Here is a 56554-nt window from a genome sequence, read left to right as displayed (position 1 = left end):
GCGGGCTTCCCGGCACGCCGGGGCGACGCCCCGGCCGTATGAGCCGATCGGGCCAGGCACGCCCCTCCCGGCGGCGTGTCAGGCACGGCCCGCCTTCCTCCGGACCTGTAATGGACGGCCGGGGCCGCACCGGGACCCGTCGGCCTACGTTCCACCGAGAGAGGCCAGGATGCACGAGATGTCCATCGCGCTGGCGGTGGTGCAGCAGGTCGAGGAAGCCCCGCCCGAGGACGTCACGGGGGCCGTGGAGTCGGTGCGCCTCCAGGTCGGCGAGCTCGCCGGCGTCGTTCCCGACGCACTCCGCTTCAGCTTCGAACTCGCCTGCGCCGGCACCGTCCTGGAAGGCGCCGAGCTGCACATCGAGACGGTGCCCGGCCGCGCCCGCTGCACGCCCTGCGGCCACGTCTGGGCCACCGGGATGCCACCGCTCCTCTTCTGCCCGCAGTGCGACTCGGGCGACACCGAACTGCTCGCCGGAAGGGAACTGCGCGTCACCGCCCTCGCCTGTTCCGAACGCCACCGACACACCCCGGACGACCGGGTGCCCGAGGAGAGCTGACCCATGTGCCGTGCCGTCGACCTGCAGCAGGCCGTACTCGCCAAGAACGACCGCAGTGCCCAGGACCTCCGCGCGTACCTAGCGGGACGCGGCACCACCGCCGTCAACCTGCTCTCGAGCCCCGGCAGCGGGAAGACCGCCCTGCTGGAGTCGGAACTGGACCTCGCCCGGCAGCGCCGCGTTCCGGTCGCCGCCCTCACCGCCGACCTGGCCACCGAGAACGACGCCGTGCGCCTGGCACGCTCCGGAGCTCCCGTCAAACAGGTGTGCACCGACGGACTGTGTCACCTGGAGGCGGACATGCTCCGCGGCCACCTCGACGGCTGGATGCCGGACGGCACCCGGCTGCTGTTCGTCGAGAACGTCGGCAACCTCGTCTGCCCCGCCTCCTACGACCTCGGGGAGTCGCTGCGGGTGGCGCTCGCCTCCGTCACCGAGGGCGAGGACAAGCCGCTGAAGTACCCCACCGCCTTCGGCCTCGCCCACCTCGTCGTGGTCACCAAGTACGACATCGCCGCCGCGGTCAGCTTCGACCGCGCCGCCTTCCTCGACCACGTACGCCAGGTCAACCCCGGTGTCGAGGTGCTCTTCACCTCCGCGCGCACCGGGGACGGCGCGGGGGAACTCCTCGACCGCGCGCTGGCCGTGCACGAGGGCGCCGCCGTCCACGAGCCCGTGATGACCCGCAGCGCCCACGACCACGGCCACACACACGGCCACGACCACGGCCACACACACGCCGAGCACGTCCACCCATGACCTCCGGCGCCTCCACCACGACCGTCGCCGACCCGGCCCCCCGCCGCCGGAGCCGGGTCACCGTGCGCGGCGTCGTCCAGGGCGTCGGCTTCCGACCCTTCGTGTACGCGCTGGCCACGCAGCTCCGGCTCAGTGGCCACGTCGCCAACACCGGGCACGGTGTCGTCGCGGAGATCGAGGGCGCCCCCGGCGACGTCGCGGCCTTCCTCGCACGCGTCGCTTCCGACGCGCCCCCGCTCGCCGTGGTGGAGTCCGTCGACCACGAACCCCTCGAACCCACCGCGGCGGACGGCTTCACCATCCGCGAGTCCCGGGCCGACGGCACCGCCCGCACCCTCGTGCCCCCGGACACCGCGACCTGCTCCGCCTGCCTCGACGAGCTGCGCGACCCGGCCGACCGGCGTCACCGCCACCCGTTCATCACCTGCACCCACTGCGGGCCGCGCTTCACCATCGTCACGGCGCTGCCCTACGACCGCGCGCACACCACCATGGCCCGCTTCCCGCTCTGCGACCCCTGCGCCCGCGAATACGCCGACCCCGCCGACCGCCGCTTCCACGCCCAGCCGGTGGCCTGCCACGACTGCGGCCCCCGGCTCCGCCTCGTCCTCGGCCACGGCGAGGCGGACGGCGAGACGGACGGAGAGCCGGTGGCCGCAGCTCGGCGGCTGCTCGCCCGCGGCGCGATCGTCGCTGTGAAGGGACTCGGCGGCTACCACCTCGCCTGCGATGCTTCCGACCCCGCTGCCGTGCGCCGGCTGCGCCGCCGCAAGGAGCGCGGCGACAAACCGCTCGCCCTCATGGCCCGCGACCTCGCGGACATCGCGCCACGGGTGCACCTGGACGCCGCCGAGAAGGACCTGCTCACCGGGCCGCAGCGGCCCGTCGTCCTGCTGCGCCGCCGCCCGCCCGGGCAGGTGCCGGAGAATGCCCCGCCCGTCGCCGAGGACGTCGCCCCCCGCTGCGCCGACCTCGGCATCATGCTGCCCTACACACCCCTCCACCACCTGCTGCTGGGACTCCCCGGCGACCCGCCGGGCCCCCGGCTGCTCGTGATGACCAGCGGCAACCTCGGCGGCGAACCCATCGTCACCGACGACATCGAGGCGTTCTCCCGCCTCGCGGGCATCGCCGACGCCTGGCTCACCCACGACCGGCCGATCCACGTCCCCTGCGACGACTCGGTGTTCCGCGTCGTGGACGGCGAACCGCTGCCGGTACGCCGCTCCCGCGGGCACGCCCCGTTCCCTGTCGCCCTCCCGTTCCCCGTCCAGCCGGTACTCGCCGTGGGCGGCGACCTCAAGAACACCTTCTGCCTCGCAGCAGGACGCCGCGCCTGGCTCTCCGCCCACAACGGCGACATGGACGACCTGGCCACCCTCAACGCCTTCACCACCGCCCAGGCGCAACTGGAGAACCTCACCGGCGTCACCCCCGAACTGCTCGTCGCCGACCGGCATCCCGGCTACCGCAGCACCGCCTGGGCACGACGCCACGCCGCGGGCAGACCCGTGCGCACCGTGCAGCACCACCACGCCCACATCGCCTCCGCGATGGTCGAAGCGGGACTCGACGGCACCCGGCCCGTCGTCGGAGTCGCCTTCGACGGCACCGGCTACGGCGACGACGGCGCCGTGTGGGGCGGCGAGTTCCTGCTCGCCGACTACGACGGCCACCGCCGCCTGGCCCACCTCGCGTACGCTCCCCTCCCCGGTGGCGACGCGGCCGTTCGGCACACCCGACGCATGGCACTGGCGCATCTGCACGCCGCCGGACTGCCCTGGGACGCCGACCTGCCACCCGTGACGGCCTGCACCCCCGACGAACTCCGGCTGCTGGCACGGCAGGTCGAACGAGGACTGCACTGCGTCCCCACCTCCAGCATGGGCCGGCTCTTCGACGCGGTGTCCTCCCTCGTCGGACTGTGCCACCACGCCGGCTACGAGGCCCAGGCCGCCGTCGAACTCGAAGCGGCCGCCTGGAACCACCTGACCGAGCACGGCCCCTGCGGTGACCCCGGAGCCGACTTCGCTCTGGCGGACCGCGGGAACGGCGAACCGCTGCGCGCGGACCCCGCCCCCCTGCTCGCCGCCACCGTCGACGCGGTGCGCTCCGGCGAACCGCCCGGGCTGCTCGCCGCCCGGTTCCACACGGCGGTCGCCCGTCTGGTGCGGCGGGTGTGCGCCGAGGCAGCCGAACGGCACGGCACGGACACCGTCGCCCTCAGCGGCGGGGTGTTCGCCAACGGCATCCTCGCCACCACATGCGCCCGCGGCCTGCGGGAGGACGGCCTCACCGTGCTCACCCATCGGCAAGTGCCCCCCAACGACGGAGGACTGGCGCTCGGACAGCTCGTCGTCGCCGCTCGCGAAGGCGGTCCGTCACCTGCCGCGCCCCGACCTGCCGAAGAACACCACCCGTGAATCCAGCAGCTGCAGTGAGGAGGGCCCATGTGCCTGGCGGTACCCGGCAAGGTGCTCGCGATCGCCGAACGTGACGGCACCCGCATGGCCGACGTCGACTTCGGCGGCGTGGTCAAGGAGGTGTGCCTCGAGTACCTGCCCGACCTGGAGGTCGGCGAATACACCATCGTCCACGTCGGATTCGCGCTGCAACGGCTGGACGAGGAGTCCGCTCGCCGCAGCCTGGAACTCTTCGGCGAACTGGGCTTGCTCGATGAGGAGTTCGGTGACCCGTGGCAGCAGGCCGCGGACGAGAGCGGCGCCCCGCTGCCGCCGGCCGCCGACAGGCCCCCGGAGCCGGCCGCCACCTCCCCGGGGGCCACGACACCGCAGGAGGCGGACCGGTGAAGTACATCGACGAATTCCAGGACCCGGACCTCGCCAGGCGCCTCCTGGACGACATCCACGCCACGGTGACCCGCCCCTGGGCACTGATGGAAGTCTGCGGAGGGCAGACCCACACCATCATCCGCCACGGCATCGACCAACTGCTCCCCGAGCAGGTCCGCCTCATCCACGGCCCCGGCTGTCCGGTGTGCGTGACTCCGCTGGAGGTCATCGACAAGGCCCTCGCCATCGCCTCCCGCCCCGAAGTGATCTTCTGCTCCTTCGGGGACATGCTGCGCGTGCCCGGCACCGACCGGGACCTGTTCCGGGTCCGCAGCGAGGGCGGCGACGTGCGTGTCGTGTACTCCCCGCTGGACGCGCTCCGCATCGCCCAGCAGAACCCGGACCGCGAAGTGGTCTTCTTCGGCATCGGGTTCGAGACCACAGCGCCGCCCAACGCCATGACGGTGCACCAGGCCCGGAAACTCGGCATCGGCAACTTCAGCCTGCTCGTCTCGCACGTCAGGGTGCCGCCCGCGATCGAGGCGATCATGAACGCGCCGGACTGCCAGGTCCAGGGCTTCCTGGCCGCCGGTCACGTGTGCAGCGTGATGGGCGTCGAGGAGTACCCGGAACTGGCGGAACGCCACCGGGTGCCGATCGTGGTCACCGGCTTCGAACCCCTCGACATCCTGGAGGGCGTGCGCCGCACCGTCCGGCAGCTGGAGCGCGGCGAACACACCGTCGACAACGCCTACGCCCGAGCGGTCCGGCCGGAGGGCAACCCTGCGGCACGCGCCATGCTCGCCGACGTCTTCGAGGTCACCGACCGCGCCTGGCGCGGCATCGGTGTCATCCCCGACAGCGGGTGGCGGCTGTCCGAGCGGTATCGGGCCCATGACGCGGAGCACCGCTTCGACGTCGACGGCATCACCACCGAGGAACCCGCCGCCTGCCGCAGCGGCGAGGTGCTGCAAGGACTGATCACCCCCCACGAGTGCGAGGCGTTCGGCACCGCCTGCACCCCGCGCACCCCCCTCGGGGCCACCATGGTCTCCAGCGAGGGCGCCTGCGCCGCGTACTACCTCTACCGCCGGCTCGGCGGCCCCACCGGCAACGACACCGCTCCGCAGGAGGCGACCACCGTTGGCTGAGACCACCGCAGAACGCAGCCGAGCCGCATCCGCCCCGGCACCGCTGCCCGACCCCGCCCGGTGGACCTGCCCGGCGCCACTGCGGGACCACCCCCGCATCGTCATGGGGCACGGCGGCGGAGGCGCCCTCTCCGCCGAACTCGTCGAGCACGTGTTCGCCCCGGCCTTCGGCGGTGAGACGCTGTCCGCCCTGGCCGACTCCGCGACCGTCACGCTGGGCGGCGCCCGGATCGCCTTCTCGACCGACACCTTCGTCGTCAGGCCGCTGTTCTTCCCCGGCGGCAGCATCGGAGACCTGGCCGTCAACGGAACCGTCAACGACCTCGCCATGAGCGGTGCCCGGCCCGCCTACCTCTCCTGCGGCTTCGTGCTGGAGGAAGGCGTGGAGACGTCCGTCGTCGGGCGCGTCGCCGAGGCGCTGGGCACCGCGGCCCGTACCGCCGGCGTGGAGGTCGCGACCGGCGACACCAAGGTCGTCGAGTCCGGCCGCGGCGACGGGATCTACCTCAACACCTCCGGCATCGGCCTGGTCCCGGAGGGCGTGGACATCCGCCCCCAGCGTGCCGAACCCGGCGACGTGGTGATCGTCAGCGGGCCGATCGGCCTGCACGGCATCGCCGTCCTCAGCCTCCGCGAGGGCCTGGAGTTCGGCGCCGAGATCGAGAGCGACTGCGCCGCCCTCCCCGGGCTGGTCGCCGCGATGCTGGAGGTCACCCCCGACCTCCACGTGCTGCGGGACCCGACCCGCGGCGGCGTCGCCGCGGCCCTCGGCGAGATCGCCGCGGCCGCGCAGGTCGGTGTCGTCGTGCGGGAGCGTGCGCTGCCCGTTCCCGAACCGGTCGCCGCGGCCTGCGCCATGCTCGGGCTCGACCCGATGTACGTCGCCAACGAGGGCAAGCTCGTCGCCTTCGTGCCACGGGACCGCGCCGACGAGGTGCTGGCCGCCATGCGGGCGCACCCGCTGGGCGCCGGCGCCACGATCGTGGGGGAGTGCGTCACCGACCACCCGGGCATGGTCGTCGCCCGTACCGGACTCGGCGGCACCCGGGTCGTCGATCTGCCCGTCGGCGAGCAACTGCCGCGCATCTGCTGAATCGACCGTGACACAGCCCGTCGCCCCGCCCGTCCGCCACGCACCGCTGCCGGACGGGCGGGCGGGGAGCGTGCCGTGCGCGCGCCGCACCCCGGGCACGGGCCCGAGACGAGGAAAGGGGAGGACATGACCGCCGAGCGCCCCCACAACGGCAGCCCCGAACGCCTGTGGGCGCTGCTGGGGCTGGTGACGGCGGTCCTCGTGGCCGGGTACTTCCTGCTTCCCATCGACGTCTTCGGCGCCGAACGCCCGCTCGTCAGCTGGGCGGCGTTCGGTGTCGCGCTCGTCGCCGTCACCGTCCTTCTCCTGAAGCAGATGCGGGACGTCCACCAGGAGCGCGAGGGCGTGCACCCCGGCTTCATGATTCCGCTGCTGATCTGCCTCACGGTGCTCGTCTTCGCCGCCGCCTACTTCAACCTCGCCGAGGAACCGGGGGAGTTCCGCGGGATCGCCACGCGACTGGACGCCCTGTACTTCACGGTGGTCACGCTGGCGACCCTGGGATACGGGGACATCGTCCCCAGCGGACAGACGGCACGGCTGCTCGTCCTCGTGCAGCTCGTGTACAACCTGGTCTTCCTCACGGCCGCCGCCGCCGCGTTCTCCTCCCGGTTCCGCACCCTGATCGCCCGGCGCCCCCCGTCCGGGGGGCGGGGCGAACTCAGCGGTCGCGCACGAAGCGCAGAAAGCTCCCGACGCCCTCGGCCACGTCGTCGGCCGACCATTCCGCGGCGGAGGCGGAGACAGTGACCTCGGTCGTCGCCAGCCCCGGCAGCGCCGCGTCCTGCCACGGCCCGAACACCGCGGTCCCCGTCTGCTCCGCCTGCCGCACTCCGGCCTCGTCGAGCGTTCGTGCGGGATACGGCAGCCACACCTGGAACTGGTGCGTGCACGGGATCACCGGGTGCACCCGGAAGAAGGGCACCTCGTCGGTGAGGGCGTCGCGCAGGGCGGCGGCCACGATCTTGGCGTGCGCCACGTGGCCGGGCAGCCGCGGCAACTCGTGCTCGAGGCCGTGCAGCGCCGCCAGCGCCGCGGGCCACTGCTGGAAGACCAGCCCTCCGTACCGGTGCCGCCAGGTCCTCGCCTCCGCCACCACGTCCGCCGAGGCGCACAGAGCGGCACCGGAGATCCCCTCCAGGGACTTGTAGAACGACACGTACACGCTGTCGGCCAGGTCGGCGATCTCCGCGAGCGACCGTCCGAAGTGCTCGGTGCACTCCCACAACCGCGCGCCGTCGAGGTGCACCACCGCCTCCCGGTCGCGCGCGGCGCCCACGACCGCGGTCAGCTCCTCCCACGAGGGCAGCACGAAGCCTGCCTCGCGCAGCGGGAGTTCCAGCATCAAAGTGCCGAACGGCTCGTCGAGGCCGTGGACCTCCCCGGCGAGCGGCAGCCGCTCCTCCCGGGTCGGGTGCACCGTCCGCAACCCGCTCACCGCCTGGAGCGCCCCGCCCTCGTGCACCTCCGGGTGCGCGCGCGGATGCAGCGCGACCGTGGGGTTCCCCGTCCTGCCGGCCCAGCACCGGAGCGCGACCTGCTGGGCCATGGTGCCCGTCGGGAAGAACACCGCGTCCTCCGTGCCCAGCAGGTCGGAGACCCGCCGCTCCAGCACGGACACCGGCCCGTCACCGTACGCGTCCGGCGGTCCGTCGAGGTCGTGGTCGGCCAGCCGCTCCAGATACTGCCGCATGGTCGGACGCCTGCTGTGGGACAGCACCCGCTCGCACTGTGCGAGCGCCGCCCGCCGCCGTTGCCGCATCGTCTGCTTGCCCATCCGCCGATTCTGCCTGCCGCCCGCATCGCGGCCCAGTTCTTCGCCGCAGACTCTTGACGTGCGACATATGCGGAGGAAACTGGAATACAGCCAGAAAACCGGAGAGCCCCACCGCCGGTGGAGACGTTCACCGGCAGGAGACCCTTGGCGGAGCTCTGGTGAGGGCCCCGGCGGGCCTGCGGTGACGGAGCCCGGGCGACGACCCGGGCGGAAGGGACCGGAGGACCACCGGGGACTGCTTCTGCCCGCAGCAGCCGGCTCGGGTCCGGGCTGCTCAGGGCACCAGTCCCGCGCGGCGCGCGGCGACCACCGTCTCCAGACGGGTGTGCGTGTCCAGCTTCCGCATCGCCGAGCGCAGATAGGCCTTGACCGTCTCGGGGCGGAGGCCGGCACGAGCGGCGATCTCCGCGTTGGTGCCCCCGTCGGCAACCCACGCCACGACGTCCGTCTCCCTCGGGGACAGCCGGACCTCCCGCGCTGTCCCGGGCGCCCGCAGCCGGTCCGGCAAGGGGGCGGCCGCCAGCCGGTCGCACACCTCCAGCACCTCCCGGCGCACCTCCTCGTCCGCCAACCGGGCCGCCACGGAACGCAGGTCGGAGTGCGCCGCGCGTACTTCCTCCCAGGCGTCCGGCCCCGGCGCCCCGCCCGCCTCGCACAGCGAGCGCCGGGAGGCAGCGGCGCGCCGGGCCTGCCGCCGGGCGTCGAGGGCCCGCTCCAGTTCCCGCACCGCCTCGGCCGCGGCGTCCGTCGCCCTGTCGCCCAGGGGTGCGGGACACCGCAGGGCCGCGTACAGCACACCCCGGACGTGGGACCCGGCCATGACCGGGAGGGCCAGGACCGAACGGAGTCCCTCGGCCGCGACCGCCGCGTCGTACTCGTGACTGATGCCGCGGGAGGTGCGGTAGTCGGTGACCGAGACAGGGCGCGCCCGCGCGGCCGCCTTGCCGCCGAGACCGCTGCCCGGCGCGATCGTCAGCCCCCGGAGCGCGGAGGTCCTGGTGCCCGTGCCCTCGCCTATACGGAAGCCGATGCTGCCCTCCGCCCCGCACAGGCCCGCGAACGCCACGTGGGCCCCCGATCCGCGCAGGACCCGGATCAGAGCCGCCCGTACGGCCTGCTGCTCGACGGCGTCCACCACACCTCCCGGGACCGGCCACCCCCGTCCGGGGGTGGTGAGAGCTGCGCCACTCCTGCACGATGCTACGCAGAGCGCAGGACGAGGAGGAGGCCCAGGTGACCGCAGGAACCACGGACTCGACCGGCACGACCTCGCCGGAGCCGTCGTACGCGAGCGGTACGTCCGACACGCCCCTGCTCGGGGAGACCATCGGGCACAACCTCGACAGGACGGCGGCCGCGCACCCGGATGCGGAGATGCTGGTCGACGTCCCCAGCGGGCGGCGCTGGAGCTACGCCCGGTTCGTCGAGGACGTCGACCAGCTGGCACGCGGCCTGCTCGCCCGCGGCATCGGCAGGGGCGACCGGGTCGGCATCTGGGCCGTCAACTGCCCGGAGTGGTTGCTGGTCCAGTACGCCACCGCGCGGATCGGCGCCGTGATGGTCAACATCAACCCCGCCTATCGGACGCACGAGTTGGCCTACGTGCTGCGACAGGCCGGTGTCGCGATGCTGATCGCCTCCACGACGTACCGGACCAGCGACTACCGGGCCATGGCCCGTGAGGTCGCGGGGGAGTGCCCCGCGCTGCGGGAGACCGTCCACATCGGTACGGACGACTGGGACGCCCTGGTGGAGGCCGGGGACGGGGTACCCGCCGAGCGGCTGAAGGCCGTGTCGGCAGAGCTGAGCTGCGACGACCCGATCAACATCCAGTACACCTCGGGCACGACGGGCTTCCCCAAGGGCGCCACCCTCTCGCACCACAACATCCTCAACAACGGGTTCTTCGTGGGCGAACTGGTCGGCTACACCGAGCAGGACAGGATCTGCCTCCCCGTGCCCTTCTACCACTGCTTCGGCATGGTCATGGGGAACCTGGCGGCCAGCAGCCACGGGGCCTGCGTGGTGATCCCCGCGCCGTCCTTCGAGCCCGCCGCGACGCTGCGGGCCGTCCAGGACGAGCGCTGCACCTCGCTCTACGGGGTGCCGACCATGTTCATCGCCGAACTCAACCTCCCCGACTTCGCTTCCTACGACCTCTCCCGGCTGCGCACCGGGATCATGGCGGGTTCACCGTGTCCTGTCGAGGTGATGAAGCGCGTCATCGCCGAGATGCACATGGCCGAGGTCGCCATCTGCTACGGGATGACGGAGACTTCGCCGGTCTCCACGCAGACCCGCGTCGACGACGACCTGGAACGCCGCACTGCGACGGTGGGGCGCGTCCTGCCGCACCTGGAGGTGAAGGTCGTCGATCCGGCCACCGGGGTCACGGTGCCCCGGGGCGAGCCGGGCGAACTGTGCACGCGGGGCTACTCGGTCATGCTGGGCTACTGGGAAGATCCGGAACGCACGGCCGAAGTCGTCGACGCCGCACGGTGGATGCACACCGGTGACCTCGCCGTGATGCGCGAGGACGGCTACGTCGCCATCACCGGCCGTATCAAAGACATGATCATCCGCGGTGGGGAGAACGTGTATCCGCGCGAGATCGAGGAGTTCCTGCACGCACACCCCAAGGTCTCCGACGTGCAGGTCGTCGGTGTGCCCGACGAGCGGTACGGCGAAGAGGTCCTCGCCTGCGTCATCCCGGCGGACCCGGCCGACCCGCCGACGGCCGAGGAGGTCGCCGCGTACTGCGAGGGCCGCCTGGCGCACTACAAGGTCCCGCGGCGGGTGCGGATCCTGACGGAGTTCCCCATGACGGTCAGCGGCAAGGTCCGGAAGGTCGAACTCCGCGAGTCCGCCGCGGAGCAGCAGCCGGGAGTGTGACGGGCCGTCTGCCTGGTGCACATCCGTTCCGGAGGCGGCACCGGACGTGGGTCCGGCGGGCGGGGCCTGGCAGGATGGTGCCCCCACGAGGCTGTCCGGCCTTGCACACCACAGTTCACGTCCCCCGGGGGGTTTCCGGCATGTCCGACCCGAACCAGAATCCTTACGCGAAGCAGCCGGGAGCCCAGCAGCCCGGTGGTCAGCCGCCGTACGGTGCTCAGCAGCCCGGTGGTCAGCCGCCGTACGGTGCTCAGCAGCCGGGTGGTCAGCCGCCGTACGGCGCCCAGCCGGGTTACGGCTACGGCTACCCGCAACAGCCCATGACGCCCGGCGCTCCTCCGCCCTACGGCTACGACCCCGCTGCGCCGTACGGCTACGACAGGTACGGGCGACCCTATTCGGAGAAGTCCCGCATCATTGCCGGTGTGCTGTCGCTGTTCCTCGGCAGCCTCGGCATCGGGCGCTTCTACACGGGACATGTCGGTATGGCGATCGGCCAGCTCCTCACCTGCGGCGGCCTGGGCATCTGGTCGCTGGTCGACGGCATCATCCTGCTCACGAGCGACGGTGCCACCGACAGCGACGGCCGGGTGCTGCGTGGCGGCTGAGCCGGCCACCGGGAGCCTGGGCACCTTCCGGCGAGCGGCGCGGCACCCCTCGGCCGTGCCGCTCGGCCTGGCTGCCGCGGGTCTTGCGGGAGCCGCGTACCTCTACCGCACCGATCCGCACCGGCCGGGGCAGTTGCTGCCCCGTTGTCCGTTCGAGTTCGTGACCGGACTGTGGTGCCCCGCCTGCGGCGGCACCCGTATGACGTACGACCTGATGCACGGGGACGTCGCCGCCGCGTTCCACGACAACGCGGTCCTGCTGCTGCTCGGGGTGCCGGCCGCCGCGTACCTGTGGACCCGGCAGGTGCAGGAGGCCGCACGCGGGCGCCGCTACCGGCCCGCGCCGGGGCGCCGGGGTGTCGCTGTCGTCCTGGGGACTGCCGTGGCCTGGACAGTCGCCCGGAACGTGATGGGCTGGGGACCCGCGTGAGCGGCGCACCTGTGCCGCCGGTGACAGCCCCATGCCTCCGTGACGGCGAGGGCGGGATAGGGTCACGCCTGTCGGCTTGACTCTTACTTGACCTTTTCGGGGGCCTGTCGTGGTTCTTGTCGCGGTGTTCGGCGCGGCACTGCTCATCGCCGTTCTGCTGTCCGGGCTGGCCGCCCGGTCGGTCCTCTCCACCTCGTTGCTGTTCCTCGTGGGCGGCGCTCTGGTGAGCGACGGGTTCCTCGGGCTGATCCACATCTCGCCGGAGAGCGAGATCGTGGCGACGACCGCCGATCTCGCACTGTTCGCGGTGCTGTTCACCGACGGCATGCACGTGTCCTTCACCGAACTGCGTGCCCGCTGGAAGAACCCGGCGCGGGCGCTCGTCCTCGGCATGCCGTTGTGCTTCTTCGGTATCGCGGTGCTCACGCACTTCCTCACCGGACTGGACTGGACGACCTCCTTTCTCGTCGGAGCGGTCCTCTCGCCCACCGACCCGGTGTTCGCCTCGGCGATCGTCGGGCGCAAGGAGGTGCCGGGAAGGCTGCGGCAGTTGCTGAACGTGGAGAGCGGCGTCAACGACGGACTGGCTCTGCCGTTCGTGCTGATCTTCATTGCTGCCGCCGGGCCGACCGGCCACGCGGCGGAGGCCTCGTTCGGCACCATCGCTCTGGAGCTCGCGCTGGGCCTGGTCTTCGGCGTCTTGGCGCCTCTGGTGGTGAACGGCCTGGTGCGGTTCCGGCTGCTGGGTGCCGAACCCAAGCTCCAGCCGCTGCTGCCGCTGGCCATCGGAGTGGGGCTCTACGCGCTGTGCCACCTCACCCACGCCAACCCCTACCTCGCCGCGTTCAGTGCCGGCGCGGTACTCGCCGCGGTGTCGCCGGAGGCGAAGCGGTCCTTCGAACCGCTCGGTGAATCGTTCGCCGAGCTGGCGAAGTTCGCGGCCCTGCTGGTGTTCGGTGCGCTGCTCACCCCGCAGCTGTTCGGCGACCTGTCGTTCGGCGGGTACGCGGTGGCCGTCCTCACGATCGTCCTTATCCGTCCGCTGACGCTGATCCTCTCTCTGGTGGGAACCGAGTTCGACCGCCGCGAGAAGCTGACCGCGGCCTGGTTCGGGCCCAAGGGCTTCGCGTCGGTCGTCTACGGCCTGCTGGTGCTGCAGTCGGGCATCCCGGACGGTGAGCAGGTGTTCACGCTCATCGCCGTGACCATCGCGTTCTCGATCATCGCGCACAGCAGCACCGACGTGCCGATCGCCCGCGTGTTCGACGTCGAGGAGCTCGTGGGCATTCCGGACGACGGCATCGGACCGCGATGGCCGTTCGGCAGGGGCCGCCGCAAGCGCGGTGCCGGGAGCGGTGGCGTCCCGGAGGCGCAGCAGGGTGCCGACGGCGAGCCCGGGAGCGCGGCACGCGGCGAGGTGCCCGAGGGCGCGGGCGACGGCCGGTCCGCCGATCGCTGACCGGCGGCCCCGGACGGTCGGTCGGCCCCGCCTTCCTGAACGGGCCGCCCGGGCCGTTCGTAGCCTTGGGTCGCCCGGGGGTGCTGGGTACGGCTGTCAGCCGGCCGCGGTGGCTCCGGGAGGATCCGGCAGGGGCTGCTCGGTCCAGATCACCTTGCCGGTCGGGGTGTAGCGGGTGCCCCACCGGTCGGCGAGCTGCGCCACCAGGAACAGGCCTCGGCCTCCCTCGTCCGTGGTGGCGGCGTGGCGCAGATGCGGTGAAGTACTGCTGGTGTCCGAGACCTCGCAGATCAGGGCGTGGTCCAGGATGAGCCGGGCATGGACCGGCTCCGCGCCGTAGCGGATCGCGTTGGTGATCAGTTCGCTGAGGATCAGCTCCGTCGCGAACGCCTCCTCGCCCAGACCCCAGGACTCGAGGCGGCGGACGACGTCGGCCCGCACCCCGGCGACCGCGGAGGGGTCGGAGGGCACCTGCCATTCGGCGATGCGGTCCTCCGGCACCGAGCGCGTCCTCGCCACCAGCACGGCGACGTCGTCCTCCTGCGGTTCCGGGAGCAGCGACTCCAGCACCGTGTGGCAGGTGCCCTCGGCCGTGCGTCCCGAGCCGGTCAGCACCTCCCGGAGCGCGTCCAGCCCGACGTCGATGTCCTGGCCGCGGCGCTCGACGAGCCCGTCGGTGTAGAGCACCAGACGGCTGTCCGTCTCCAGCGCCATCTCGACCGATTCGAAGGGCAGCCCCGGCACGCCGAGAGGCGGCCCCGCCGGGACGTCGGCGAACTCGACGCGTCCGTCGGTGTGCACCACGGCGGGCGGCAGATGGCCGGCCCGGGCGATCGTGCAGCGCCGGGCCACCGGGTCGTAGATCGCGTACAGGCAGGTGGCGCCGGTGAGTCCGGCGTTGCTGAAGTCCGTACCGTCCGGATCGGTCTGCAGCGCCAGTTCGTTGAGACGGCTCAGCAGTTCGTCCGGAGCCATGTCGAGGGCCGAGAAGTTGTGCACAGCGGTGCGCAGTCGTCCCATCGTGGCGGCGGCGTGCAGGCCGTGGCCCACGACGTCGCCGACGACCAGCGCTGCGCGGGCGCCGGGCAGCGGAATGACGTCGAACCAGTCGCCGCCCACGCCCGCCTGCGCCGGAAGGTAGCGGTAGGCGACGTCGAGGGCCCGCTGCTCGGGCAGTTGGCTGGGCAGCAGGCTCTGCTGCAGCGACACCGCCATCGAGTGCTCGCGCGTGTAGCGGCGCGCGTTGTCCAGGCACGAGGCCGCATGCACCGCCATCTCCTCCGCGAGCGAGAGGTCGTCCTCCTCGAAGGCCGAGGAGTCGCCGGCGCGCCAGAAGTTCGCGAGCCCGAGGACGGTGTTCCTGGAACGCAGCGGGACGGTGATCATCGAATGGACGCCGAAGTCGAGGATGGCCTTCGCACGATCCGGGTCCTGCTCCTGCCAGCCCGGGCTTGCGGGAAGATGCGGCACAAGCACGCCGAGGCCCCGGTCCACGCCCTGGATCTGCGGTGTCGCCGGCACGAACCGGAGCAGGTCGCCCACACGGTAGAAGGGCGGGTTCTCCGCGACACCGCTCAGTGCGGCACGGCGCATCTCGCCGGACTGCCAGGTGGGGAGCTCGTCGCCGGTCTCCACGCCATCGAGCAGGTCCACGCTGGTGAAGTCGGCGAACCCCGGGGCGGAAGCCTCCGCCAGCTCCTGCGCGGTGCGGGTGATGTCCAGCGTGGTGCCGACCGTGACGCTCACGTCGTACAGCAGCCGGAGACGGTCCTGGGCCGTCGCGGCCATGCCGGAGAGGTGGTGCAGCTCGGTGGTGTCGCGCAGCGTCGCCACATTGCCGGCGGGGCTTCCGTGCCGGACGGCGGGGCGATTGCTCACGGCCAGCAGCCGGTCGCCGGTGGCGACGACCTCGTCGGTCGCCACGCGCCCGGATGCCAGGAGTTCGGTCATGCGGGCGTCGAGTCCCAGGTCCTCCACGAGCCGGCCCTCGGCGTCCTCGGGCAGCGAGAGGAGGCGGCGGGCCTCGTTGTTGGCGAGCAGGAGTCTGCCGTCACCCCCGACGATCACCACCCCTTCGCGCACGGCGTGCAGCACCGCGTCGTAGTGCTCGTACATCCGCGCCATCTCGGCGGGGCCCAGGCCGTGGGTCTGCCGGCTGAGCCTTCTGGCCAGCAGCACGATGCCGCCCGTCGCCAGCATGAGGGCTCCCGCGGCACCGCCCAGGAGCACCGGCAGCTGGCGGTCGACGACGTCTCCCACAGCACTGGTCAGGACGCCCGCGGACACGAGGCCGACGACCTCGCCGCGGGAGTTCTTGACCGGCACGACGGCCTGCACCAGCCGGCCGATGGTCCCGTCGATGGTCTCCGTCACCGGCTTTCCCGCGAGCGGCGCGCGGATGTTGCCGACGAACTTCTTCCCGATCCGGTCCCGCTTCGGGTGCGTGAACCGGATGCCGTTGTCGTCGGTCACCACCACGAAGTCGACCTTGGTCCGCTTGCGGACGGATTCGGCGCGCGGTTGCAGAACACGTGTGGGGTCGGGGGAGTTCAGCGCGGCGACGATGCCCGGCGAGCGGGCCAGCGACTCGGCCACGGCCAGCGACCGGTCCTCGGCGGCACGCTCGCTGTAACGTTCCGCCTGCAGCAGCAGGGCGAAAACGCCCGCACTGACGATCAGCAGCGCTCCCACGACCTGGAGCACCAGCGCCTGCCCCGCGACGCTCCGGACGCCGAGCATCGACTCCCTGCCGCCACGTCGTCGTGGGCGGCTCACGGATGATGTGCCCGTGGTCGTGTGAGGCCGGAGTCGCACCATGCCACGAATGCTTCCACACCCGGTGGTGGGAGGCGACCACCGGAGGGTGGCACCGGATCGGCGCAGCAGGCGCGGCGGCGCCCGGACCGGGCGTGGTCTAGGCTGCCCCTGCGCACACAGTGAGGACGTGGGACGGATGGGACAGAGCGTGCCGGCACGGCACTCCGTCCTGCCTGGTCTCCTCGTGCTCCTGCTCGCCCTGGTCGGCCTCGGCTGCGGAGGCGCAGTCACCGGACCGCCGCCCCACGATCCCGCAGGCGCCGCCGCGCCTGCCGCGGTCGGTCCCGGCGCCGCACCGTCCGGCGCCGTCGGCGCGGCCCACCGCGCCCGGGCATCCGCCCCGGCCCCAGATGTCGAGGACGCCTCACTCGGCCGCACCGGCTGCACCGGCAAGCAGGACCCCCGCACCGAACCCCCGGCGGGACGCGGAACGCACCGTGACGGGCCGCTCACCGCCTCCACCGCGGCCGACTCCCCCGGACACGCGGAGCCGGCCCGCTGCCGTCCGCCCCGTCGCCCCGGCGGCCCCGCACCGCCCCCGACGGCGCCCCTCCACCTGTCCCTCTCCGTTCTGCGGGTGTAGGCCGCGGGCCACCCGCGGTCAACCGCGGGTCCCGTCGCCCCACGACCCACCGAACGGAGAGCCTTCCCATGCCACTTTCCACCAGGTCGCCCCGCCGGGCGGCCCGGGCGCTCGCCGCCTGGCCCGCCCGACGCTGGGCGGCTGCCGCCGCCTCGGCCGCCGCCTGCGCGGTTCTGATCGGCGTCCCGACCGCTGTGCTACCCACGCCGCTGTTCTCACGATCCGTACCGGTCCAGTGGTGGAACCTTCTGACGCTCGCACTGACCAGCGTCCTCGCGGGCATCGTGCTGGCAACCTACGTCCGCCGTCCGGGTGAAACGACCGCCGCGGGCGGCAGCCGGAGCGGGTCGGTCGGCGGCGTGCTCTCGTTCTTCGCCGTCGGATGTCCCGTGTGCAACAAGCTCGTGCTGCTCCTGCTCGGCACGTCCGGCGCACTGACCTACTGGGCCCCGCTGCAACCGGCCGTCGCCCTCGCGTCGGTCGTGCTGCTCGCCGAGGCCGCCCTGCGCCGGCTCCCGGCAACGGACACCTGCCCGGCCCCGGCCGGTCGCTGACCCGCGGCCGCCTCTGCCGTCCCCGACCGCTTCCCTGCGGTCCTCCCCTCCCTCTTTCCGCTCCGTCCTCGACTCCGTCGACCCTGGAGAACCCATGCCCACGCCCAACGCCCCCTCCCGCCGTCGGCGCACCGTGCTCGCCGCGGCCGCACTGACCGCCTCACTGGCCACCGTCGCCGCACTTCTCGCGACGGCCGGGAACGACACCCACGACCACGACGACGCCGCACCCGCCGCCACCGCCGACTCCTCGTCCTCCACCGCACCCCCGACAGCGGAGGAGAACCGGCGCGGCCCCGACCTCAGCCATCTCGCCCGGCGCGATCCCGACGACCCCCTGGCCCGCGGCCGGGCCGACGCTCCGGTCGTCCTCATCGAGTACGCGGACTTCCAGTGCCCCTTCTGCGGACGCTTCGCCCGCCGCACCGAACCCCGGCTCGTGGAGAAGTACGTCCGGAAGGGCGTGCTGCGCATCGAGTGGCGCAACTTCCCCGTGTTCGGCAAGGAGTCCGAACAGGCCGCGCTCGCCGCCTGGGCGGCGGGCCGGCAGAACCGCTTCCGGCAGTTCCACGACCTGCTGTACGCCGCGGAGCGCGAACGCAACTCCGGCGAGTTCGCCGACGACCGCCTGGTGGAGTTCGCCCGCCGCGCCGGCGTGCCCGACCTGGAGCAGTTCCGCAGCGACATGGCGAGCCGGGAAGCACGCCGCAGCCTGGGAAGGGACCGGGAGGAGGGCTACCGCCTGGGCGTCAGCAGCACCCCCGCCTTCCTCGTGGGCGACACGCCCATCCTCGGCGCCCAGCCGACGCGGACCTTCGAAAAGGCGGTGGAGCAGGCGGCCGAGCGCGCCCGGCAGGAGGACCGGGAGGCGGGAAGGTGAGCGACACCGGTCTCCTGGTGGCGCTCCTCGGAGGCGTCCTCACCCTCCTCAGCCCCTGCAGCGCCCTGCTGCTCCCGGCCTTCTTCGCCTATTCCTTCACCACCACGACCCGCCTCGCCGGACGCACCGTCCTCTTCTGGGCGGGGCTGTGCACGACCCTGGTGCCGCTCGGAGCCGCGGGTGCCTACGCCGGCCGGTTGTTCTACGGCCACCGCGAACTACTCGTCACGATCGGAGGGTGGACGCTCGTCGCCCTCGGACTCGCCCAGATCCTCGGCCTGGGCTTCGGGTCGCGGCGTCTGGGGCAGGTCGCGAGCAGGCTGACGGCCGGTTCGGCCGCCTCGGTGCTGGCCCTGGGCGCGGTCTACGGGCTCGCGGGGTTCTGCGCAGGGCCCGTTCTCGGTGGTGTGCTCACCGTCGCCGCGCTCGGACACGACCCCTGGTACGGGAGCGTACTGCTCGCCGTCTACGCCCTCGGCATGGCGCTGCCGCTGTTCCTGCTGGCCCTGCTCTGGGACCGGTTCGAGGTGGGGCGGCGGCGCCGGCTGCGCGGCAAGGAGATCCGCGTCGGCCGACTGATCCTGCACACCACGTCGTTGGCCGGCGGACTGATGTTCGTCGCGCTCGGGGCCCTGTTCCTGGTCTTCGACGGCGCCTCCGCGCTGCCTTCCCCGCTGGGCGTGGAGGGGGAGTTCGCGCTCGAACAGCGGATCTCGCGCTGGGGAGCCGCGGTGTCCGACCGTGCGGTGGCGCTGGTGGCCGCCGTCCTGGTCGCGGCCGTGTCGCTGGCCGTACTGCTGCGGCGACCGTCCCGCTCGCCCGGGGAGGAGGACTGAGGAACGACCGCGCCGCGCGCGGTGCCTGCTTGCCGGTGAAAGCGCCGGCAAGCAGGCATTCGGCACGCGGCAGAAGGTCAGGCTGCCGCCGACTCCCGGCGCACCCTCCGCGCGGCTGCCACCAGGTTCTCCAAGGACGTCCGCACCTCCGGCCAACCACGGGTCTTCAGACCGCAGTCCGGGTTCACCCAGAGCCGCTCCGCGGGGAGGGCCTCGAGCCCGGTGCGCAGCAACTCCGCCACTTCCGCCACGTCGGGTACGCGGGGCGCGTGGATGTCGTACACACCGGGACCCGCCTCCCGCGGGTAGCCGTGCGCCGCGAGTTCGCGCGCCACCTTCATGCGGGAACGTGCCGCTTCCAGGCTGATGACATCGGCGTCGAGGTCGTCGATGGCCCGGATGACGTCGCCGAACTCCGCGTAGCACATGTGGGTGTGGACCTGTGTCGCCGGGCCGACACCGGAGGTGGTCAACCGGAAGGCCTTGGTGGCCCACGACAGGTAGGACGGGCGATCCTCGGGCCGCAGCGGCAGGGTCTCCCGCAGCGCCGGCTCGTCGACCTGGATCACGGAGGTGCCGGCGGCCTCCAGATCGCGCACCTCGTCCCGCAGGGCGAGCGCGACCTGCCGGGCGGTGTCGGCGAGAGGCTGGTCGTCCCGCACGAACGACCAGGCGAGCATGGTCACCGGCCCGGTGAGCATGCCCTTGACGGGACGGTCGGTGAGGGACTGGGCGTACGCGGTCCAGTCCACGGTCATCGGCTCGGCACGGGAGACGTCCCCGGCGAGGATCGGCGGGCGGACGCAGCGGGTGCCGTAGGACTGCACCCAGCCGTGCCGCGTGGCCAGGAACCCGTCGAGCTGCTCGGCGAAGTACTGCACCATGTCGTTGCGTTCGGGCTCACCGTGCACGAGCACATCGATCCCCGCCTCCTCCTGGAAGGCGATCACGTCGCGGATCTCCGTCCCGACCCGCTCCTCGTAGGCCGCGGCATCGATCCGCCCGGCCCGCAGGTCGGCGCGGGCCGCGCGCAGCTCGTCCGTCTGCGGGAAGGAGCCCACGGTGGTCACGGGCAGCAGCGGAAGGCCGAGCCGGGCGCGTTGGGCCGCGTTCCGGTCCGTGTAGGGCTGTGGGCGGTGGCAGTCCCCGTCCGTCACCGCGGCCGCCCTGGCGCGGACGGCAGCGTCACGGGTCAGTGCGGAGCGGGCCCGGGCGGCGAGGTCGGAGCGGCGGCCGGCGAGGTCGGCGGCGATCGCGTCGGCGCCCTGCGTGAGCCCCTTCGCGAGGGTGACGACCTCGGCGGTCTTCTGCCGGGCGAAGGCCAGCCAGCGCAGAATCTCCGGGTCGATGTCCCGCTCGGCGGCGGTGTCGAGCGGGACGTGCAGCAGAGAGCAGGACGGGGCGACATCGACGCGGTCGGCGAGTCCCAGCAGCGTGCCCAGTGTCGCCAGTGACCTCTCCAGGTCGTCGGCCCACACGTTGCGGCCGTCGACCACACCGGCGACCAGGCGCTTGCCCGGGAGACCCCCGACGGCGGCGAGGGCGTTGAGATTGGCGCCCGCGCTTCGGGTGAAGTCCAGCCCCAGGCCCTCGACCGGGGCTTTCGCCAGCACGGGAAGCGCCTCACCGAGCCGGTCGAAGTAACTGGCGACGAGCAGCTTCGGCCGGTCTGCCAGGGTGCCGAGGTCGCGGTAGGCGCGAGCGGCGGCGTTCAGCTCGGCGGAGGAGCGTTCCTCGACCAGCGCGGGTTCGTCGAGCTGCACCCACTCCGCTCCGGCGGCGCGCAGGTCGGCGAGGACGTCGGCGTAGACCGGCAGCAGCCGGTCGAGCAGCGTCAACGGCTCGAAGCCGGGGGCGACGCCGGACGCGGGCTTGGCCAGCAGCAGGTACGTGACAGGCCCGAGGAGCACGGGGCGTGCGCGGTGACCGAGGGCCCGGGCTTCGCGCAGTGCGGCGACCTGCTGCGTGGAGTCGGCGGCGAACTCGGTGTCCGGGCCGAGCTCCGGGACCAGGTAGTGGTAGTTGGTGTCGAACCACTTGGTCATCTCCAGCGGGGCGACGTCCTGCGTGCCCCGGGCCATCGCGAAGTAGCCGTCCAGCGCGTCGGCCTCCACCGCTTTCCGGTGCCGTTCCGGGACGGCACCGACCATGACGCTGGTGTCCAGCACGTGATCATAGAGGGAGAAGTCGCCGGTCGGCACCTCGTGGATGCCGGCTTCCGCCAGACTGCCCCAGACCTGTGCGCGCAGCCCGGCCGCCGTCCGGGCCAGGGATTCTGCGGTGGTCCGGCCCTTCCAGTACCCTTCGATCGCTTTCTTCAGTTCCCGGTTCGGGCCCTGGCGCGGGTACCCGTACACGACGGCCTGTGGTGCCGCGGCTGCGGACTTCGGTGTCACGGAACTCTCCTTCGCGAGCGTGTCGTCGAGGTCCCGGGACCGGGAGCGTGCGCGAAGGAGCAGCCGACCGGTGGTGCGGCCGTGGTGCCTCAGCCGCTCCGCCCGGTGCGTACGCCGACCCGCCCTCGAGGTCACCGGAACCACCGCGCGCGGTCGCCGCGCGCGGACAGCGGGCAGGTTTTCGGACTCGCGGGCGCTTCGCCCTGTGGAAGGGCGGACTCCTACTGGCCGTCGCTTCCCGGTCCCGTTCGGGGCCAGTGCGTGTGACGGCGGTCGTTCCCGCTCACCGCTGCGGGGCAGTCCCGGATTTCCACCGGGTTCCCTCTTGCGACGCGCCTGCCTGGCAGACAGGGCGAACCAGCTGCACTCTTCAGACTAGTCGCCCCGAGCGGGAGCGGGAGGACGGATTCCACATTCCGGGCCGGCCCGGGAGGCGGCTCCGGCGGAGACGTGGGCAGGAAGCGGGACGCCGGCCGTGCTCGACGGGCGCATGTGCCGGACGTGCTCCGTGCACGATCACGTCTCCGACGGAGGATCCTGGCGGTCCGAACCCTCCGTCGTCCGGGAGGTCCCTTCCCGGGGCCGCGGCTCGTCGAGGTACTGATCGGCCCAGGCGCTGATGATGTGGGCGGCCCGCTGCGCCTGCCCCCGCGCGGTCAACAGATGGTCCGCTCCTTCGAGCGAGATGAAGCTTCGCGGGTGCCGCGCCTCCTGGAAGATCTCCCCGGCATTGGCGATGTCGACCGTGGAGTCGGTGGGCGAATGCGCGATGAGGAGCGGAAGGTTCACCTCGCCGATCCGGTCGCGGAGGTGAGCCCGGCGGACGTCCTCGACGAAGGCGCGCTTGAGAACCAGGGTCCTCCCGCCGACGAACCACTCGTGCGCGCCCTCGCTGAGGACACGGTCCAGGACCGAGTCGTACTGCCGCTCGACATGGCTGGGGTCGACGGGCGCCGCGATCGTGGCCAGCGCGCGGAGACCGGCCGTCTCGCGCGCTGCGGCGATCGCGGCGGCGCCGCCCCACGAATGCCCCACCAGCAGATCCACCGGAGTCCCCCGCTCCGCCATGAAGGCCGCGGCACGGACGGTGTCCTGCACCTTGACGGTGAACGACCCGTCGCCCCAGTCGCCCTCGGAGTCTCCGATCCCGAGATTGTCGAAGCGCAGCATGCCGATCCCCTCGCGGGCCAGCTGCTTGCTGACGCGCGAGGCGGCCGGCGAGTTCTTGCCGAGAGTGAATCCGTGCACGAAGAGGCCCCAGCCCCGGACCTTGCCCTTCGGCAGATCGATCACTCCGGCCAGTTCCGGGCCGACGACGCTCGGGAATCTTACTTTTTCTTTCATGCGCGGTGCTCACCTGGGCAGGAATCGACGTGGACGGGAGACGCCGACGACACTAGCCGGTCCGGCCTCGGGACGACGAGCGGCGGAGCGGGGCCGTTCCGCTCGGGATGTCAGCGCCACCTCCTACGCTCCAGCAGCTATGAGCATGATCGGAGAGTACGTCCGCCTGACACCCACGGAACTCGACCACGCGCTCCGTGATCCACACTGGGCCGAGGAGTTCGTGACCACGCTGCTCGAAGCGGAGTGCGACACCAGGCCCGAGACGGCCCGGGCACGCTGCCACGACATCAACAAAACCTGGCACGCACTCGATTTCCTGCTGCGCCGGCGGGACTTCCCCGTTGAAGGAAGCGCGGGTTGGCGACGTGTTCGCCGTCCGAGGTGGTGAAGAAGTGGGCGACGCCCATGTCGATACCGACGATCGCCCCGGTGGGCGGCAGTTGCTCGGCGGGCACGTTGTCGCAGGCGAGGATGACGTAGCAGCGCCTTCCCTCGCGCTTCACGCTGACCGTCTTGACGCGTCCCTGTACGGGCCGGTGCTGGTGCACGCGGACGTGCCCGACGCCTTGAAGGCGGACGCGGATCTGCCGGTCGTGGGCGGTGGAGTCCCACCGGCAGCCGTCGCCGTCCTTGGGGAAGGTGACGGTGTCGAAGTGCCCGACGCCCTTGAACCTGGGGTAGCCCGGGGTCTGCCCGGCCTCGACCCGGCGGAAGAACGCCTGGAATGCCTTGTCCAGGCGGCGCAGGGTGGCCTGCTGGGAGGAGAACGACCAGCGGCCCTGCCGCTCGGGGTCGAACCTGCGAATGCCCTTGAGCTGCGCGGACTGGTCGCCGTAGCGGACGGTGGTCTTCGAGGTGTGCCGGTAGGCGTCCCGGCGCTCTTGGAGGGCGCCGTTGTAGAGGGAGCAGTGGTCCCGCAGCATCTCGCCCAGCGCGGTCGCCTGGCGGGCCGTGGGCCGGAGGAGGAACTTGTACGCGCGGATCACGAGCCGTCCCCCTTCTGCTTCTTCCACGGGCGTTCCCACTGCGTGTCGATGTACTTCTCGACCGTCGCCGCCGATACCGCGCCGACCGATGCCGCGAAGTACGACGACGACCACAGAGTGGGCATCCGCGACTTCAGGTGTGGGAACTCCTCGCGCAGCACGCGGGAGGTGAAGCCCTTGAACTGGTTCGCGACGTATGAGGCTGAGGACTTCGGGTCGTGCTTCACGAACAGGTGGACGTGGTCGGGCATGACTTCGAGCGCCACGATCTCCCACCCCCGCTCGTCGGCCTTCTGCCGGATCAGTTCGTCCAGGCGTTCCGCGACCCGTCCGTCAAGGACTGGACGGCGGTACTTCGGGCACCACACCACGTGGAGCCCGAGGTCATACACGCCGCCGGAGAATCGGCGAACCTTCCTGGTCACGGCCATGCAGCAACTATACACAAGACGCTGGTCTAATTCGGCAGAGAGGTGGGATCAGGTGAACAGTGCAGATCCGTGCACCCAGTTGAGGTCAGAGCAGGACTCAGAAGCCATTCCCCACCCCGCTAAAGCGGGGCGTCCCCTGGCCAGGTCCTGATGGATCTAGGGCCAACCGGGGAGGGAGGAAACATGACCGTCTCGGCGGAGCGAGGCCGCGTCCATCGTGCGCTTCGCCGTATCGGTTCATTCTTGCGTGAGCTTGTTGGGGAGGCCGCCGCAGAGCTGGTACTGACCGTGCTTGCCTGCATCATCTTGTCGGGGCTGGTCCTGGCCTTCGCCTTGGGGTGGCGGCTCAATCCGCTCGCAACGGGGGGTGCTGCCGGTGCGGTACTGGTCTTCCTCGGCTACGGCGGCTGGGAGCTGCTTCGCCCGACCAAGCCAGTGCGTCGTGGGCGGCTGGCGGTGGTAGCGGGAGCCATGTTCAGCGTGGCAGTCGTAGTTGTCCTCTACGCCTCGAACTGCGGTTGTTCCACATAGCCAAGCCTTGGCCACGCGGTCGGTGGAGCGGCTTTGGGCCGAAGCTGCCATGGGGCGAGAGGTCAGGGGCCCGCAAGCTTGCTGTGACTCGGGCGGCGCCTTGCCGCCATCGACGCCGCGTTCGTTCCCGGCGAGGAGGCGCCGCCCTCCGCTGCCTGACAGCCGCACACACAACGACCGTGGGCCGTGCCTTCCGAGAGAGGAAGGCACGGCCCACGGCCCATATACGGCCCAGGTCAGTGAAACAGCGCTGTGACCTGAACAGTTTCTAAATGTCGAAGTACAGCTCGAACTCGTGCGGGTGCGGGCGGAGCTGCATCGGCGCGATCTCGTTGGTGCGCTTGTAGTCGATCCAGGTCTCGATCAGGTCGCTGGTGAAGACGCCTCCGGCCTGGAGGTACTCGTTGTCCGCCTCGAGGGCGTCGAGCACCGCGGGGAGCGAGGTCGGGACCTGCGGGACGCCCGCGTGCTCCTCCGGGGCGAGCTCGTAGAGGTCCTTGTCGATCGGCTCGGCCGGTTCGATCTTGTTCTTGATGCCGTCGAGACCGGCCATCATCAGGGCGGAGAACGCCAGGTACGGATTGGACGACGGGTCCGGTGCGCGGAACTCGACCCGCTTGGCCTTCGGGTTCGTTCCGGTGATCGGGATGCGCATCGCAGCGGAGCGGTTGCGCTGCGAGTACACCAGGTTCACCGGCGCCTCGAAGCCCGGAACCAGACGGTGGTACGAGTTCACCGTCGGGTTGGTGAAGGCCAGCAGGGACGGCGCGTGCTTGAGGATGCCGCCGATGTAGTAGCGGGCGGTGTCGGAGAGGCCCGCGTAACCCTGCTCGTCGTAGAACAGCGGCTCCCCGCCGGACCACAGCGACTGGTGGACGTGCATGCCCGAGCCGTTGTCGCCGAAGATCGGCTTCGGCATGAAGGTGGCGGTCTTGCCGTTGCGCCAGGCGACGTTCTTCACGATGTACTTGAAGAGCATCAGGTCGTCGGCGGCGGCGAGCAGCGTGTTGAACTTGTAGTTGATCTCCGCCTGGCCCGCCGTGCCGACCTCGTGGTGCTGGCGCTCGACCTTCAGGCCGGCGCGATCCAGTTCGAGGGAGATCTCGGCGCGCAGGTCGGCGAAGTGGTCCACCGGCGGCGCAGGGAAGTAGCCGCCCTTGTAGCGGACCTTGTAGCCGCGGTTCCCACCGTCCTCGATGGCGCCGGTGTTCCAGGCGCCGGCCTCGGAGTCGATGTGGTAGTAACCGGCGTTCGCCTTGGTCTCGAAACGCACGTCGTCGAAGACGTAGAACTCCGCCTCCGGGCCGAAGAAGGCGGTGTCCGCGATACCGGACGACGCGAGGTAGGCCTCGGCCTTCTTCGCCACGTTCCGCGGGTCACGGCTGTACTGCTCGCCGGTGATCGGGTCGTGGATGAAGAAGTTGATGTTGAGGGTCTTGTCGCGGCGGAAGGCGTCGACCCGCGCGGTGGAGAGGTCCGGCACGAGCGCCATGTCCGACTCGTGGATGGCCTGGAACCCGCGGATCGACGAGCCGTCGAACATCAGGTTCTCGTTCGCGTCGAAGGACTCCGCCGGCACCGTGAAGTGCTGCATGATGCCCGGCAGGTCGCAGAACCTCACGTCGACGAACTTGACGTCCTCGTCGGCAATGAACTTGCGTGCCTCGTCGGCGTTCTGGAACATCCCACTCCTCCTAGTCCCCGCCGCGAGGGGACGGGTTGTGCTGCCGTGGGGCACGGCCTTCACCGGGCCACGCCGGTCTCCGACCATAGGGAGCCGCCATTTCTCGGGCATGACCCTATTGTTTCGCCGATGTTAACCAGCGTACGGGCGGAAACCTCGCCAACCGGGCGGGTCGGGTTGTTTTTCCCCCGCGATACCGTGGAGCGGTGGACAACAGGGAAGCAATCGGATCGTGGCTCTCCGGCCCCCGCAGCGCGGCGGAAGGTATGGGGGCCGACTTCGGCTACCGCGGCGAACGGCTGGGACTGCCGGAACAGGGGCCGGGATCGGCGGCATCGTTCGGGCGCCGTTTCGGCGCCCTCTTCATCGACTGGGGCCTGGCGGTCCTGATCGCCTACGGGCTGCTGTCCGGGGGCGACGTGCCGACGGCGAGCAACTGGGCGCTGCTCGTCTTCCTCGTGATGACGCTGCTGACTGTCGGCACGGTCGGCTCCACCCCGGGCAAGCGGCTCGTCGGTCTGCGGGTCGTCGCGGTGAACGGGCTCGGCAGGCTTCCGGTGTGGCGTGTGCTGGTGCGTACCGCGCTGCTCGGGCTGGCCGTTCCTGCGCTGATCTGGGACCGGGACGGGCGCGGTCTCCACGACCAGCTCTCCGGGGCCGTGCAGGTGCGCCTCTGAGGGCATCGGACTTCCCGGGCACGGCGCCCGCCGGAGACTCCACCTCCTACGGACACGGATGCGGTGGAGGGCCGGTGCCTCGCGCACCGGCCCTCCACCGCGTTCCGGAGCCCCTCGCCGGAGGGGCGCTGCTCAGCGTCGGCCGCCGCCCTGTCCCTTCGGCATGCGCATGCCCTTGGGCATGGGGCCCTTGGGCAGCGGCATGTTGCTCATCAGGTCGCCCATGGCGCGCAGCCGGTCGTTGGTGGCGGTGATCTGCGAGCCCTGCAGCACCCGCGGCAGCTTCAGGATGGTGTTCCGCAGCTTCTTCAGCGGCACCTGCCCCTCGTCGTCGCCGACGATCAGGTCGTGCACCGGGACGTCCGAGACCACGCGGTTCATCTTCTTCTTCTCGGAGGCGAGCAGCGAGCGCAGCCGGTTCGGGTTCCCCTCTCCGACCAGTACGATGCCCGGCTTGCCGACCGCACGGTGCACCACGTCCTGGCTGCGGTTCATCGCCACGGCCGGGGTGACGTTCCAGCCGCGGCCGATGTTGTCCAGCACGGCGGCCGCGGCACCCGGCTGGCCTTCCATCTGCCCGAACGCGGCACGCTCGGCCCGGCGGCCGAAGACGATCGCCGTGGCGAGGAAGGCCAGCAGGAAGCCGAGGATGCCCAGATAGACGGGGTGGCCGATCGCGAAACCGACGGCGAGCACGACGGCGAGGGTGCCGAAGCCGACCCCCGCGAGGATCCAGCCGATCCTGCGGTCGACGCGCCGGGTCATCTGGTACGTCAGGCCGATCTGCTTGAACCGGCCCGGGTTCTCGGTAGTGTCCTGCCTCGCCATAGGACGCAGTTTACGTGGCCCGTCGTGCGAGGGACGCCCCGGCCGGGGGTACGGCCGCGGGCATGGCGGTGAGCAGCCGTTCGGCCTCCGCCCTCGCCCGTGCGCGGCGGCGGTCCTCCACGACTGCCTGCCAGGCGTTGCGGCGCGCGATGCCCGGGCCGCCGTTCAGCAGCAGGCCCTCCAGCGTGCGCAGGGCGGTTCGCATGGGATGTCCTCCGTGGGTGCGGGTCGTGCCTGCGGCGAGCGCGGCGTGTGAGTACATCGTCACTCACGGGTGTTACCAGCGCATCTCGATCACGTCAAAGCGCATCGACGGTGGTGCCCGGGAGTGCGGCGCATGTCACACGGGCGCAGCTTCCTCCCGGGGCCCTGTGCCTACGGACGTGCGCCGGCGAGGTCCCTCGCCGGCGCGGGCCGTCGGTGTCAGGCCGCCTTCGCCTCGCGGGCGTCCATCGCCTGGCGGTACAGCCGTCCCGCGCGGTAGGACGAGCGGACCAGCGGGCCGGACATGACGCCGGCGAAGCCGATCTCCTCGGCCTCCTGCTGCAGCTCCACGAACTCCTGCGGCTTCACCCAGCGCTCCACGGGGTGGTGGCGCGGCGAGGGGCGCAGGTACTGGGTGATGGTGATCAGCTCGCACCCGGCTCCGTGCAGGTCCCGCAGCGCCTCGCTGACCTCCTCCCGGGTCTCGCCCATGCCGAGGATCAGGTTCGACTTGGTGACCAGCCCGTCCTCGCGGGCACGGGTGAGCACGTCCAGGGAGCGCTCGTAGCGGAACGCCGGGCGGATGCGCTTGAAGATCCGCGGCACGGTTTCCACGTTGTGCGCGAGCACCTCCGGGCGGGAGGAGAAGACCTCGGCCAGCTGTTCGGGCACCGCGTTGAAGTCGGGGATGAGCAGCTCGACGCCGGTGTCCGGCATGGCGGCGTGGATCTGGCGGACGGTCTCCGCGTACAGCCACGCACCGCCGTCGTCGAGGTCGTCGCGGGCGACGCCGGTCACGGTGGCGTAGCGCAGCTCCATCCGTTCCACCGACTCGGCGACCCGGCGGGGCTCGTCACGGTCGAGTTCGGCGGGACGGCCGGTGTCGATCTGGCAGAAGTCGCAGCGGCGGGTGCACTGCTCGCCGCCGATGAGGAAGGTCGCCTCGCGGTCCTCCCAGCACTCGAAGATGTTGGGGCAGCCCGCCTCCTGGCAGACCGTGTGCAGCCCCTCGTCCTTCACGAGCTTCTGGAGGGCGTTGTACTCGGGGCCCATCTTCGCCCGGGTCTTGATCCAGTCGGGCTTGCGCTCGATGGGGGTCTGGCTGTTGCGGACCTCCAGTCGGAGCATCTTGCGACCGTCGGGTGCGACAGCGGACACGTCCGGCTCCCTACGTACTTTCGATTCGTCGGTGCGTACCAGGGTACGCCTGCCGTTGTGCGGGTCAGACGGCGCGGGGGAGGGGAACTGCCTCCTCCAGGACCGCCCGCAGGTGCTTCTCCACCACGGGAAGCACCTCGGAGACCGGAACATTCCTGCCCAGCTCCCCCGAGAGCGAGGTCACGCCCGCGTCGCGGATGCCGCACGGCACGATCCGGTCGAACTCCGTGTTGTCCGATTCACAGTTGATCGCGAACCCGTGCATGGTCACGCCCTTGGCCACGCGGACGCCGATGGCCGCCAGTTTCCGGTCCTCGCGGCGCTGGCCGGCATTGGACGGCGCGTATTCCGGCCCGCTGAGCCGGGCGTCGAACTCGCCCTCCCCGTCCTCGCCGTCCTGCGGGCGCGGGTCGAAGTCCAGCGACAGGCCGCCCAGCGCCTCCCGCCGGTCGACCTCGTCGCCGAGCACCCAGACGCCGCTGCGGCCCTCGATCCGGGTGGTCTCCAGCCCGAACTCGGCGCAGACGCGGATCAGGGCGTCCTCCAGGCGCCGCACGTGGGCGACCACGTCGACAGGGCGGGGAAGCTTCAGGACGGGGTAACCCACGAGCTGTCCCGGGCCGTGCCAGGTGATCTTGCCGCCGCGGTCGACGTCCACCACCGGGGTTCCGTCGAGGGGGCGTTCGCTCTCCTCGGTACGGCGGCCCGCGGTGTACACGGGCTGGTGCTCCAGCAGCAGGCAGGTGTCCGGAACCTCGTCGGCGAGGCGGGCGGCGTGGACCTGCCGCTGCTCCTGCCACGCTGCCGTGTACTCCACGGCTTCGTCGCCGAAGCCCAGGTGGACAAAGCGCAGCTCGCTCACGGCCTCTCCCTCGCGTCCCTCTCGGCCCGCTCCCGCGCGCCGGTGCACCTCCTGCACACGGCCTCCACTGTACGGCGGTGGGGCCACCGTCCCGCAGGCAACCGCCTACTCACACGTACGGATGAATACGCGGCGGTCAGGCCGGGTCTGCGTTCCCGGGCCGTTACATTCGCGCCGTTCCGACCCGGGCGCTCCGGCGTCTGCAGCCAAGCCGCGAGGCAGGAGACCGTACAGCCGATGACGACGGAAAACGCCGGGACCTCCACCCAGCAGCGCACCCCCACGCAGCAGCGCACCCCCAACCGCCGCCTCGCCGCCCTCATCGCGGAGGCGGGCTTCTCCCACGCGGGACTGGCCCGACGCGTCGACCAACTCGGTCTCGAACACGGTCTCGACCTGCGGTACGACAAGACGTCCGTCACGCGCTGGCTGCGGGGCCAGCAGCCCCGGGGCACGACTCCCGCGCTGATCGCGGAGGTGTTCACCCGGAGACTGGGCCGGCGCCTCACGGCGCAGGAGCTCGGCCTGGACGCCTGCGCACCGGTCTACGCCGGACTGGAGTTCGCGGCGACCCCGGGCGAGGCGGTCGACATCGTGAGCGGCCTGTGGCGCAAGGACTCCGGCGCCCAGTCCGAGTTGCGGAAGATCGCCTTCACCCCGGCAGGTCTGGTGGTTCCCAGCCGCGACTGGCTGATCGGGCGGCCCGACGAGCACGTTGCGCGCGGCGGCAGCGGGGACGACGGCCCCGCCGGGCACGCCGATGCCGGCAGGGGCGGCTCCCGTACCCCCGCTCCCTCCGCGGCGCCCCGGGTGCCTGCCCAGGCCCGCGGGGCGACGCCCGCTGCGGGTCCCCGCGCTGCGGGGCCCGCAGCGGGGGCGGGCACGGCGTCGGCCGTCGGCCGTGTCCGCGTCCCGCGCTCCGCCCCGGCCGCGCCGGGCGCCGTGCCGCGTCCCGGCGGAGCGCCGGGCGCCCGCCCCGGCCCGCCCCCCGCCCGGAGCGGGGCGGGGCGGGCGGGGAAGACCCCTGCTGCTCCGACGGAGCGCGGCCCCGGCCACCGGGTGACCCGCGGCGACGTGGCGGCGCTGCGGTCGGTCTGCGACCTCTTCCGGGCGCTCGACCACGCGCACGGCGGCGGTCACGCCCGCCACGCTCTGGTGCGCTACCTGGAGCACGAGGCGGAGCCCCTGCTGCGGGGCTCCTACGGCGAGCAGATCGGACGCCGGCTCTTCGGCGCCGTCGCCGACCTCACGCGGCTCGCCGGGTGGACCTCCTACGACATCGCCGCCCACGGTCTCGCGCAGCGCTACTTCGTGCAGGCCCTCCGACTGGCCCAGGCCGCCGGGGACCGTTCGTACGGCGGCTACGTGCTGGTGTCGATGAGCCGCCAGGCCGTCCACCTGGGCCACGGCCGCGAGGCCGTGCAGCTGGCCCGCGTGGCCCAGCAGGGAATCGGCGCGGCAGCACCCGCTCCCGTGCAGGCCCTGCTCCACGCGGCCGAGGCCCGAGGACACGGCGTCCTCGGAGAGGTGCGTGCCTGCGAGGCCGCCCTGGCCCGGGCCGAGCGTGCCCTGGAGGCGGGATGGCCGGACGAGGACGTGCCGTCCTGGGCCCGTTTCTTCGACGAGGCACAGCTCGCTGACGAGTTCGGGCACTGCCACCGGGACCTGCGGCAGTACCGGGCCGCAGCGCAGTACGCGGAACGGGCCCTGCGACTGCGCGGGCCCGGGTATGTCCGGAGCCGGCTGTTCTGCCGGGTGGTCCTGGCGACCGCGCGCCTCGGGCTGGGCGAGATCGAGCAGGCCTGCGCCCTCGGGGCGGAAGCGGCGCAGCAGGCTGCGGAGATGCGGTCCGTGCGGGCCCACGAGTACGTGCGCGACTTCGAACGGCGCCTGGAGCCGTACCGGGAGGCGGCGGCCGTGCGCGGCTACCGCGAGCGGTTCGCGGTGCTCGGCTGAACCCCCGGGGGCGTGGGGGACCCGGCCACGGACATGGTGGTGGCGAGGCGTCAGAAACGCTGTGGCCAGGGCGTTCTGTCAGTAGCGGGGGCTAGAGTCGGAGGCAGATCGGTGATGGCTCACCCACGCCAGGAGGCCGTTGATGACCGCTGCCCGCCCCGTTTCCGCCGCGTCCGCTTCTCCTCCCGCCCCGGCCCGCCGGCCCGCGTCCGTCCCCGCACGGCAACCGCTGCCCAAGGCCCCGCTGCCCGCGGGACAGCCGCGGGACTGGTACACCGCCCACAACCGGCAACTGAAGGCCATGCGCCTCGCGATCGCGCTGCTCGATGCCGGGGTGCTGTCCCCGCGGCGTGCAACGGACCGGCGCATATGCCTGCTCGCCGAACGCATCGGCGTGCACCGTCCCTCCCGCACCACCTGCCGCCTCGTGCGGACGCTGCTCCCCGCACCGCCGCGACGGCGGCGCTGACGGCTGCCCCACCCCGCGGCGGCCGGGTTCAGGCCGCCGCGGAGACGGTGCTCCCGCCGGAGGGCGCCGGGCGCAGACCGAGGTCGCGCAGCACCTCGAGAGCCGCCCGGCGCCCCGAGGCGAGGGCTCCCTGCGGTCCGGAGACCCCGCGGTGATCGCCGCACACGTAGAGACCGCACAGCACGCGCACGCTCCGCCGCGGGTCGTGCGGTGCGGGCATCGCCGGGACGGCATGCGGGTCGTGGTGCCCGCCGGCCAGTCGCCACCCGCCGGTCGCCGTGCCGTACAGCGCCGCGAGTTGCGTCCGCACGGCGTGCTCCAGCGGAGCGGAGAGCTCTCCCGCGGCCGCTCCGAGCACCACCGAGGTCACCAGCGGGCGCCCGTCCGGGGCTCGTGTCGGGTCCACGGCCGAGGACACCCAGGTGTGCGAGACGGGGCCGCGCCGGTCGGCGTCCACGAGCAGCGAGTCACCGGTCGGCGGTGGCTCGTCGGCGACGTGGTGCAGCACCGTGACCGGGTGGTGCCCCGGCACCCGCAGGCCCGGCAGCAGCGCCGCGGCACGCTGGGCGCCCGCCGCGATGACGACGGCACGGCAGCGGATCCTGCCGTGGTCCGCGGTTTCCACCGCGTCCGCCCGCACCGAGACGGCCCGGATCCCCGTGCGCACCGCGCCGTCCGGCAGCGCCCCGGCCAGCACCCCGGGCAGCGCGGCCGCTCCGCCGCGCGGTAGGCACAGACCGTTCCGGGCGAAGCCGCGCAGCACCAGGTCCGCGACCCTGCTCGACGTCGTCAGGGCGGGGTCGCAGAGCAGCGCCGACAGCAGCGGGCCGAGCAGGGTCGAAACGGTCCGTCCGGGCAGTCCGCGCGAGGCCAGCGCGGCTTCCGCGGTGACCTCCGGCCGGGACCCGAGCCGTTCGGGCGGCGTGTCGGCGAGCCGGAAGAGGGCCGCACGCAGTCGGGACAGGTCGACCGCGTCACCCACCGCCGTCCGGGTGCGGGCCGGTGTCAGCCCCCGGGCGGTACGCAGGGCCTGACGTGCCGTCCGCGGCTGCGGCACCCTGCCGAGCGACGTGCGGGCGGGGGCGTGGTGCGTGCCGCGCCCCGGCCGGCCCGCGTGCGGGCGCAGGTCGCCGACGCGCAGGGAGCGGTCGCCGGTGCGGAGCAGGGCCCCGGGGGCGAACGGGCGCAGGCCCAGCGCCGATTCCAGCCCCAGGGCGGGCAGTTCCGCGGGGCCGGGCCAGCCGGGGCACAGCAGTGCCGGACTGCGGTCCAGCAGCAGTCCGTCGACGATGTCCGTTCTGGAACGGCCGCCGATGCGTTCCTCGGCCTCGAGCACGGTCACCCGCAGGCCCGTGCGGAAGAGGTGGACCGCCGCGGCCAGCCCGGCGGGGCCGGCGCCGACGACCACCACGTCGGTGTCCTCGGTGTGTACGAGCTGCGTGCCTGCGCTGCCGGTCGACATGCGCCCTCCCCAAGGTCGACGTGCGACGTAAGGGTCCTTCCCCGGCGGGGCGTGGATGGCTCCGACCTGTTTCATGCCCGTGGCGGCGCCGGGGACACCCGCGGGAGTCGACTCTATGCGGCGGTGGCGTCGCCGACAGTCGCTGCCGGGGTGGCACGGGCGCACGACGACGCACACCCGGCACACGGCCGGGCGCACGGTGCGGACGGAGGCGGGGAGCCGCTGCGTGCAGCGCGGACCGCTCCGACGCTCAGTCCAGTGCTGCGCGCACCGCGTCCTCGACTCCGGGATGGGCGAAGCGGAAGCCTGTCTCCAGGAGGCGGGTCGGCAGCACGCGCTGACTGCCGATCACGTCGCCGGCGAACTCGCCGATCGCGAGGCGCAGTAGGGCTGCCGGCACGGGCAGTACCGCGGGCCGCCGCAGCACTCGTGCCATCGCCGCAGTCACCTCGCGGTTGGTGACCGGCTCGGGAGCCGTGAGATTCACCGGTCCGGCGAGTTCCGGGGTGTCGAGGAGATGGCGGAGTGCCGCGATGTGGTCGGCGAGGGAGATGTGGCTCCAGTACTGGTTGCCGCTGCCGAGTCGACCGCCCAGCCCGGCGCGGAAGACGGGGAACAGCCGCCCCCAGGCTCCGCCGTGACGGGACACCACCAGTCCGGTGCGGGCGAAGACCGTACGCACGCCCGCTTCCCGGGCGGGAGCGGCCGCGGCCTCCCATGCGGTGCACAGGTCGGCGAGGAACCCCTCGCCCGCCGAAGCGGACTCGTCGACGGCGCGGTCACCGGTGTCGCCGTACCAGCCGATCGCGGTACCGACGACCAGTGTCTTCGGCGGATGGTCCATAGAGGCCAGCGCCTGCGCGATCGCCGAGGTGCCCAGCACCCTGCTGTCCCACAGCTTCCGCTTGTAGGCGGCGGTCCAGCGACGGTCGCCGATCCCGGCGCCCGCCAGGTGGACCACGGCCTCGCACCCGACCAGGCCCTCGGTGTCCACCTGCTGCCGTTGCGGGTCCCAGAACACCTCGTCCCGGGCGCGAGGGGTCCGGCGCACCAGGCGCACCACCTCGTGGCCGTCCTCGCGGAGGGAGGAGACGAGTGCCGAACCGATGAGTCCGGTCGAACCGGTCACCGCGATGCGCTGCAGAGCCATGGCGAATTCCTGTGGACGGTGGCGAGGTACGGGGGCCAGAGTGGCCATTATGACCGTCCCCTTCACCGTCAGGCCCGCGCAGCCCGCCGACGAGGCGCAGCTCGCCGCCCTGAGTCACCGCACCTGGTCCCCGGAGCACGCGGTGACCCCCAGGCCCGAATCTCCCGAGGCGCCGTTCTTCCGGTCGGCCGGGCCGGAGGCCTGCCTGGTCGCGGAGGTACCGGGGAGGGGCGTCGTCGGGTACGTCCGGCTGGTGCGGGCCGACCTGCCCTCGAACGCCCACGTGCGGATGATCCAGGGGCTGGAGGTCGACGAGGGCGTCCGCGGCAGCGGCATCGGGCGGGCGCTGGTCGAGGCGGCCTGCGAACGGGCCCGCGGGCAGGGAGCGCGGCGCGTGACCCTGCGGGTGCTGGGGCACAATCGCGCGGCGCGGGCGCTGTACGCCTCGCTCGGGTTCCGTACGGAGGGCACGCTCCCCGAGGAGTTCCTGCTCGACGGCCGGTACGCGGACGACGTGCTGATGGGGCGCTCGCTGGTCTGACGGGGCCGACGCCGTCCGGTGCACGGCCGCTACGCGCGGAACCGTTCCCACAGCCGGGGAAGGCGGGCCGCCAGCGCGTCCTCGTCCTCCAGGTCGAGCGGCGCGCCCTCCGGGTCGCCGGTCTGCTCGAGCAGGCCGGATCCCGGCAGGTCGCCGCCGGTCAGCTGCTCGTAGGCCTCGTCGGCCGCGAAACCCAGGTCCTCCGCCTCGCCGTCCACGTCCGCGTCGAACTCGTCGAGGAGCTCGGCCAGCGCGTCCGCGTCGTGGGCGGCCTTCTCGAAGACGTGCCTGCCCTGTCCGATCAGCCAGCAGCGGAACGCGTCGAAGACGTCGTCGCTGGCCCCGTCCAGCAGGATCCACGCGGCCGCCCACAGGTCCCACTGGTAGGCCCGCCGGTACCGGGCCTCGAAATGCCGGGCGAAGTACTCCACGGCGTCCGGGTCGAGCTGCGTGAGGCGCTCGACGAGCACGTCGGCCTGTTCCTCGGGGTCGCCTCCGGCGGCCTCGCGGGCGTTGTCGATGTGCTCCCAGAACTCCGTCTCGTCCATCACGGGACCAGCATCCAGGGTGCATCCCGTCCGCGCACGCGGAGCACGCCGACACCGCGCCGTCGCACCTCCGAACTCCTCCGGACGTGCGACGGCGCGGACCCCGGACGGCCCAGGCGATCCGGCTCAGGCCAGGCCGTACTTCTCCGCGGCCTGCCGCACGGTGTCCTGCTTGACCTCGCCGCGGCGCGCGAGCCGGGACAGGGCCGCGACGACCACCGACTCGGCGTCCACTCCGAAGTGGCGGCGCGCCGCCTCCCGGGTGTCCGACAGCCCGAAGCCGTCGGTGCCCAGGGAGTACCAGTCCTGTTCCACCCACTGGCTGATCTGGTCGGGCACGGCCCGCATCCAGTCGCTGACCGCGAGTACGGGGCCGGGGGCGTCCTGCAGGGCGCGCGTCACGTACGGCACGCGGTCCTCGCCGCGCAGCGCGGCGGCGTCGCACGCCAGCGCGTCCCGCCGCAGCTCGCTCCAGGACGGCGCGGACCACACGTCCGCGGTGACACCCCACTCGTCGGCGAGCATCTGCTGCGCACGCAGGATCCAGTGGATGGCCGTTCCCGAGGCGAGCAGCTGGAGGCGGGGTGCGTCCTCGGCGGGTGCCGTGCCCTCGCGGAACCGGTACAGGCCCTTGACGATGCCCTCCTCGGCGCCTTCCGGCATCGCGGGCTGCACCATCGGCTCGTTGTACACCGTGAGGTAGTAGAAGACGTCCTCGGCGTCCGGGCCGAACATCCGGCGCAGGCCGTCCTTCACGATGACACCGACTTCGAACGCGAAGGCCGGGTCGTAGGTGAGCGCCGCCGGGTTCGTGGAGGCGATCAGCGGCGACTGGCCGTCCGCGTGCTGCAGTCCCTCACCGGTCATCGTGGTGCGGCCGGCGGTGGCGCCGATCAGGAAGCCGCGGCCCAGCTGGTCGGCGAGCGCCCACATCTGGTCCGCCGTCCGCTGCCAGCCGAACATCGAGTAGAAGATGTAGAACGGGATCATGGGCTCGCCGTGCGTGGCGTACGAGGTGGCCGCGGCGGTGAAGTCCGCCATCGATCCGGCCTCGGTGATCCCCTCGTTGAGGATCTGACCGTCCGCCGCCTCCTTGTAGTACAGGAGCTGGTCGCGGTCGACGGGGTCGTAGGTCTGGCCCAGCGGCGAGTAGATGCCCGCGGATGGGAAGAGCGACTCCATGCCGAAGGTGCGGGCCTCGTCCGGCACGATCGGAACCCACCGCTTGCCGGTCTCCTTGTCCCGCATCAGGTCCTTGACCAGGCGGACGAAGGCCATGGTGGTGGCGATCTCCTGGGAGCCGGAACCCTTGGCCAGCGCGTCGAACGGCTTCGCGGCCGGTTCGGGCAGCGCCACCGGGTGCACCTTGCGGGCCGGTGCCGGGCCACCCAGCTCCGCGCGGCGCTCCTGGAGGTACTTCACCTCCGGGGAGTCCGCGCCCGGGTGCACGTACGGGACCAGGTCGTCGTCGAGGCGGCTGTCGGGGATGGGCAGCTCCAGCAGGTCCCGCATGGCGCGGAACTCCTTGCCGGAGAGCTTCTTCATCTGGTGGTTCGCGTTCCGCGACTCGAACCCGGGGCCGAGCGTCCAGCCCTTGACGGTCTGGGCCAGGACGACCGTCGGGGCGCCCCGGTGCGCCAGGGCTGCGCGGTAGGCCGCGTACACCTTGCGCGGTTCGTGACCGGCACGGGAGGTGCGGAAGCATTCGACGATCCGGTCGTCGGTGAGGAGCTTCGCCATCTCGACGAGCGCCGGATCGGCGCCGAAGAAGTGCTCGCGGATGTAGGAGGCGTCACGGGTGGCGTAGGTCTGGAACTGCGCATCCGGGACCTCGCGCAGGCGCCGGGCCAGGGCGCCGGTGGTGTCGAGCTGGAACAGCTCGTCCCAGGCGGTGCCCCACAGCGACTTCACGACGTTCCACCCGGCGGCGCGGAACTGCGCCTCCAGTTCCTGCACGACCTTGAAGTTGGCGCGCACCGGGCCGTCGAGGCGCTGCAGGTTGCAGTTGATGACGAAGGTGAGGTTGTCGAGCTGCTCGCGGCCGGCCAGGGCCAGTGCCGCGGTCGACTCCGGCTCGTCCATTTCCCCGTCGCCGAGGAATGCCCACACGTGCGAGCCGGCGGTGTCCTTGATGCCGCGGTTCGCGAGGTAGCGGTTGAAGCGTGCCTGGTAGATCGCGGCCAGCGGGCCGAGGCCCATGGAGACGGTGGGGAATTCCCACAGGTCGGGGCTGCGGCGCGGGTGGGGGTAGGAGGGGAGCCCGTTGCCTCCGGTCTCCTGCCGGAAGTTGTCCAGCTGCTCCTCGGTGAGACGGCCGTCGAGGAAGGCGCGGGCGTAGATGCCGGGAGAGGCGTGGCCCTGGATGAAGAGCTGGTCGCCGGACCCTCCGGTGCCGGTGTCCTCCTTGCCGCGGAAGAAGTGCTGGAAGCCGGTTTCGTAGAGCCATGCCGCGGAGGCGAAGGTGGCGATGTGGCCGCCCAGCCCCTGACGGCTGCCGCGGGTGACCATGGCGGCTGCGTTCCAGCGATTCCAGGCGGTGATGCGTGCTTCCATCGCCCGGTCACCGGGGAGCTCCGGCTCCGCCGCCGTCGGGATGGAGTTGACGTAGTCCGTCTCCAGCAGCTTCGGCAGGGCGACACCGCTGCGCTCGGCGTGCTCGAGGGTGCGGCGCATCAGGTACGACGCCCGGGACGCGCCCGCGTGCTCGGTGACGGCGTCCAGCGATTCCCGCCACTCGGCGGTCTCCTGCGGGTCGCGGTCGACGAGCTGGTCGAGCTCGCTCGGCTGGTCTGATACGGCGTCGGGCATGGTGGCCCCCTCACCTCTCGCGGACGGACAGATGCGTGTGCTGCGGGATGGGTTTCGTCCCTGAAGGCAGGCAGGACAGGGGATCGCCCCAGCGAAGTGACTCTACGGCTCGATCGATGATCGATCAAAGTCCTGCTTGGGAATTGGCACGCTGTGCCTTGAAAGTCGGCACAGGGTGTCGCCTTGTTTTGCGAGGTTACTGTCGGGTTCCGTCCATCGGTTCGCAGGAGGCGTGGTGTGCTGTCGCGCATCGGCCACCGGCTGCGGCGGTCACGCGCGGGGTGCGCAGCCGAGAACGTGCGCCTTCACGAGTTCGCCGATCCGCGGGTCGCGCCGGCGGAAGGCCTCCAGGACCGCCTGGTGCTCCTCCGCGTAGCTCTGCTGCACCGTCCCGAGCCAGCGGATCGACAGTGCCGTCCAGACCTCGATCCCCAGGCCCTCCCAGGTGTGCAGCAGCACGCTGTTGCCCGAGGCCCGCACCAGCTCCCGGTGGAAACCGACGGTGTGCCGCACCTGGGCCTCGCCGTCGTCCGCACGGTCCGCCTCGTAGAGCGCCGCCACGTGCGGCTCCAGCCGGGAAACGTCCTCCGCGAGCGAGGGGGCGGCCAGCTCCGCCGCCATCTGCTCCAGGCCGGCCCGCACCGGATAGATCTCCTCCAGATCGGCTGCCGAGAGCTCCCGGACCCGCACACCCTTGTTCTGTGCCGATTCGATGAGCCGCAACGCCTCCAGCTCCCGCAGCGCCTCGCGGACCGGCGTCTGGCTCACCTCCAGCTCCATCGCGATCCGCCGCTCGACGATCCGCTCGCCCGGCTTCCACCGCCCGCTGACGATCCCCTCCACGATGTGCTCGCGGATCTGCTCGCGCAGCGAATGGACGACGGGCGGTGTCATGAGGCTGCTCCAGGAGTCGGATCGTTGGTCACGACCATACGGCGGCGCCCCTGCCCGGATCACTCTCCGGGCAGGGGCGCCGTCACGGGGTGACGAGCGTTACAGTCCCAGCTCGCCCTCGAACTCGCCGGCCTCCAGTCGGGCCTTGACGTCCGAGAGGTAGCGGGCCGCGTCCGCGCCGTCGACAAGCTGGTGGTCGTAGGACAGGGTCAGATGGACCATGTCCCGTACGGCGATCGTCTCGCCCAGCTCCGGGTGGTCGACGACCACCGGGCGGCGCACGGTGGCACCGATGCCGAGCTCGGCCACCTGCGGGTAGTTCACGATGATCGTGTCGAACAGCGCGCCGCGGGAACCGGTGTTGCTGATCGTGAACGTGCCGCCGGACATGTCGTCCGGGCCGAGGCCGCCCTCGCGGACCTTGCCCGCCAGCTCGGCCGTCTTGCGGGCGACGCCCGCCAGGTTGAGGTTGCCGGCCTCCTTGATCACCGGAACCATCAGACCCTTCTCCGAGTCCACCGCGATCCCGATGTTCTCGACGTCGTGGTAGGTGATGGTCCCGTCGTCGTTGATCTTGGCGTTGATCGAAGGGTGGGCCTTCAGCGCCTCGGCGGCGGCCTTCACGAAGAACGGCATCGGGGAGAGCTTGACGCCCTCGCGGGCCAGGAAGGATTCCTTGGCACGCGCCCGCAGCTTCATGATGCGGGTGACGTCGACCTCGACCACGGTGGAGAGCTGCGCCTGGTTGTGCAGCGCCTTCATCATGTTCTCCGCGATCACCTTGCGGATCCGCGGCATCTTGACCGTCTGGCCGCGCAGCGGCGAGGCCTCCAGCTTCGGGGAAGCCGGTGCGGCGGAGGCGGTGGCAGGAGCCGGTGCCGGCTGCTTGGCGGCCTCGGCCGCGGCCACCACGTCCTGCTTGCGGATGCGCCCACCGACGCCGGTGCCCTTGACCTGCGAGAGGTCCACACCCTGCTCCGACGCCAGCTTGCGCACGAGCGGCGTGACGTAGGCGCCGTCGGAGTCGCCCGCGGCGGCGGGCGCCGGAGCGGGCTGCGCGGCGGCGGGCTGCGGAGCAGCGGCGGGCGCCGGAGCCGGCTCCGGAGCGGGCTGTGCGGGCGCGGGCGCCGGAGCGGGCTCGGGCTCCGGTGCGGGTGCGGGCTCGGGCTCCGGTGCGGGGGCCGGAGCCTCCTGCCGCGGCTCGGGCTGTGCCGGTGCCGGGGTGGCGGCCGGGGCCGCGTCGCCCGCACCGATGACGGCCAGCTTCGCCCCGACCTCGGCGGTCTCGTCCTCGCCGACCACGATCTCCAGCAGGGTGCCGGCCGCGGGGGCGGGGATTTCGGTGTCGACCTTGTCGGTGGAGACTTCGAGCAGCGGCTCGTCGGCCTCGACCTGCTCACCGACCTCCTTGAGCCACCGGGTGACGGTGCCCTCGGTCACGGATTCGCCGAGCGCCGGAAGGACCACATCGGTGCCCTCCGCGGAGCCGCCCGCCGCGGGTGCGGGCTCGGGCTCCGGTGCGGGGGCCGGAGCCTCCTGCTGCGGAGCCGACTGCGGCTCGGGCTGGGCCGGTGCCTCCTGCTGGGCGGGCTCGGCCGCCGGAGCAGCCGCGCCGCTGCCGTCGTCGATCAGTGCCAGCTCGGCCCCGACCTCGACGGTCTCGTCCTCTGCCACCTTGATGGACGACAGGGTGCCGGCCGCGGGGGCGGGGATTTCGGTGTCGACCTTGTCGGTGGAGACCTCGAGCAGCGGCTCGTCGGCCTCGACCTGCTCACCCTCGGCTTTCAGCCACCGGGTGACGGTGCCCTCGGTGACGCTCTCACCGAGCGCCGGAAGGGTTACGGAAACCGCCATGGTTCCTGTTGCTCCTAACGAATGTGCGAATAGTCGTGCGCGCCCGGTGGGTCAGTCGTGCGAGTGCAGCGGCTTGCCGGCGAGCGCCAGGTGGGCCTCGCCGAGCGCCTCGTTCTGTGTCGGGTGGGCATGGATGAGCTGCGCGACCTCGGCCGGCAGCGCCTCCCAGTTGTAGATGAGCTGCGCCTCGCCGACCTGTTCGCCGAGCCGGTCGCCGACCATGTGCACGCCGACCACGGCTCCGTCACGGACCTGGACGAGCTTGATCTCGCCCGCGGTCTTGAGGATCTTGCTCTTGCCGTTGCCGCCGAGGTTGTACTTCAGCGTCACGACCTTGTCCGCGCCGTAGACCTCCTTGGCCTTCTCCTCGGTGATGCCGACCGAGGCGACCTCGGGGTGGCAGTACGTCACGCGCGGCACACCGTCGTAGTCGACGGGGACCGGGTTGAGGCCGGCCAGGCGCTCCGCGACCAGGATGCCCTCGGCGAAGCCCACATGCGCGAGCTGGAGGGTCGGGATGAGGTCGCCCACGGCGGAGATCGTCGGTACATTCGTCCGGCAGTACTCGTCGGCCACGACGAAACCGCGGTCCATCTCGACACCGGCTTCCTCGTAGCCCAGGCCCTGCGAGACCGGGCCGCGGCCGATGGCCACCAGGAGCACCTCGGCCTCGTACTCCTTGCCGTTGGCGAGGGTGACCTTGACACCGTTGTCGGTGTACTCGGCCTTCTCGAAGAAGGAGCCGAGCTGGAACTTGATGCCGCGCTTGCGGAAGGCACGCTCCAGGAGCTTGGAGCTGCTCTCGTCCTCGGCGGGCACCAGGTGGGGGAGGCCCTCGACGATCGTGACGTCGGTGCCGAAGGACTTCCACGCCGAGGCGAACTCGACGCCGATGACGCCGCCGCCCAGCACGATCGCGGACTGCGGCACCCGGTCCATGACCAGCGCGTGGTCGGAGGAGATGATGCGGTTCCCGTCGATCTCCAGGCCCGGCAGCGTCTTGGGGACGGAACCGGTGGCCAGCAGGATGTGGCGGCCCTCGTAGCGCTGACCGTTCACGTCGACGGACGTGGGGGAGGACAGCCGGCCCTCGCCCTCCACGTAGGTCACCTTCCGGCTGGCGACGAGACCCTGGAGTCCCTTGTACAGGCCGGAGACGACGCCGTCCTTGTACTTGTGCACGCCGGCCATGTCGATGCCGTCGAAGCTGGTCTTCACGCCGAACTCTGCACCCTCCCGGGCGCCGTCGGCGATCTCGCCGGCGTGCAGCAGCGCCTTGGTGGGGATACAGCCCCGGTGCAGGCAGGTGCCGCCCAGCTTGTCCTTCTCGATCAGGGCGACGTCCAGACCCAGCTGCGCGGCGCGCAGGGCAGCGGCGTAACCACCGCTACCGCCTCCGAGGATCACTAGGTCGAAAACGGTGCTGGCGTCCTTCGCCACGTCACGTCCTCCATGCATGGGTGCGCCGGAGCCGGATTCACCGGCCGGGCGGCTTCTCTTTCGGCCGCAAGTTGTCTTCGGCCCTGGACTCGGCTTCTCGTCAAGCCGTGGGGGGCCCTGTCCTGCCGGAGACCCATCTTCGCACTTGTCGCCGGAAGACGGGACTCCGGGCCGCTGTACCGACGCGTACGGCCCCGTTCGCCAGCAGCGATCGGGGCCGTACGAACGGATGACCGGGTGAGTGCCGTGTCAGCCCAGGTCGCCGTCGGCGGTGCGCTCGGCCAGCCGTACCAGGGTACGGACCGCGACGCCGGTGCCGCCCTTCGGCGTGTAGCCGTGCGGGGCGGAGTCGTTGAACGCAGGCCCGGCGATGTCCAGGTGGGCCCAGGCCGTGCCGTCCGTCACGAACTCCTCGAGGAAGAGGCCCGCGAAGAGGCCGCCGCCCATGCGGTTGCCCACGTTGGCCAGGTCCGCGACCGGCGACTCCATGTCCTTGCGGAGGTGCTTCGGCGCCGGCATCGGCCAGGCCTCCTCGCCCGCCTGCCCGGCGGTCTCGTGCACGCCGGCCCGGTAGGTCTCGTCGTTCGACATGATGCCGAAGGTGCGGCTGCCCAGTGCGACCATCATCGCGCCGGTGAGGGTAGCCACGTCCACCACGGCGTCCGGCGACTCCTCGCAGGCGCGCGCGAGTGCGTCGGCCAGCACCAGGCGGCCCTCGGCGTCGGTGTTCAGCACCTCCACCGTCTTGCCGCTGTACATGGTCAGCACGTCGCCGGGGCGGGTGGCCGACCCGGACGGCATGTTCTCGGCCAGCGCCAGCCAACCGGTGACGTTCACCGGGAGCTCCAGCCGTGCGGCGGCCACGACCGTGGCGAACACCGCGGCAGCGCCGCTCATGTCGCACTTCATCGTTTCGTTGGAGCCGGCCGGCTTCAGCGAGATGCCGCCCGAGTCGTAGGTGATGCCCTTGCCGACCAGCGCCAGCGTCTTCTTCGCCCTGGAGGGGGTGTAGGAGACGCGCACCAGACGCGGCGGCACCTCCGAACCCTGGCCGACGCCGAGGATGCCGCCGTAGCCACCCTTCGCGAGGGCCTTCTCGTCCATCACCTCGACCTTGAGCCCGTGCTTCTTGCCCGCGGCCTGCACCTGCGCGGCGAAGGTCTGCGGGTTGAGGTCGTTGGACGGGGTGTTGATCAGGTCGCGGGCGCGGTGCACCTCGGCCGCGAGCACCTCGGCACGCGCCGCGGCGGCCTTGTGCGCCTTGTCCTTCGGGTCGGCGCCGAGCACGACGACCTCGGCGAGCGGGGCGCTGCGGTCCTCGCCCTTCTTCCCCTTCCTGCTCTCCTCGGAGGAGTCCTTGCTCCGGTAGGAGGTGAAGGCGTACGCGCCGAGGAGCGCTCCCTCGGCGACCGCGGCGAGCGATTCCCCGCCCTCGACGGGCAGCGCGAATCCGGCGGTCTTCTTCCCGGCCAGCGCGCGGGCAGCGGCACCGGCGGCCCGGCGGAGCGTCTCCGGGGCGTACGAGGCGCCCTTCTCCGGGACCTCGCCCAGCCCCACGGCGAGCACGAGCGGAGCCTTCAGGTCGTCCGGGGCCGGAACCTTGGTGGTCTCGCCCTCGGCACCGCCGGCGCCCAGGGTCTCCAGGGTGGCGGCCAGCCGGCCGCCGAAGGCCTTCTCGACGGAATCGTCGCCGGAGGCGACGACCGGGCCCTCGGCGCCCTTGGCGACACCGACGACGACAGCGTCCGCGCGCAACGTTGCGGCGGACGAAGTGCTGAGAGTCAGAGCAGACACGGTGGTAGGGACCTGCTTTCGTAGAGGGAGCCGTCGGGATCGCGCACGGCTTCGGGCACTCCGGGCATCGTATGCCCGAGTGAACGCACGTTTGCGGGCGACCCTACGCTCCTCCCGCGCGCACCGTCCCGCAAGTCCCTGCCGGAGACCGGGGCGGAGGACGGCGGTCCGGCGCGGGCCTCAGCCCGCGGCCAGCACGACCAGCGACACCGTGGCGGCGCACTCCGCGGCGGCTCCGAACACGTCACCGGTGACGCCGCCGAAACGGCTCCGGCAACGCCGCAGCAGCGACTCGGCGGCGGCGAGCGCGAGAGCCAGGGCCACCGCGCACCGCAGCCCACCGGCGATCCCGTCCGCCGCACCGCACACCGCGGCCGCCACCACCACCCCCGCACCGGCGGCCGCCCCCACCGCGCGGGACGGCACGGTTCCCGCGACGACGGAGCCCAGCCCGTCCCGCCGCGCGGCGGGCATCCCCCTCCGGGAGGCCAGGGTGAGTGCGGTGCGCGCGGAGACCCCGGACGCGACGGTCGCCGCCGCTCCCGCCGACCAGGCGGTGCCGTACAGCTCCGCGAGGGCCGCGACCTGCGCCAGCAGCACCAGCGTCAGGGTCGCCACCCCGAACGGGCCGACATCCGACTGCTTCATGATCCGCAACGCCTCGGGTGCGGGTCGGCCGCTCCCCAGCCCGTCCGCCACGTCCGCCAGTCCGTCGAGGTGGAGCCCGCGGGTGAGGAGCGCGGGCACGGCCACCGAGGCGACCGCGGCGAGCAGCGGTCCGGTACCCAGCACCGTCAGGACGGTGCCCGCCACCGCGGCCGCGGCACCCACGGCCAGCCCCACCAGCGGGGCCCAGGCCATGCCCCGCCCGGCCGCCGCGCGGTCCCAGCGGGTCACCCGCACCGGAAAGACCGTCAACGTGCCGAACGCGAACCGCAGGCCGTCGTCCGTCGTGGCGTCCGCCGCTGCCTCGTCCATGACGACGGAGGCTATCCCTCCGTCCTCTCCGTCCGTTCACCGGTGCCGGCGGCACCGGGCCGGACCAGACCGCTCTCGTAGGCGGCGACCACCAGCTGCGCCCGGTCCCGGGCTCCGAGCTTGCCCATCGTGCGGTTGACGTGCGTCTTGACCGTCAGCGGGCTCACGCGCAGCCGGCCGCCGATCTCGTCGTTGCTCAGCCCGCCGGCCACCAGGGCGAGCACTTCCCGTTCCCGGCCCGTGAGGACGTCGAGGTCGGGGGCCGCCGCCTCGTCCGGTGCCGGCCCCGCCAGAAAGCGGGTGATGAGCTGCTGGGTGGCGGCGGGCGAGAGCAGCGCCTCCCCACGGGCGGCGATCCGGACGGCGGACAGCAGCTCGTCCGGCTCGGCGCCCTTGCCGAGGAACCCGCAGGCCCCCGCCCGCAGGGCCCGCAGCACGTACGCGTCCTGCTCGAAGGTCGTGAGGATCACCACCCGTACCCCGTCGAGGCGGGGGTCGGCGCAGATCGCCCGGGTGGCGTCGATGCCGTCCGTGCCCGGCATCCGGACGTCCATCAGCACCACGTCCGCGGCCTCCCGGCGGGTCACCTCGACCGCCTCGGCGCCGTCCGACGCCTCGCCGACGACCGTCAGATCCGCCTCCGAGTCCACCAGGACCCGGAAGGCGCTGCGCAGCAGCGCCTGGTCGTCCGCCAGCACCACGCGCACCGTCACGGCGCCCCCTCGCGCTCCTGCGGTGCGCCCACCCCCGGCGGCGCGCCCGGGGCGACGCCGCCCGTGTGGGGCTCCGTGGCCCGCAGCGGCAGCAGCACCTGAACGCGGAAGCCACCGCCGTCCACGGGCCCGGCCTCGCACCGTCCGTTCAGGGCGGCCGCCCGCTCGCCCATGCCCGTGAGGCCGTGCCCGCCGCCGTCCGCGGCACCGGGGCCCGCAGCGCCCGCGCCGTCGTCCTGGACGACGATGCGCAGCGCCGCGGGGTCGCGCGTGATCCGGACGCTCGCGTGCGCACCGGCCCCGACGTGCTTCTGCACGTTGGTGAGTGCCTCCTGCACGACGCGGTACGCCGTCAGGTCGATCGCCGACGGCAGGCCGTCCCGGTCGTGCGGGGTCTCGACGTCGACGGTGAGTCCGGCCTGCTCGAACCCGGCGACCAGGTCGTCGAGGACCTCCAGTCCGGGGGCGGGCTCCGTCGGCGCCGCGGGATCGCCGGACTGCCGGAGCAGGCCCACGGTCGCCTGCAGCTCGTCCAGCGCGTGGCGGCTGGCCTGCCGGACATGGGTGAGGGCCTGTTTGGCCTGGTCGGGGCGCTGGTCCATCACGTGGGAGGCGACGCCGGCCTGCACGTTGACGAGCGCGATGTGGTGGGCGACCACGTCGTGCAGTTCACGGGCGATGCGCATCCGCTCTTCGGCGACCCGGCGGCGTGCCTCCTCCTCCCGGGTGCGCTCGGCGCGCTCGGCGCGTTCCCGCATGGCGTCGACGAAGGCCCGGCGGCTCCGCACGGCCTCACCGACCGCGGCGGCGAGTGCCGTCCAGGCGAGGATGCCGAGGTTCTCCTGCGCGTACCAGGGGCCCACGCCGAACAGCACCGCCGACGCGGTCAGCACCCCGACCGTGACCGCCCCCACCCGCCAGGACGTCGCGCGATCGGTGCGGTTGGAAACCGTGTAGAGGGCGACGACGGCGGCCGCCGCGAGCGGTGCCCGGTTCTGTGCCGAGGCCGCGTCCGCCGACTCCAGTGCCAGCCCGACGATGGCGACCGTGCCCGTCAGACAGAGGACCGTGAGGGGCGTGCGGCGCCGGGCCACGAGCGCTGCGCAGGAGACGACGGCCAGCAGCACGGTCGTCGGGTCGACGTCGTGCAGCCCGGGACGGCCGCCGGGGCCGCGCGGTTCGGTCGCCGAGCCGGCGAGGATGCTCAGCAGCGTTCCGGCCGCGAGCAGGGCGTCCACGAGGTACGGGTGGGCACGCATCCGGAGACGGAATGCGGCCAGTGCCCCGGAACCGGGGTCGGGGCGCATCGGGTCAGTGGTCACGGCAGGCACGTCGCGGGCTTCGGGCGCCGAGCGCACGCCACGCCGCGGGGCAGGCGAGGACGGACCGCGTCCTCCCTGCTCCGCAGCGTGTGCGCTACTCGGCGGGCTCCGCGCCCGTCGTGTCGGGGATGAGCCCGTCCTCGCGGAGCATGGCCCGCACGTCCTCGAGCGAGGCGTCGGGAGCCGGAAGGATCAGCTCCGAGGGTTCGAGCGCGTCGTCCGGGAGCGGGCGGCCCAGCGAGCGCACCGAGGACAGCAGCGCCGTCAGTGTGCGGCGGAACCCGGCCTCGTCCCCGGCGTCCATCTCGTCGCCGAGTTCGTCGTCGAGCTTGTTCAGTTCGGCGAGGTGGCTGTCCTCCAGCTCCACCTGACCCTCGCCCATGATCCTGACGATCATGACGCTCCTCTCCCGATGAGGACTGCCGTCACTGCTTGTCGAACCTGGGGGCGTCCTGGGCCTGCTGCGTACCGCCCTGTTCGGCGCCGTTCCCGGTACCGCCCTCGAGGGCCTGCCGGTCCGTACCGGAGCCGCCCGCGAGCTCGGCCTTCATCCGCTGCAGCTCCAGCTCCACGTCCGAGCCGCCGGACAGCCGGTCCAGCTCGGCGGTGAGGTCGTCCCTGGCGGTGCCCGACGGGTCCTCCAGCGCGCCCGAGGCGAGCAGCTCGTCGATCGCGCCGGAACGCGCCTGCAGCTGCTGGGTGCGGTCCTCGGCCCGCTGGATGGCCATGCCGACGTCGCCCATCTCCTCGGAGATGCCGGAGAACGCCTCACCGATCCGCGTCTGCGCCTGGGCCGCGGTGTAGGTGGCCTTGATCGTCTCCTTCTTGGTGCGGAAGGCGTCGACCTTGGCCTGCAGGCGCTGCGCGGCCAGGGTGAGCTTCTCCTCCTCGCCCGAGAGGGTCTGGTGCTGCGACTCCAGGTCGGTGACCTGCTGCTGCAGCGCGGCGCGGCGGGACAGCGCCTCACGGGCGAGGTCCTCGCGCCCCAGGGCGAGCGCCTTCTTGCCCTGGTCCTCGAGCTTGGAGGACTGCGACTGCAGCTGGCTGAGCTGCAGCTCCAGACGTTTGCGGGAGGTCGCGACGTCGGCGACCCCGCGGCGCACCTTCTGCAGCAGCTCCAGCTGCTTCTGGTACGAGTAGTCCAGCGTCTCGCGCGGGTCCTCGGCCCGGTCCAGGGCCTTGTTGGCCTTCGCGCGGAAGATCATCCCCATACGCTTCATGACACCGCTCATGGGCCTCGCGCGCCCCCTTCGTCAACGGACTCGAGCCTCAGCACGTCTTTACGGACCCCAGGGTACGGGGCCCCCTTCCATTACCGCACTGCCTGGAGCCGTATGCGCTCATCCGCGAGGATGATCGACAGTGGCCGGCTCTCCGGCGCAGGGAGGAGGAGGCGGCGGTGCCCTACCAGCCGGTGTCGCCGGATCGCGCGGGCACGATCCGGCAACGGGGTGCGGAACACGCGGAGGCGACCCGTACCCTGGAGGCGTGTTCCGAAGCCGTGCGAAGGACGGGCAGGCCGCATCCCACCAGGTGAGCGAGGCCGAGCCCCGGAAGAACCATGACCCTGAGGCCCCCAAGGGGCGCCCCACACCCAAGCGCAGCGATGCCCAGGCACAGCGCCGCATGCTCGCCAAGCCGCCGGCGAACCGCCGCGAGGCGGCGAAGCGTTCCCGCGAGGCCCGGCGTGCCGACATGGCCCGCCAGCGGCAGGCTCTCGCGGGCGGCGACGAGCGCTACCTGCCGGCGCGCGACCAGGGACCGGTGCGGCGCTTCGCCCGCGACTTCGTGGACGCCCGGTGGGCGGTGGCCGAGTTCTTCCTGCCCATCGCGGTGGTCATCCTGATCCTCAGCATCGTCGACTCGGCGCGGTTCCAGAGCATCGCGTTCGTGCTGTGGGTGGGCGTCATCGGCATGATCGCGGTCGACTCGATCGGCATGGCCGTCCGCCTCCGGAAGGCGCTGACGACGCGCTTCCCGGACGAGAACCGGCGGGGCGCGCTGTTCTACGCCTTCACCCGCTCCCTGCAGATGCGGCGGATGCGCCTGCCCAAGCCGCAGGTGGCCCGCGGCCGGCACCCCTGATCCGGTGATCCGGCAGCATCTGGTCGCCCGGCAGCTCGACGAGCAGGTCGCGGACCGGTTTCCCGGCCGGTCCGGGCTCCGGGTGCTCGAAGTGGGTGTTCCGCCCGCCGCCGGCGCGTGGTCCGAGGCGGTGGGCACGCTGCGGCTGGCCCGCGCGGGGCACCACGTCACCCTTCTCGAACCCGATCCGGAGGTCCGTGCGGACGTCCTGTCGGCACTGGAGGAGGAACCGTCGGCGGTGCGACGCCTCGTCCGGCTCGCGGAGGGCGACGCCGGGGAGACGGGAGCGCACTTCCTGCCCCGTACCTTCGACGTGGTGCTCTGCCACGGTGTGCTGGCGGCCGCGTCGGAGCCGGTCGGCACGCTCGCCGGCCTGGCCAGGGTGCTCGCTCCCGGTGGACTGCTGTCCGTCCTCGTCCGCAACGAGGCCGCCACGGCACTGCACTCCGGGCGGACCGGCGACTGGGACGCGACGCTCGCGGCCTTCGACGCCGTCGAGCCGACGTTCGGGCTGGAGACCATGACGGCTCTCCTGTCGCGAGTGGGTGCACCGCTGCACGCGTGGTACGGCGTCGAGGTGTTCACCCCGGGTACGGAGACCACAGCCGCGGTGCCCCGGCAGCTCGCCGCCGAGGAACGCGCGGGGCGCACCGATCCGTACCGCTCGGTCGCGGCGCACCTCCACCTGTGCGGTGTCCGCGGCGCCTCCTCCGTCTGACGCCTCAGCCCCGGAGTGGCAGCATCGCGCCCGCCACGGCGAGGACGACGCTCTCGCACTCCGCGGCCACCGCGGCGTTGAGCCGTCCCAGCTCGTCCCGGAACCGGCGCCCCGAGGCGGAGGCGGGATGCACGCCCGATCCCACTTCGTTGCTGACCAGCACCACGGTCCGCCGCGTGCCGCGAACCGCCGCGGCGAGCCGTGCCACCCGTTCGGCCAGCTCGCGGGCGCCGCCGCGCTGCCAGCGGTCGTCGTCCCAGGCGTCCACCGCGTCCATGGCATCGGTCAGCCACAGCGCGAGGCAGTCGATCAGCAGTGCCGGGCCGTCCGCTTCCTCCAGCAGCGGCACAAGGTCGCAGGTCTCGGCCGTCCGCCAGGACGCCGGACGCCGTGCTCGGTGCGTCGCCACCCGCTCCGCCCAGTCCGTGTCGCCGTCGCGGACCCCTCCGGTGGCCACGTAGAGCACGTCGGGGAAGGTCTCGAGCCGCCGCTCGGCCTCCGCCGACTTTCCCGAGCGGGCACCACCCAGCACCAGCGTGCGCCGCGGCGGATCCGGAACCTCGTGGTACGCGCCGACGGCCACGGTGGTGCCGTCGGGCACGCTGCGGGCCCCTGCCGCAGCCAGCCGCCGCCGCAGCTCCCCGCCCGGTGGCACGTCGTGGTCGAGGTGCACCGCCAGCACATCCGTGGCCGGCCCTGCCGCCCCGGCGGCCCGCAGCCGGGCCAGCGCGTCCGGGCGGCCGGACACGTCCAGCAGCACCATGTCGTACGGCGCGGTGGTGGGCCCCTGGGTGCCGAGCCCGGCCGGGGCGGTACCGGGCGGGAGGTACAGGAAGGCGTCGCCGTCCGGTCCCGTCACGGCGTACCCGGTGCCCGGCGTGTCCAGGGCGAGCGCGCGCACCCGGTGGCCGCTGAGGAGCGACAGTTCCTGGCCGTCCGGAACCCGCACCGGCGGAGGCAGCGCCGCGGGGGTCTCGACGGCGGGTCCGTCGTGCGGGTGCGACAGCAGCACCTGCCGCACACCGTGCAGCGACTTCCCGGCCCGGGCGGCCGCCAGCGCCGAGCCGGGTGTCAGGTCCAGCAGCAGTGCGCCGTCCACGAGCAGCGCGGTGGCGGCGCGGGCCTCGGGGCCGGTCGCACGGGCGCACGCGGCGCAGGGGCAGCCGGGGCGGGGCAGACCGGCGGGAGCGCCGGTACCGAGCAGAGTGAGTTCCACGTCCCGATCGTCTCGCGCGCCGCCGGTCGCCGCGCAACGGGCATTACGCTGCGCTCAGCAGTCAGAGTCGATCAGTTGCTCCGGGAGGCGACATGGCGTGGACGTGGCGGTTCGAGAAGTCCGACGGCAGTGAGACGGAACCGGCCGTCCAGCCGGAGGAGTTCACCACGCAGGGCGACGCGGAGACCTGGATCGGGGAAGTGTGGCGCGAGCTGCTCGAGGGGGGAGCCGACCAGGTCACCCTGCTGGAGGACGGCACGAAGGTCTACGGCCCCATGAGTCTGCACGGCAACGACGCGTAGGGCTCGGTGCCGGCCTGTCCGGTGGCCCGGCACGCCCCCCGGTACCGGGCCACCGGCGCCGGGGGAGCGGGGCCGCCGGGCCGTCGCGGTGTCGCGTACTCTGCGCGCATGCCTGACGGGACCCTGAACCTCGACGAGTTCTCCGACCTCATCCAACGGCCCCACGGCGGGCTCCGCCGCGACGCGGAGGACCGCCGCACCCGGACCGGACTGCCGCCCCGGGCGCTGGGCAGGCTGGACGTGCTGGGGGAGTGGCTCGCCGCGGCCCAGGCCGAGGTGCCGGTGAGGCCGATCGCCCGGCCGAAGTTCCTGCTGTTCGCGGGCGATCACGGAGTTGCCCGGCTCGGCGTCTCGGGCCGCGCGTCCGGCAGTGCCCACACCCTGGTGCGGGCGGCCCTCGACGGCGAGAGCACTGCCGCGATCCTCGCCCGGCGGCTGGACGTGCCGCTGCGCGTCGTCGACATGGCGCTCGACTGCGATCCGGAGACCCTGCCGGACGAGGTGACCCGGCACCGGGTACGGCGCTCCTCCGGACGGCTGGACGTCGAGGACAGCCTGACCGGCGCGGAGGCCGAGCAGGCCTTCCGTGCAGGTGTGGCCCTCGCGGACGAGGAGGCGGACGCCGGGACCGACCTCGTCGTGCTCGGCGATCTCTCCGTGGGCGGGACGACCGCGGCGGGCACCCTGGTCGCCGCACTCTGCGGCACCGACGCCTCCGTCGTCACCGGACGCGGTGGCGCCGGCATCGACGACCTCGCCTGGATGCGCAAGTGTGCGGCGATCCGGGACGGGCTGCGCCGGGCACGTCCGGTGCTCGGGGATCAACTGCGGCTGCTCGGCGCCGTGGCGGGAGCCGACCTGACGGCCATGACCGGGTTCCTGCTCCAGTGCGCGGTGCGTCGTACTCCCGTCATCCTCGACGGCGTGGTGTCCGCGGCCTGTGCCCTGGTGGGGCAGCGGGTGGCGTTCCGGGCGCCGGACTGGTGGCTGGCCGGGCAGGCGACCCGGGAGCCGGCGCAGGAGAAGGCGCTGGACCGGATGTCCCTGGAACCGCTGGCGGATCACGGTGTCGCGGTCGGCGAGGGAGCCGGGGCACTGTTGGCCCTGCCGCTGGTACGGGCGGCCGCCGACCTGGCCGCGGAGCTGCCCGTGCGGGACGAGGGCGGGGCGGAGCCGTCCGGTTCCGGCCCTCTCGGGGGCACCTGAGCCGACGCCCCCCGCCGCGTCCCGGATCGTTGCTGCGGCCCGGGACGCTCGGCGGCTGCTCCGGCCTGCGGGGGACGGCCCGGAGGCGTCGCCCGGGCCCGGGGCCGCGTCCCCGGGCCCGCATGTCCTGCGGACGCGCGTCCGGGCGCTGCCCCGGCGGCCGGTGCGTGCTGGTGCACGGAGTGCCGTGGGTGGTTGCTGTGTGCCGTCGCTCCCCGCCCCGGGGCCGGTTTCCGGGGGGCGTCGGATTCTCCGGTTGTTGCCTCGCCGTCTGTTCCCGGCCGTCCCCGTGTGTCCGGCGCACCGGGCACCGGCCCGGGGCCGGGAACGCGGAGGGCCGCGGGCGCTCCGCCCGGCACCGGGAGGCGCCCGGCGCCGTCGTCGGTCGGCGTGCGGTCCCGGGCCGCGCCGGGGTCGCGGGGCCCGCGTGCACCCGGGCCGTGGATTCCGGCGGCCGGGTCGCCTGCCGGCGCTCGACTGCCGGAGCCGGAGGCCACGGCGATACCGCTGCCCAGCATGAGTGCCGTGGCCAGTCCCAGTGCCGTCGAACGGCTGCCGCCACGCCGCCGGCGGCTCCGTGTCACGGCCGCCTCGGGGGCACGGTCTGCGCGGGCGGCGCGGAACGCCGCGACGGCCGACTCCTCGCCCGCGACCCGGCCGTCCGCCTCGGGGGAGGAGCCGAGGGCCGAGAGGTGTTCCGCCAGCTCACGGATGGCCCCGGTGTGCGGGGTGCCCTGTTCGCCGAGCAGCTGCCGGAGCCGTGACTCCTCGACGGACTGCTCTGTCATGGGCACCGCGCCTCTCTGCCGCCGGGGCGACGGACTGGGGATTTTCCGGACACTTCTGTGTGACGCACGCAGCAGGCCGGCGGGTTCCGAGGCGTCCGGAGGGACTGCGGCGTCCGGTCAGGGCAGGGCCAGCATGCGCTCCAGCGCCTGCTTCGCGAACCGCTCGGTGTCCGGGTCGACCTCGATCCGGTTGACCACCGCTCCCTGCGTGAGCGACTCCAGGGCCCACACCAGGTGGGGCAGGTCGATGCGGTTCATGGTCGAGCAGAAGCACACCGTGCGGTCGAGGAACACGATCTCCTTGTCGCCGGCGAAGCGGTCGGCCAGTCGGCGCACCAGGTTGAGTTCGGTGCCGATGGCCCACTTGGAGCCGGACGGGGCTGCCTCGAGGGTCCTGATGATGTACTCGGTCGAGCCGACGAAGTCGGCCGCCTCCACGACCTCGTGCTTGCACTCGGGGTGCACCAGCACGTTGACGTCCGGGATGCGCTCCCGCACGTCGCGCACCGAGTCCAGGGAGAAGCGCCCGTGCACGGAGCAGTGGCCCCGCCACAGGATCATCCGTGCGTCCCGAAGTTCCTGCGCGGTCAGCCCGCCGCCCGGCTTGTGCGGGTTGTAGACGACGCAGTCGTCAAGGGACATGCCGAGGTCGCGGACCGCGGTGTTCCGGCCCAGGTGCTGGTCCGGCAGGAAGAGGACCTTGCCCCGGCCCTCGCCGTCCCGGCCGAAGGCCCATTCCAGGGCGCGTCCCGCGTTGGAGGAGGTGCAGATGGTGCCGCCGTGGCGCCCGGTGAAGGCCTTGATGTCGGCGGAGGAGTTCATGTACGAGACCGGCACCGTGCTGTCCGCCACGCCTGCTTCGGTGAGGACGTCCCAGCACTCCGCGACCTGCTCCGCCGTCGCCATGTCGGCCATCGAGCAACCGGCGGCGAGGTCCGGCAGCACGACCTGCTGCTCGCCGGAGGTGAGGATGTCCGCCGACTCGGCCATGAAGTGGACGCCGCAGAAGACGATGTACTCGGCTCCGGGGCGGGCGGCCGCCTCGCGCGCCAGCTTGAAGGAGTCGCCCGTGACGTCGGCGAAGGCGATGACCTCGTCGCGCTGGTAGTGGTGGCCGAGGACGAAGACCTTGTCGCCCAGTGCCTCCTTGGCGGCCCGCGCACGTTCGACGAGATCCGGATCGGACGGGGAGGGGAGTTCCCCCGGGCAGTCGACTCCGCGCTCACTGGCGGGGTCCGACTCCCGGCCCAGGAGGAGCAGGGCGAGCGGCGTCGGCTGGACGTCCAGCGGCTGGGTGGTGGACACGATCGCGCATCCTTTCTCGTCGGAACGCGCGCTCTGACCACGCGCACTTATCGTCGTATTGACGTTATCCATCATAACCCCTTCACGTCACTGTGACGATGGTGTTCGTGTCGATGTGACGCATCACCGTCCGCCGTCCCGGTCGTGCGGTCGTGACCGTTGCGCGCCGGATGTGCGAGCATGAGAACCGCAAGGAATGCGACGCCGCCCTGGAATGAATCCGGGCCGCCGTCGGTTCCAGCCGACGGCAGAGCAGTCCGTACAACCCGGGAGAGAAGCAGATGTCCGTTTCGGACGAGACCGCGGTGAGTGAGGGCATCATCCTGTCCGACGCCGCTGCGGCGAAGGTCAAGAGCCTCCTCGAGCAGGAGGGCCGTGACGACCTCGCGCTGCGCGTGGCCGTCCAGCCCGGCGGCTGCTCCGGCCTGCGGTACCAGCTCTTCTTCGACGAGCGTTCGCTCGACGGCGACGTGGTGAAGGACTTCGACGGCGTCAAGGTCGTCACCGACCGGATGAGCGCCCCGTACCTGGGTGGCGCGTCCATCGACTTCGTCGACACCATCGAGAAGCAGGGCTTCACCATCGACAACCCGAACGCCTCGGGTTCCTGCGCCTGCGGCGACTCGTTCAGCTGAGCGGGACCAGGACGAGCAGAAGGCGGCGCCCCCCGGGGCGCCGCCCTCCGTGTGCGGGGCGGCGGGCCGCGCCCCC

Annotated in this window: 53 protein-coding genes, 1 pseudogene and 1 riboswitch (1 of these 55 cut by a window edge); of the genes and pseudogenes, 27 read left to right on the top strand and 27 right to left on the bottom strand. The window is 72.5% G+C overall.

Features of this window, described 5'->3' with window-relative positions; all coding sequences use genetic code 11:
- The 8 genes from ACL06G_RS10645 to ACL06G_RS10610 all read left to right on the top strand — a co-directional run.
- Positions 1–42 carry the final stretch of a hydrogenase maturation protease gene (locus ACL06G_RS10645; protein ID WP_412835772.1) on the top strand. Its footprint begins 531 nt before the window's first position, so only the last 42 of its 573 coding nucleotides appear in the window; its start codon lies off the left edge, out of view; it ends in the stop codon at positions 40–42.
- A gap of 127 nt (positions 43–169) precedes the next feature.
- The gene (gene hypA / locus ACL06G_RS10640) at positions 170–559 is read left to right on the top strand and encodes a hydrogenase maturation nickel metallochaperone HypA (protein WP_412785731.1); all 390 of its coding nucleotides are present in this window, start codon (positions 170–172) and stop codon (positions 557–559) included.
- A 3-nt stretch (positions 560–562) separates the two neighbouring features.
- Positions 563–1318: a hydrogenase nickel incorporation protein HypB gene (hypB, locus tag ACL06G_RS10635; protein WP_412835771.1), complete on the top strand. Its 756-nt coding sequence runs from the start codon at positions 563–565 to the stop codon at positions 1316–1318.
- Positions 1315–3741: a carbamoyltransferase HypF gene (gene hypF / locus ACL06G_RS10630; RefSeq protein ID WP_412835770.1), complete on the top strand. Its 2427-nt coding sequence runs from the start codon at positions 1315–1317 to the stop codon at positions 3739–3741. Before hypB ends, hypF begins: the two co-directional genes overlap by 4 nt.
- Positions 3742–3768: 27 nt before the next feature.
- A complete protein-coding gene (locus ACL06G_RS10625) occupies positions 3769–4128 on the top strand; it encodes a HypC/HybG/HupF family hydrogenase formation chaperone (protein WP_412785734.1) in 360 nt (119 codons plus the stop codon).
- The gene (gene hypD, locus ACL06G_RS10620; protein ID WP_412835769.1) at positions 4125–5261 is read left to right on the top strand and encodes a hydrogenase formation protein HypD; all 1137 of its coding nucleotides are present in this window, start codon (positions 4125–4127) and stop codon (positions 5259–5261) included. Before ACL06G_RS10625 ends, hypD begins: the two co-directional genes overlap by 4 nt.
- Complete coding sequence (hypE, locus tag ACL06G_RS10615) at positions 5254–6354, top strand: hydrogenase expression/formation protein HypE (RefSeq protein WP_412835768.1); 1101 nt, start codon at positions 5254–5256, stop codon at positions 6352–6354. The genes hypD and hypE overlap by 8 nt, the downstream gene beginning before the upstream one ends.
- Before the next feature lie 126 nt (positions 6355–6480).
- Positions 6481–7104: a potassium channel family protein gene (locus ACL06G_RS10610; RefSeq protein ID WP_412785737.1), complete on the top strand. Its 624-nt coding sequence runs from the start codon at positions 6481–6483 to the stop codon at positions 7102–7104.
- Here the strand turns inward: ACL06G_RS10610 and ACL06G_RS10605 are convergent.
- Together ACL06G_RS10605 and ACL06G_RS10600 are read right to left on the bottom strand one after the other, a co-directional pair.
- Positions 7016–8131 carry a threonine aldolase family protein gene (locus tag ACL06G_RS10605; protein ID WP_412785738.1) on the bottom strand — a complete coding sequence of 372 codons (1116 nt, stop codon included), beginning with the start codon at positions 8129–8131 and terminating at the stop codon, positions 7016–7018. The two genes, ACL06G_RS10610 and ACL06G_RS10605, sit on opposite strands and share 89 nt — an antisense overlap.
- A gap of 274 nt (positions 8132–8405) precedes the next feature.
- Positions 8406–9266 (bottom strand): helix-turn-helix transcriptional regulator, encoded by an 861-nt coding sequence (locus ACL06G_RS10600; protein ID WP_412835767.1) that lies wholly within the window; start codon positions 9264–9266, stop codon positions 8406–8408.
- 98 nt (positions 9267–9364) lie between these two features.
- Between ACL06G_RS10600 and ACL06G_RS10595 the strand changes: the two genes are divergently transcribed.
- From ACL06G_RS10595 to ACL06G_RS10580, 4 genes are all read left to right on the top strand, one after another.
- Complete coding sequence (locus ACL06G_RS10595; RefSeq protein ID WP_412785740.1) at positions 9365–11023, top strand: AMP-binding protein; 1659 nt, start codon at positions 9365–9367, stop codon at positions 11021–11023.
- A 140-nt stretch (positions 11024–11163) separates the two neighbouring features.
- Positions 11164–11631, top strand: coding sequence for a TM2 domain-containing protein (locus tag ACL06G_RS10590; protein ID WP_412785741.1), 468 nt, complete (start codon positions 11164–11166; stop codon positions 11629–11631).
- A complete protein-coding gene (locus tag ACL06G_RS10585; protein WP_412785742.1) occupies positions 11621–12061 on the top strand; it encodes a DUF2752 domain-containing protein in 441 nt (146 codons plus the stop codon). Before ACL06G_RS10590 ends, ACL06G_RS10585 begins: the two co-directional genes overlap by 11 nt.
- A 109-nt stretch (positions 12062–12170) precedes the next feature.
- Positions 12171–13520: a cation:proton antiporter gene (locus ACL06G_RS10580; RefSeq protein WP_412785743.1), complete on the top strand. Its 1350-nt coding sequence runs from the start codon at positions 12171–12173 to the stop codon at positions 13518–13520.
- A gap of 96 nt (positions 13521–13616) precedes the next feature.
- Here ACL06G_RS10580 and ACL06G_RS10575 read toward each other — a convergent pair whose 3' ends face one another.
- Complete coding sequence (locus ACL06G_RS10575; RefSeq protein ID WP_412785744.1) at positions 13617–16259, bottom strand: SpoIIE family protein phosphatase; 2643 nt, start codon at positions 16257–16259, stop codon at positions 13617–13619.
- A 214-nt stretch (positions 16260–16473) separates the two neighbouring features.
- Between ACL06G_RS10575 and ACL06G_RS10570 the strand changes: the two genes are divergently transcribed.
- The 4 genes from ACL06G_RS10570 to ACL06G_RS10555 all read left to right on the top strand — a co-directional run bounded on the left by ACL06G_RS10570 (position 16474) and on the right by ACL06G_RS10555 (position 19190).
- Positions 16474–16920 (top strand): hypothetical protein, encoded by a 447-nt coding sequence (locus ACL06G_RS10570; protein WP_412785745.1) that lies wholly within the window; start codon positions 16474–16476, stop codon positions 16918–16920.
- Between the two features lie 68 nt (positions 16921–16988).
- Positions 16989–17474, top strand: coding sequence for a hypothetical protein (locus tag ACL06G_RS10565; protein ID WP_412835766.1), 486 nt, complete (start codon positions 16989–16991; stop codon positions 17472–17474).
- Positions 17475–17568: 94 nt separating this feature from the next.
- A complete protein-coding gene (locus ACL06G_RS10560; protein ID WP_412785747.1) occupies positions 17569–18354 on the top strand; it encodes a DsbA family protein in 786 nt (261 codons plus the stop codon).
- Positions 18351–19190 (top strand): cytochrome c biogenesis CcdA family protein, encoded by an 840-nt coding sequence (locus tag ACL06G_RS10555; protein WP_412785748.1) that lies wholly within the window; start codon positions 18351–18353, stop codon positions 19188–19190. The genes ACL06G_RS10560 and ACL06G_RS10555 overlap by 4 nt, the downstream gene beginning before the upstream one ends.
- Positions 19191–19267: 77 nt before the next feature.
- On the opposite strand, the gene metE is transcribed toward ACL06G_RS10555, so the two are convergent.
- A complete protein-coding gene (metE, locus tag ACL06G_RS10550) occupies positions 19268–21586 on the bottom strand; it encodes a 5-methyltetrahydropteroyltriglutamate--homocysteine S-methyltransferase (RefSeq protein ID WP_412835765.1) in 2319 nt (772 codons plus the stop codon).
- A 155-nt stretch (positions 21587–21741) separates the two neighbouring features.
- Positions 21742–21963: riboswitch (cobalamin riboswitch) on the bottom strand.
- Positions 21964–22102: 139 nt separating this feature from the next.
- Positions 22103–22930 (bottom strand): alpha/beta hydrolase family protein, encoded by an 828-nt coding sequence (locus tag ACL06G_RS10545; protein WP_412835764.1) that lies wholly within the window; start codon positions 22928–22930, stop codon positions 22103–22105.
- Between ACL06G_RS10545 and ACL06G_RS10540 the strand changes: the two genes are divergently transcribed.
- A complete protein-coding gene (locus tag ACL06G_RS10540; RefSeq protein WP_412835763.1) occupies positions 22929–23321 on the top strand; it encodes a DUF1877 family protein in 393 nt (130 codons plus the stop codon). The two genes, ACL06G_RS10545 and ACL06G_RS10540, sit on opposite strands and share 2 nt — an antisense overlap.
- Here ACL06G_RS10540 and ACL06G_RS10535 read toward each other — a convergent pair.
- Together ACL06G_RS10535 and tnpA are read right to left on the bottom strand one after the other, a co-directional pair.
- Positions 23227–23919 (bottom strand): annotated as a pseudogene (locus ACL06G_RS10535) (RNA-guided endonuclease InsQ/TnpB family protein); the annotation flags it as partial. The gene ACL06G_RS10540 and the pseudogene ACL06G_RS10535 sit on opposite strands and share 95 nt — an antisense overlap.
- On the bottom strand, positions 23916–24350 hold the full coding sequence (tnpA, locus tag ACL06G_RS10530) for an IS200/IS605 family transposase (protein ID WP_412785396.1): 435 nt from the start codon (positions 24348–24350) through the stop codon (positions 23916–23918). The pseudogene ACL06G_RS10535 and the gene tnpA, both read right to left, overlap by 4 nt.
- A gap of 183 nt (positions 24351–24533) precedes the next feature.
- Between tnpA and ACL06G_RS10525 the strand changes: the two genes are divergently transcribed.
- The gene (locus ACL06G_RS10525) at positions 24534–24881 is read left to right on the top strand and encodes a lysine transporter LysE (RefSeq protein ID WP_412835762.1); all 348 of its coding nucleotides are present in this window, start codon (positions 24534–24536) and stop codon (positions 24879–24881) included.
- A 268-nt stretch (positions 24882–25149) separates the two neighbouring features.
- Here the strand turns inward: ACL06G_RS10525 and glnA are convergent, their stop codons facing one another.
- A complete protein-coding gene (gene glnA / locus ACL06G_RS10520) occupies positions 25150–26565 on the bottom strand; it encodes a type I glutamate--ammonia ligase (RefSeq protein WP_412785753.1) in 1416 nt (471 codons plus the stop codon).
- A 206-nt stretch (positions 26566–26771) separates the two neighbouring features.
- On the opposite strand from glnA, the gene ACL06G_RS10515 reads away from it, so the two are divergent.
- Positions 26772–27242: an RDD family protein gene (locus ACL06G_RS10515; RefSeq protein WP_412785754.1), complete on the top strand. Its 471-nt coding sequence runs from the start codon at positions 26772–26774 to the stop codon at positions 27240–27242.
- A gap of 132 nt (positions 27243–27374) precedes the next feature.
- On the opposite strand, the gene ACL06G_RS10510 is transcribed toward ACL06G_RS10515, so the two are convergent.
- From ACL06G_RS10510 to lipB, 4 genes are all read right to left on the bottom strand, one after another.
- The gene (locus ACL06G_RS10510; RefSeq protein ID WP_412785755.1) at positions 27375–28070 is read right to left on the bottom strand and encodes a DUF4191 domain-containing protein; all 696 of its coding nucleotides are present in this window, start codon (positions 28068–28070) and stop codon (positions 27375–27377) included.
- A gap of 10 nt (positions 28071–28080) precedes the next feature.
- Complete coding sequence (locus ACL06G_RS10505) at positions 28081–28275, bottom strand: hypothetical protein (protein ID WP_412785756.1); 195 nt, start codon at positions 28273–28275, stop codon at positions 28081–28083.
- Positions 28276–28493: 218 nt separating this feature from the next.
- Positions 28494–29432 (bottom strand): lipoyl synthase, encoded by a 939-nt coding sequence (gene lipA / locus ACL06G_RS10500; RefSeq protein ID WP_412785757.1) that lies wholly within the window; start codon positions 29430–29432, stop codon positions 28494–28496.
- Between the two features lie 64 nt (positions 29433–29496).
- Positions 29497–30294, bottom strand: coding sequence for a lipoyl(octanoyl) transferase LipB (gene lipB, locus ACL06G_RS10495; protein WP_412785758.1), 798 nt, complete (start codon positions 30292–30294; stop codon positions 29497–29499).
- 237 nt (positions 30295–30531) lie between these two features.
- Between lipB and ACL06G_RS10490 the strand changes: the two genes are divergently transcribed.
- Together ACL06G_RS10490 and ACL06G_RS10485 are read left to right on the top strand one after the other, a co-directional pair.
- Positions 30532–32250 (top strand): NsdA family TPR-like regulatory protein, encoded by a 1719-nt coding sequence (locus ACL06G_RS10490; RefSeq protein ID WP_412785759.1) that lies wholly within the window; start codon positions 30532–30534, stop codon positions 32248–32250.
- Between the two features lie 142 nt (positions 32251–32392).
- On the top strand, positions 32393–32719 hold the full coding sequence (locus ACL06G_RS10485) for a hypothetical protein (protein WP_412785760.1): 327 nt from the start codon (positions 32393–32395) through the stop codon (positions 32717–32719).
- 28 nt (positions 32720–32747) lie between these two features.
- On the opposite strand, the gene ACL06G_RS10480 is transcribed toward ACL06G_RS10485, so the two are convergent.
- Both ACL06G_RS10480 and ACL06G_RS10475 read right to left on the bottom strand, forming a co-directional pair.
- Complete coding sequence (locus ACL06G_RS10480; RefSeq protein WP_412835761.1) at positions 32748–34181, bottom strand: FAD-dependent oxidoreductase; 1434 nt, start codon at positions 34179–34181, stop codon at positions 32748–32750.
- A 250-nt stretch (positions 34182–34431) separates the two neighbouring features.
- Positions 34432–35331, bottom strand: a complete 900-nt coding sequence (locus ACL06G_RS10475) for a TIGR01777 family oxidoreductase (protein ID WP_412785762.1) — start codon at positions 35329–35331, stop codon at positions 34432–34434.
- Between the two features lie 49 nt (positions 35332–35380).
- Between ACL06G_RS10475 and ACL06G_RS10470 the strand changes: the two genes are divergently transcribed.
- Positions 35381–35872: a GNAT family N-acetyltransferase gene (locus tag ACL06G_RS10470; RefSeq protein WP_412785763.1), complete on the top strand. Its 492-nt coding sequence runs from the start codon at positions 35381–35383 to the stop codon at positions 35870–35872.
- Positions 35873–35901: 29 nt separating this feature from the next.
- Here ACL06G_RS10470 and ACL06G_RS10465 read toward each other — a convergent pair whose 3' ends face one another.
- From ACL06G_RS10465 to ACL06G_RS10415, 11 genes are all read right to left on the bottom strand, one after another.
- A complete protein-coding gene (locus ACL06G_RS10465) occupies positions 35902–36420 on the bottom strand; it encodes a DUF4240 domain-containing protein (RefSeq protein ID WP_412785839.1) in 519 nt (172 codons plus the stop codon).
- A gap of 126 nt (positions 36421–36546) precedes the next feature.
- Positions 36547–39228: a pyruvate dehydrogenase (acetyl-transferring), homodimeric type gene (aceE, locus tag ACL06G_RS10460; RefSeq protein WP_412785764.1), complete on the bottom strand. Its 2682-nt coding sequence runs from the start codon at positions 39226–39228 to the stop codon at positions 36547–36549.
- Positions 39229–39498: 270 nt separating this feature from the next.
- On the bottom strand, positions 39499–40122 hold the full coding sequence (locus ACL06G_RS10455) for a GntR family transcriptional regulator (protein WP_412835760.1): 624 nt from the start codon (positions 40120–40122) through the stop codon (positions 39499–39501).
- Positions 40123–40221: 99 nt separating this feature from the next.
- Positions 40222–41976 carry a 2-oxoglutarate dehydrogenase, E2 component, dihydrolipoamide succinyltransferase gene (sucB, locus tag ACL06G_RS10450; RefSeq protein WP_412835759.1) on the bottom strand — a complete coding sequence of 585 codons (1755 nt, stop codon included), beginning with the start codon at positions 41974–41976 and terminating at the stop codon, positions 40222–40224.
- A gap of 51 nt (positions 41977–42027) precedes the next feature.
- Positions 42028–43416 carry a dihydrolipoyl dehydrogenase gene (lpdA, locus tag ACL06G_RS10445; protein ID WP_412785767.1) on the bottom strand — a complete coding sequence of 463 codons (1389 nt, stop codon included), beginning with the start codon at positions 43414–43416 and terminating at the stop codon, positions 42028–42030.
- Positions 43417–43665: 249 nt separating this feature from the next.
- Positions 43666–45210, bottom strand: coding sequence for a leucyl aminopeptidase (locus ACL06G_RS10440; protein ID WP_412785768.1), 1545 nt, complete (start codon positions 45208–45210; stop codon positions 43666–43668).
- Positions 45211–45390: 180 nt separating this feature from the next.
- On the bottom strand, positions 45391–46188 hold the full coding sequence (locus ACL06G_RS10435; RefSeq protein ID WP_412785769.1) for an adenosylcobinamide-GDP ribazoletransferase: 798 nt from the start codon (positions 46186–46188) through the stop codon (positions 45391–45393).
- Between the two features lie 11 nt (positions 46189–46199).
- A complete protein-coding gene (locus ACL06G_RS10430) occupies positions 46200–46901 on the bottom strand; it encodes a response regulator (protein WP_412785770.1) in 702 nt (233 codons plus the stop codon).
- On the bottom strand, positions 46898–48208 hold the full coding sequence (locus ACL06G_RS10425) for a sensor histidine kinase (protein ID WP_412785840.1): 1311 nt from the start codon (positions 48206–48208) through the stop codon (positions 46898–46900). The genes ACL06G_RS10430 and ACL06G_RS10425 overlap by 4 nt, the downstream gene beginning before the upstream one ends.
- A 109-nt stretch (positions 48209–48317) precedes the next feature.
- Entirely contained in the window at positions 48318–48620 is a 303-nt protein-coding gene (gene pspAA / locus ACL06G_RS10420; protein ID WP_412785771.1) for a PspA-associated protein PspAA, read from the bottom strand.
- Between the two features lie 28 nt (positions 48621–48648).
- Positions 48649–49455: a PspA/IM30 family protein gene (locus ACL06G_RS10415; RefSeq protein WP_412835758.1), complete on the bottom strand. Its 807-nt coding sequence runs from the start codon at positions 49453–49455 to the stop codon at positions 48649–48651.
- A 256-nt stretch (positions 49456–49711) separates the two neighbouring features.
- Here ACL06G_RS10415 and ACL06G_RS10410 point away from each other — a divergent pair, with 256 nt between their 5' ends.
- The gene (locus ACL06G_RS10410; RefSeq protein WP_412785773.1) at positions 49712–50308 is read left to right on the top strand and encodes a DUF3043 domain-containing protein; all 597 of its coding nucleotides are present in this window, start codon (positions 49712–49714) and stop codon (positions 50306–50308) included.
- Between the two features lie 7 nt (positions 50309–50315).
- A complete protein-coding gene (locus ACL06G_RS10405) occupies positions 50316–51026 on the top strand; it encodes a class I SAM-dependent methyltransferase (RefSeq protein WP_412835832.1) in 711 nt (236 codons plus the stop codon).
- A gap of 4 nt (positions 51027–51030) precedes the next feature.
- Here the strand turns inward: ACL06G_RS10405 and ACL06G_RS10400 are convergent, their stop codons facing one another.
- A complete protein-coding gene (locus tag ACL06G_RS10400) occupies positions 51031–52242 on the bottom strand; it encodes a bifunctional adenosylcobinamide kinase/adenosylcobinamide-phosphate guanylyltransferase (RefSeq protein WP_412785774.1) in 1212 nt (403 codons plus the stop codon).
- Between the two features lie 92 nt (positions 52243–52334).
- Here ACL06G_RS10400 and ACL06G_RS10395 point away from each other — a divergent pair, with 92 nt between their 5' ends.
- Together ACL06G_RS10395 and ACL06G_RS10390 are read left to right on the top strand one after the other, a co-directional pair.
- Positions 52335–52544, top strand: a complete 210-nt coding sequence (locus ACL06G_RS10395) for a hypothetical protein (protein WP_412785775.1) — start codon at positions 52335–52337, stop codon at positions 52542–52544.
- A 108-nt stretch (positions 52545–52652) separates the two neighbouring features.
- Complete coding sequence (locus tag ACL06G_RS10390; RefSeq protein WP_412785776.1) at positions 52653–53750, top strand: nicotinate-nucleotide--dimethylbenzimidazole phosphoribosyltransferase; 1098 nt, start codon at positions 52653–52655, stop codon at positions 53748–53750.
- A gap of 905 nt (positions 53751–54655) precedes the next feature.
- On the opposite strand, the gene nadA is transcribed toward ACL06G_RS10390, so the two are convergent.
- Positions 54656–55843, bottom strand: coding sequence for a quinolinate synthase NadA (gene nadA, locus ACL06G_RS10385; protein WP_412785777.1), 1188 nt, complete (start codon positions 55841–55843; stop codon positions 54656–54658).
- A 281-nt stretch (positions 55844–56124) separates the two neighbouring features.
- Between nadA and ACL06G_RS10380 the strand changes: the two genes are divergently transcribed.
- A complete protein-coding gene (locus tag ACL06G_RS10380) occupies positions 56125–56478 on the top strand; it encodes a HesB/IscA family protein (RefSeq protein WP_412785778.1) in 354 nt (117 codons plus the stop codon).
- Positions 56479–56554: the final 76 nt, after the last annotated feature.

It is taken from the genome of Streptomyces callyspongiae (assembly GCF_047200695.1).
In the GTDB taxonomy this organism is placed as follows: Bacteria; Actinomycetota; Actinomycetes; order Streptomycetales; family Streptomycetaceae; genus Streptomyces.
Note: the sequence above shows the minus strand (reverse complement) of the source record. Positions and strands in the feature narration are given on the sequence as shown.

Coding starts and splice junctions, on each gene's coding strand:
- ACL06G_RS10395 (WP_412785775.1), top strand. CDS start 52,335: ATGGCGTGGACGTGGCGGTTCGAGAAGTCCGACGGCAGTGAGACGGAA.
- ACL06G_RS10485 (WP_412785760.1), top strand. CDS start 32,393: ATGACCGCTGCCCGCCCCGTTTCCGCCGCGTCCGCTTCTCCTCCCGCC.
- ACL06G_RS10545 (WP_412835764.1), bottom strand. CDS start 22,930: ATGAAAGAAAAAGTAAGATTCCCGAGCGTCGTCGGCCCGGAACTGGCC.
- ACL06G_RS10565 (WP_412835766.1), top strand. CDS start 16,989: ATGCCACTTTCCACCAGGTCGCCCCGCCGGGCGGCCCGGGCGCTCGCC.
- aceE (WP_412785764.1), bottom strand. CDS start 39,228: ATGCCCGACGCCGTATCAGACCAGCCGAGCGAGCTCGACCAGCTCGTC.
- ACL06G_RS10390 (WP_412785776.1), top strand. CDS start 52,653: ATGCCTGACGGGACCCTGAACCTCGACGAGTTCTCCGACCTCATCCAA.
- hypA (WP_412785731.1), top strand. CDS start 170: ATGCACGAGATGTCCATCGCGCTGGCGGTGGTGCAGCAGGTCGAGGAA.
- ACL06G_RS10575 (WP_412785744.1), bottom strand. CDS start 16,259: ATGCTCGGCGTCCGGAGCGTCGCGGGGCAGGCGCTGGTGCTCCAGGTC.
- ACL06G_RS10525 (WP_412835762.1), top strand. CDS start 24,534: ATGACCGTCTCGGCGGAGCGAGGCCGCGTCCATCGTGCGCTTCGCCGT.
- ACL06G_RS10590 (WP_412785741.1), top strand. CDS start 11,164: ATGTCCGACCCGAACCAGAATCCTTACGCGAAGCAGCCGGGAGCCCAG.
- pspAA (WP_412785771.1), bottom strand. CDS start 48,620: ATGATCGTCAGGATCATGGGCGAGGGTCAGGTGGAGCTGGAGGACAGC.
- ACL06G_RS10610 (WP_412785737.1), top strand. CDS start 6,481: ATGACCGCCGAGCGCCCCCACAACGGCAGCCCCGAACGCCTGTGGGCG.
- ACL06G_RS10540 (WP_412835763.1), top strand. CDS start 22,929: ATGCGCGGTGCTCACCTGGGCAGGAATCGACGTGGACGGGAGACGCCG.
- ACL06G_RS10425 (WP_412785840.1), bottom strand. CDS start 48,208: ATGCGCCCCGACCCCGGTTCCGGGGCACTGGCCGCATTCCGTCTCCGG.
- ACL06G_RS10505 (WP_412785756.1), bottom strand. CDS start 28,275: ATGCGAACCGCCCTGCGCACGCTGGAGGGCCTGCTGCTGAACGGCGGC.
- ACL06G_RS10435 (WP_412785769.1), bottom strand. CDS start 46,188: ATGGACGAGGCAGCGGCGGACGCCACGACGGACGACGGCCTGCGGTTC.
- ACL06G_RS10490 (WP_412785759.1), top strand. CDS start 30,532: ATGACGACGGAAAACGCCGGGACCTCCACCCAGCAGCGCACCCCCACG.
- hypF (WP_412835770.1), top strand. CDS start 1,315: ATGACCTCCGGCGCCTCCACCACGACCGTCGCCGACCCGGCCCCCCGC.
- ACL06G_RS10480 (WP_412835761.1), bottom strand. CDS start 34,181: ATGTCGACCGGCAGCGCAGGCACGCAGCTCGTACACACCGAGGACACC.
- ACL06G_RS10465 (WP_412785839.1), bottom strand. CDS start 36,420: ATGGACGAGACGGAGTTCTGGGAGCACATCGACAACGCCCGCGAGGCC.
- ACL06G_RS10510 (WP_412785755.1), bottom strand. CDS start 28,070: ATGGCGAGGCAGGACACTACCGAGAACCCGGGCCGGTTCAAGCAGATC.
- ACL06G_RS10560 (WP_412785747.1), top strand. CDS start 17,569: ATGCCCACGCCCAACGCCCCCTCCCGCCGTCGGCGCACCGTGCTCGCC.
- ACL06G_RS10570 (WP_412785745.1), top strand. CDS start 16,474: ATGGGACAGAGCGTGCCGGCACGGCACTCCGTCCTGCCTGGTCTCCTC.
- ACL06G_RS10455 (WP_412835760.1), bottom strand. CDS start 40,122: ATGACACCGCCCGTCGTCCATTCGCTGCGCGAGCAGATCCGCGAGCAC.
- hypB (WP_412835771.1), top strand. CDS start 563: ATGTGCCGTGCCGTCGACCTGCAGCAGGCCGTACTCGCCAAGAACGAC.
- ACL06G_RS10415 (WP_412835758.1), bottom strand. CDS start 49,455: ATGAGCGGTGTCATGAAGCGTATGGGGATGATCTTCCGCGCGAAGGCC.
- tnpA (WP_412785396.1), bottom strand. CDS start 24,350: ATGGCCGTGACCAGGAAGGTTCGCCGATTCTCCGGCGGCGTGTATGAC.
- ACL06G_RS10470 (WP_412785763.1), top strand. CDS start 35,381: ATGACCGTCCCCTTCACCGTCAGGCCCGCGCAGCCCGCCGACGAGGCG.
- ACL06G_RS10380 (WP_412785778.1), top strand. CDS start 56,125: ATGTCCGTTTCGGACGAGACCGCGGTGAGTGAGGGCATCATCCTGTCC.
- glnA (WP_412785753.1), bottom strand. CDS start 26,565: ATGTTCCAGAACGCCGACGAGGCACGCAAGTTCATTGCCGACGAGGAC.
- ACL06G_RS10625 (WP_412785734.1), top strand. CDS start 3,769: ATGTGCCTGGCGGTACCCGGCAAGGTGCTCGCGATCGCCGAACGTGAC.
- sucB (WP_412835759.1), bottom strand. CDS start 41,976: ATGGCGGTTTCCGTAACCCTTCCGGCGCTCGGTGAGAGCGTCACCGAG.
- ACL06G_RS10475 (WP_412785762.1), bottom strand. CDS start 35,331: ATGGCTCTGCAGCGCATCGCGGTGACCGGTTCGACCGGACTCATCGGT.
- ACL06G_RS10605 (WP_412785738.1), bottom strand. CDS start 8,131: ATGGGCAAGCAGACGATGCGGCAACGGCGGCGGGCGGCGCTCGCACAG.